We start from the raw sequence: 57,120 nt of genomic DNA, 5'->3' as shown, positions 1-57,120 counted from the left end.
TGTTCGTCGTGCCAGAACCCGGTTTCCCGGTCGACACGGACCTCGTGCGGGCCGCCGTCGCCGCCGAACTCGGCGAACTCTACGAGCCGCGAGGCGTCACGGTTCTGGACCGGCTGCCCTCTACCAGGGTGGGCAAGGTCGACAAGAAGGCCCTTCGCTCTACTCTTGCTTAGTACTCGAGGAGGTACCGGATGCCCCGACCCAGTGTGGAAGCCGAACGCCGGGCGCAGATTCTCGCGTCCACCTGCAAGGTGATCGCGTCCGAGGGCTTCCGCCACCTCCGCGTCTCGGACGTGGCCAGAGACGCCGGGGTCAGCGGCGGCACCGTGCACTACTACTTCGAGACGAAGCGCGACCTCACCGACGCCGCTTTCCAGCACTGCTTCGACGAGTCGATCAAACGCAGGCGCTGGATCCTCGAGTCCGACGAGCCACCCGCGTCGCGGTTGCGCCTGGTCGTCGAGTCGTACCTGCCCGAGGGCGCGGAGACCGTCGAGGCCTGGAAGGTGTGGGCGGAGCTGTGGGTCGAGGCCATCCGCAGCCCTGAGCTGCAGGAACTCAACGAGCGCTTCTACGGCGAGTGGCGCGACATCGTGGCGCACATCATCCGCAACGGCCAGGCCCGCGGCGACCTGGCTCCGGGTGATCCCGTAGACCTGGCGAACATGCTGGTCAGCATGCTCGACGGGCTCGCGCTGCAGGTGCTGGCGGGCTCGAAGAACATGACCGTGGAGCGCATGCGCGAGGTGTGCCTGAGGTTCGTCGACCAGCTCTCAGGGGTAAATCAGGCCTGTCCCTGATGCGACAACCCGCTGATGAGCGGAGTGTTAGTGGCATGACGAACACGTTGACCAGGCCACAGCACAAACGAGTGATCGCAGGGGTGTGCGCGGGGCTGGCCGAACGCTTCGGCTGGAAGCCGAACACCGTCCGCCTGCTCTTCCTGCTCTCCTGCCTTCTCCCCGGACCGCAGTTCGTGATCTACATCATCCTGTGGGTCATGATGCCGAACCGCGGCTACTGAGGTTCGCCGCCCCTGAGCACGAGGCGCAGGAACGCCGTCCACACTGCCGCCCCAGCGGCAGGTGGACGGCAGGCGCTGTGCCCTGGACGCCGACGCACACGCAGTTGCGCTCTGCTTGTTGCGGATCACCACCGCCTGGCCGTACCGCAGGTCACCCTCGAGGAACCAGCGCTGCTGCGGCCACCCGCTCTTGTAGTAGTAGAGCGTCGGAGTGCTCCAAGCACCGAGCCGGTCGTACTCCCCCACCGAACGCTCGGTGGTGCGAATCTCGACCTCCACACCACTCACCACAGGCCCGTCCGCCCCGACAGCGCGAACGAGCCGCAGGCTGACCGGAACGGCCTGCAGCGTCGGGTAGTACTCGTCGGCGCCCTGGTTCGCGTTGTAGTGGCACCGCATCCCGCCGAGGTAGAGACCCGTCGACACGTCGAACAGCCCGACCGGCGCACCCGTCTGCACGGGGCCGGTGGCGGTGCGCACGGGCATCGGCGTCGCGGCGAACACCGAGCGCCCGTCGCTCCGCACGGCCGCGCGCACGAGCGAGAGCTGGTCCGCGCCGAGGTTCGCGGGCAGGTTGCCGAACGACGTGTTCATGTTGCCCATGACGCCGTTGAGGCGATAGGTCGCGAGCGTCTCGCTCGCGCGGCCCAGGTTCTCGAAGTTCCAGGCGTACACGCCGAGCTCGCGTCGGCGGTGGCGTAGTGCGACGGCCTCGTTCAGCCTTTTCCACACGCCTTTGTTGCTCAGGTTTTCGGTAATACCGGCCGAGTAGAGGAAATTCACGACCCCGCGCTGATCCTTCCACGCCAGTGCGTCGAGAGGGCCGACGTCGGAGTGGAACGAGTCGGCGTCGTAGTTGATCCCTTCGCTCGCCGGATCCAGCTCACCGAGGAGTGGTTCAACAATTGCGGCATTCGACTTCGTGACGCACAGGAACCGAGCGGACGTCGTCGGTCGTCAAGCCCTCCTTGAGGTCGAATGTCCACAGCGCGATCTGCTGACCTGCACCGTTGACCAAAGCCTTGCCCCATTTGTGAGTGTTCGACATATGTGCCAGCACGAGTGCCGGAAACGACATGAATCGGAGCGTACCGGCGAACGCCTTAGCGCGACTGCGCCAAGCGGGTGACCTTGCTGGTCTTTCCGAGTCCACTTGGAACACTCTGTCAAGACTGCTGAGCCGAGGGGATTCGATCATGTCCAGCAAGGGAATTGATTTCTTCAGCACGATCCACGGCCTGCCCGACCTGCAGGTGAGAACAAGACTGAGAGTCGTGCATTCGAATGGCTCGGAACTCACCTTCACCAGCCACCAGGATCCGCACCAGCGAGGACACCTGGAGGTCGACAGCGGCGGCCTGTCGATCTTCGAGTCGAGCAAGGAGGTCCGGCTCACCGTCGAGGCGGAAGGCGAGGTCGTCGGTTACACCCAGCTGATCGACACGCGGTGGCCGAAGCTCAACGACGGGCCGTTCTCGAACACCTACACCACGCCCAGCGGGATCTTCCAGACGATCGGCGGGAGGATCGGCGTCTCGTACGGGTTCGGCGACAACTCCGGTCACGACGGTGTCTCCAGCGTGGTGTACGTGACCGTGACGCCGGAGTACAGCGGCTGGATGGGCCAGCTCGTCGCCGCGCACCCCGAGCTCGCCGACCGGCCGTTCTCGGACATCGTGCTGCCGGGCGCGCACAACGCGGGCATGACGCAGCCGGGCGGTCAGGCCGTGCACGAGGTGAACGTGCTGCGGGACAACGACGTGCTGCCGTTGCCTAAGATCATTCCGAACTTCGTGGCCCGCGACCTGATCGCCACCGCGACGATCAACTCCGCGTTCACGCAGAAGGACGACCTCGAGACGATGCTCGCGCTGGGCATCCGCTTCTTCGACTTCCGGCCGGGCGTGTTCCAGGGCAACCCGACGCTGCGGCACGTGCACAACGTCGTTCCGGGACAAGGACTTCTGCGGTTCCTGCAGACGCTGCTGCAGTGGCTGCGCGACCACCCGACCGAGATCGCCGTGGTGAAGCTGTCGAACAGCGGCGTCGACGCGGCCGCCCTGCCCGCCGAGGGCGCGGTCGAGAGGTGCGTGCAGGACGCGTTCCGCACGGCCGTGGTGGACCGCGGCGACGCGACGGACCTCACCCGCACCACCTCGGAACTGCTGCACTCCCGCAAGCGGCTGCTCGTGATCGGCAACGACCACTGCTACGGCTCGTGGAACAACACCTACCGGACCACCGATCCGCAGATCGTCCTCGACGCGCTCAAGAAGATGACGGCGTCCGGTCAGGACGGCATGGACCACACCGTCATGGAGCTGCAGACCTCGGGCACGGACGACGGCGTCAAGACCGGTGCCAAGAACACCGCCGCCGGCGAGCTGATCAAGATGAAGCCGTACTTCGGCAGCGTGCTCTACCCGTGGGTGCGGCAGGACGCGGCCACGGCGTTCCCCAGCGGCACGCTCGTGCTGTCCGACGACTTCGCCGACGGAGCACTGACCAGGCTGGCGATCGACGTGACCACGTCCCGCCTCAAGTGAGAGCTACCCGGCGAACCGGGACTCGATCTCCGCCACGGCCTCGGTGGCGATCGCCGCCGCCGCGGCGCGCGCGGAGATGCCGTCCGCCGCGGCGCGGTCGAGGATCCTGGTGACCAGGCGGCGCATGCTCGTGCCGATCTTGTCGAACGCCGAGTCGGCGGTCGCCTCGATGTCGCCGAACAGCGTCCACCACCACCACGAGTTCGTGGCCGAGTTCGCGACGACGTCCGGAATGATCAAGAGGTCGAGCACCGCCTCGGCCGCGGCCGTGACGGGCATGTTCGCGGCCTCGACGATCAGCTTCGCGCGCACGGACGCGGCGTTGCGCTCGTCGATCGCGTACGACGTGGCGGCCGGGACGAGCACGTCCGCCTGGACGTCGAGCCACTTGTCGCGGTCGAGCTGCAGATCACCGGGACGCAGCTGACCGCGGTCGATGCCGCCGTGCTCGTCGCGGGTGAGCAGCAGGGTCTCGACGTCCAGGCCCTCCTCGTTCGCCACGACACCGTGCACATCGGACAGTCCGACGACGCGCACGCCCGCCGCGGCGAGGTACCGCGCGGTCGCGCCGCCCATCGAGCCGAAGCCCTGCACGAACGCCGTTGGCGATGAGAGGCCGAGCTTCTCGATGCCCGCGAGCGCGGCCTGCGCGACGCCGTAGCCGCCGACGAGCTCGTCGAGCGAGACGCCGTCGACGTTCACCGCGAACGCGTCCGCGAGCCGCTGACGGGCCAGCGCCTCGTCGTCCAGCAGCGGGTAGACCGCCTGGATCGACGACTGGAGGCCGATCTTCTCGATGGCCACGTCGATCGTCGACTGCCGCAGGCCGAGGTCCTCGCCCATGGTCCAGAACCGCTCGATGTACGGGCCCATGGCGCGCAGGTAGCGGGTCAGCACCTCGACCGCGTCCGGGTCGTACGGGTCGAAGTCGATGCCGCCCTTGGCGCCGCCGAGCGGCACGTAGCGCGCGTTCGGGTCGTAGTTGAGCGCCTCCTTCGCGGTCATGCCCTCGGCGAGACCGCGCACCTCGTCGAGCGTGCAGCCGGCACGCATCCGCAGGCCGCCGCTGCTGACGCCGCGGACGAGCCGGTCGATCACGAGATAGCCCTTCGCACCCGTGACCGGATCGGTCCAGGTGACCTGCAGGTAACTCATTGCGCATACCCCTTGACATCAGCGTATGACCACGGTCACATGGTCCACCAAAACTGACTGACGACTCAGTTAATCACCTGGAGGGCCACGTGAGCGAGGTACAGCCTCTCAGCGGCAACTGGCTCAACGAGCGCACACACCTGCGGAAGTCACTCCGCCGGGTGGACGTGACGTTCTACCTGCTCTGCACGCTGGTCGGCCTGGACACCATCGGCAGCGTGGCCGCGAACGGCCCGCAGGGTCTCGTGTGGATGGTCATCCTCGCGGTCGTGTTCTTCCTGCCCTACGGCCTCCTCACGGCCGAGCTGGGCACGGCGTTCCCGATCGAGGGCGGACCGTACGTGTGGACGAAGCTCGCGTTCGGCCGCATGGTCGCCGGCGTGAACCAGGTCCTCTACTGGATCTCCAACCCGCTGTGGATGGGCGGCACGCTCGCGATCGTCGCGGTGGCGACGTTCGAGGCGTTCTTCCTGCCGCTCGGCGTCGTGGGCAAGGGCATCGCGGGCCTGGTCTTCATCTGGGTCGGTGTGCTGGCCGTCGCCGCGTCGCTGCACGTCGGCAAGTGGGTGCCGATCGCGGGCGCGATCGCGCGCGTCGTGCTGCTCGGCTTCTTCACGATCTCGGTGGTCGTGTACGGCATCAAGAACGGCGTGCAGCCGCTCGCGGGTGCCGACTTCGTGCCGACCTACGCCGGTTTCGTGGTGCTCGTCCCCGTGCTGATCTTCAACTACGTGGGCTTCGAGCTGCCGTCGACGGCGACCGAGGAGATGACCGACCCGCAGAAGACCATCCCGTTCGCGATCCTGCGCGCGGGTGCCGCGGCGTTCTTCCTCTACGGCGGCCCGATCGTCGGCATCCTGCTCGTCGTGCCGGGCGACCAGATCAAGGGACTCGGCGGCTTCATCGACGCGGCGAAGACCGTGCTGACCGTCTACGGCGGCTCGGTCGCACCGGACGGCACCGTGACGCTCACCGGCGCGGGCGCCGTGTTCGGCACGATCTGCGCGGCCGGCTTCATCATCGGTGTGCTCACCAGTGGTGTGTCGTGGGCGATCGGCGCGCACCGCGCGCAGGCCGTGGCGTGCGCCGACGGTTCCGGCCCCGCGTGGCTGGGGCACCTGTCCCCCAAGCACGGCACGCCGATCCGCGTGAACGTGCTGTCCGGCGTCCTCGCGTCGATCGTGCTGATCACCGCGCTGAGCCTGACCGGTGGCAACAGCGAGAAGTACTTCGCGGCCGGGCTGGCGCTGGTCATCTCGACGACGTTCATCAGCTACATCGCGACGTTCCCGTCGATGGTGGTGCTGCGCCGCAAGATGCCGGACACCGACCGGCCGTTCCGCGCACCGCTCGCCTGGGTGTGCACGGTGCTGACGACCGGACTCGTGGCCTACACCGTGGCGGTGCTGATCTGGCCGGGCCTCGGCGTCGGCTGGTTCGGCATGGAGGGCTCGCCGGACGACTCGCTGCCGTCGTCGTTCGCGGGTGAACGCCTGCAGTACACGCTGAGCCAGGTGATCCCGCTGCTGATCGTCATCCTGATCGGGTTCCTCTTCTACGCGCTCGGACGGCCGACGCGCGCCAAGGACCTCACACCGAGCGACGTTCCCCAGGAACGCGTCACGGTGTGAGCGTGGTGCGTCCGGCGGAGTGGCAGGGCCCCGCCGGGCGCACCGACTCACCTACGGCTCGAGATCCGTTGCGGCGCCGAAGGATCCGTCCATGTAGAACGGCGTCGACTCGTGCTCGTGGCTGATGAGCCACTGGCCGTTGGTGTTGCGGAACGCCCAGGTCGTGCGGAACCACAGCGTGAAGCTCTCGTCACTGCCCTGCGGCGTCGCGGTCATGCGCGTGAGCCCGTGCGCGATCGCGAGGTCTCCGCTCTCGGTCACCTCCAGGTCGCGGATCTCGAAGTCCACCGGCCCGTCGAAGGTGCTGAACCACGCGCGCAGCCCGTCGGCGCTGAGCGCGTCCTCGATGCTCTGGCGCAGCGGCGGCGCGAGGCTGAACAGCGCGATGTCCGGCGTGCGGTGGGCGACGACCCAGTCGGCGTCGCCCTTCTTCATCGCGGCGGTGTAGTCGTCCATCAGGTCGCGGATCTGTGTGTCAGTCATGCTGGTACGTAGAAGCCCGTGGACGGTTCTCGACATGCCAGGGGGAAAGTTCTTCGATGAAGTACTTGATCATGGTCTACACGAACCCGCACATGCGGTCCTTCTGGGAGACCGCGTCGGACGAGGAGCGCACGGAAGGCGCGCAGGGCCACGCGTCGGTGATGCGGGCGCTGACGGAGGCGGGCGAGCTGATCGCGTCCGCGTCGCTGGACGACCAGTCGCTGACGAAGCGGGTCGCGCTGGTCGACGGCCGCGCGTCCACGACGGACGGTCCGTTCGCGGAGGTCAAGGAGCACCTGGCCGGGTTCTACTTCATCGAGTGCTCATCGGAGGAACGCGCGCTGGAGTGGGCGGCCCAGATGCCGGAGGCGGACTTCGGCATGGTCGAGGTGCGGCCGATCCGCGATCTGAGCGCGTACGGCCTGTGAACGTCGAGTCGCTGCTGCGTTCGCTCGCGCCGGACGTGCTCGGGGCGTTGATGCGCCGCTACAGCGACTTCGCGGCGTGCGAGGACGCCGTGCAGGAGGCGCTGCTCGCGGCCGCGCTGCAGTGGCCGTCCGAGGGTGTGCCCTCGTCGCCGCGCGGCTGGCTGATCACCGTGGCGTCCCGGCGGTTCATCGAGGTGCTGCGCACCGAGTCCGCGCGGCGCCGCCGGGAAACCAACGTCTTCCTGATGGAGCCACCTCCCGCGCCGATTGCGGGTGAGGACGACACGCTGCAGCTTTTCCTGCTGTGCTGTCACCCGTCTTTGACGCCCGCCTCACAGGTGGCGTTGACGTTGCGGGCCGTCGGCGGGTTGACGACAGCGGAGATCGCTCGGGCCTACCTGGTGCCCGAGACCACCATCGCGCAACGCATCAGCCGGGCGAAGGCGAAGATCAAGGACGTGCCGCTGAACCAGCCGGGTTCGGTGTCCGCGGTGCTGGACGTGCTGTACCTGATCTTCAACGAGGGCCACACGGCGTCATCCGGCTCCTCGCTGAACCGCGTCGAGCTGTCCGACGAGGCGATCCGGCTGACCCGCCAGGTGCACGCGCGTGCACCTGAGGGCGAGGTCGCCGGCCTGCTGGCACTGATGCTGCTCACCGACGCACGCCGCCCGGCACGCACCAACGCCTCCGGCGCGCTGATTCCCCTCGAGGCGCAGGACCGTTCGCGGTGGGACTCGGCGTTGATCGCCGAAGGCAGCTCGTTGATCGAGTCCGTGCTGTCGACCGAACCGCCTGGGCCTTATCAGCTGCAGGCGGCGATCGCGGCCGTGCACGACGAGGCGTTGTCCGCCGCCGACACGGACTGGCCGCAGATACTGGGGCTGTACGACGTGCTGGCGCGCCTGGCTCCCGGCCCGATGGTGACGCTGAACAGGATCGTGGCGCTGGCCATGGTCGAAGGACCGCGGGCAGGCCTGGCACAGCTCGCCACGGCGGACCTCGACCACTTCCGCGTGGACGCCGTCCGGGCCCACCTGCTGGAGATGTCCGGTGACCGCGAAGGCGCCCGTGCGGCGTACCGGCTGGCGGCGGAACGCACGCTGAGCACGCCCGAACGCCGCTACCTCCGCTCGAAGGCCGACCGCGGTCACTCGGACTGAAGCGAACCGGCCCGGCGAAGTTGCGTCAGCTTCCAGTAGTGGCCCAGGTGCGACATGTGCTCGTACCTGTCGGCCGCCTCGTTCATCACCGACCGCGCCTCCTCGGTCCTCCCCAGCCTGGTCAGCACGGCGGCGAGGTCGTCGAGCGCGGGAGCCAGCCGCTCGGGGAAGAGCTCCCAGTGCGCCGTCGTCCACTGCCGGAGGAGTTCGACGTTCTCCCGCGCGACTTCCAGTTGTCTCGCGTCGTCGTGCAGTCCACCGTGCACATGCACCAAGGTCGACAGGGCTGAGGCGTAGTCCTTGTAGTGCAACTGGTTTGCCGCGCTCAGCCTGCGGAGCATCTCGATCGACGTGGTCACGGCGGGCAGCGCGTCCGAACTCCGGCCCGCGGCGTTCAGCGCCGCCGCGAGGCCGTTCAGCGCCGCGCCCACCTCGGGGATCATCTCGAAAACACGGTCATCGGGCTGGAACCGGGCGAGGGTCTCCCCCACCTCGGCTTCGAGCTCCGCCGCGGCGGCCTCACCTCCGGCGTCGACCGCGGCGCACAGTTCCAGTAGCGTCCTGCCGAAGGAGACCACCCGCGCCGGGCCGAGATCGGCGTAGCGCCGGGCGGACTCGGCCGCGAATCCCGCGGCCGGCACGTACCTGCCGACGTTCCCGTGCAGCACGCCCAGTTCTCCGACAGCCTCCGCCAGCCGGGCGTCGACGTCGGGCAGGTCACCGGGCGCCAGCAGGTGCAGCTGGGCGATCAGGTCCTCCGCGGCCACGATCGCGTCCTCGAACTGCCCTGCGAGTGTCAGCGCCACGTACTGCGAGGTGAGTGCTTCGACCAGGCGCACTCGATGGCGCGGGTCCGCCGCGAACAGGCGGCGCGCCACCTCGACAGCCTCACCGGTCGGCCCGACCGCCTTGCCTCGCTCTTCGGTCATCCGGCCGTCGCCGAGCGCGGTCAACGCGTCCAGCAGAGCGACGAGTACCTCCTCGGCACCAGCTCGAGCTGCCTGACGGCACCTGTCGACCTGGGCCCGCAGTTCTGGCTCCCACGAAGGCATCTCGTCCGGCACGCGCGGCACTCTAGGTCAAAGGATCTTCCGGCGGGCCCGATCAGATGAACGTCTTGCGCAGCGGCGACTATGAGGCGGCCGCCTCTGACCGCCCACCGCGCCCTCAGCGAACCTGAGCGTCGCTACCTCAAGTCCAAGTGCCCGTGATCGTGTGCGGAAGCAACGGATCTTGCCCGACTTGTAGCTGTGTGGATGCCACTCGACCAACCCCACAGAAAGCCAAAAGAGGGGCCACCTGGCTGCACAGGCGACCCCTCGACTCCGGCGCCCCGCCTGGACCACAGACAGTGCTTCGGATTGAAGGCCGAAGCCTCCAAGTCATCCCGATCGCCACGAGGACCATCGGCAACGACCACGCTACAGCCTAGTAGGCCAGTTTCTGTCCAAAAAGTTGACAAACACTGGACACTCGCCATACCTCCCCTGGCCTCGCAGGTCACGCACCCCGCCGTTGGCAAACTGCACACAAACCTACGTAACCTCAATAGCAATTCTGATTCGTATGGAATTTAACTTGCTCGTCAATGCCACCCTTTCTGTGTCAGGAAAATATTGAGAATCAATTCTCATTACGAGCCGATATTTGAATCTTCAAGGCAACACCCAGTTCTCCAGTTTGCCAGTTCCTGAAATTATGCAGTTGCGGTCGACAGCTGGAGAGCGGTGTCCTATTCCGGCTTGATGTTGATCTCCTCTGACCCACGACCCACCCCGTGTCGCCCCTTCCCGCCGGTCAGCGATATGCGCAACAATCCGGCCAGCGCGGCCGCTTCACCTCGGCGCTGCAGCCGAGGAGTCCGTCACGGACGCGCGTACAAGGCAAGTCCTGGACCACAACACGAAAGCAGGAACCCGATGTCCCCGCCCTTGATAGGACCCTGCATGCCCGAAAACGGCAAGCCCGACCATCACGAGCACCTCCGCTTGGTCGTGATGGTCATCCTCGCCGTAATGTTGTTTTCAGGCGCACTTCTCGCCCTAGGCCACAGCGTCGAGACAGCACTTCTCAGCGCGGGCGCTGCCGGTCTGATGGCCTGCGAGGTCGCTCGCCGAGCGCTGGGCCAGCAGCCTGGTGAGGCAGCAGCCTGAGGAACCTTCTCCTCTCGGTTCCACCATGGGGGACCGGGAGGAGAAGCTCGACTAGGTGGATGCTGATGGCCCTCGACGAACGACTCTTGATGACCGAGCTGACCAAGCTGCGCAAGGGCAGGGGGGTGTACTCGGCCGGGATAGACGAGCTTGTTGGACCGACGTTGCGGAGTGTCTGCGGCATCGGCGTCAATCCCGTCGACGAGACCGTCATACGCCATATGGTCATCGATTGGCTCGAACGGTCGGTGTCAGGACTCCCGGCTGATGTGCAACTCGCAGTCACCGTGCCCTTTGCGATCCACACTGACGCCCGGTACCCGAGACTGACTGACCGCATCGGCTGGTTGGCTGAACGCTGGAGCCGTGACCCCAGAACAGCTCGGCGCCGGGTGGACGATGCGTTAAGGCGGCTGGTCCAGGCGGCGCAGCATCCTGCCAACAGCAACGTGCGGAAACACCCTCGCGATACTTGGCACGTCGCTGAGTTCGACGTGCTCATACGACTCGACAGTCCCACACCCACATGGTTCGAACACCGCACGATCGTGTCCGATCGGGACGACGTTGATCAGTTAGAACTTTCTGTTGCCCTACCGAGGTCTCAGGGCTGCGGGTTCAACGATCTGGATGTCACGGTCATGCACGGCGCGGCGATCGATACGACCGAACGACTACCGCGGAGATTGGTCGTACACCTCAGGTTGCCGCACCCGCTGAGGCTCGGCGAACAGCACAACTTCGCGCTGCGCGTCCATGCAAGGAAAGATCAAGCTATTCGCTCTGAGTACGTGTACTGGCCGGACCAGCGTTGTGAGCGCCTCACACTCAGGGTTCGGTTCGGTCCCAGCGACACCCCTGTCGCGATCCACCGATTCGACGCCGTCCACCACCTCGACTTCGAGGACGCTGATCTCGGTGGTGCCCCGGTGTCCCTCGATGACACCTGTGAAGCTACCTCCGCGTTCATCGACCTGCGGCCAGGCTTCGGCTACGGGGTTCACTGGCAGCCCGCCGATTGAATGAAGTGCCGGGGTTGGTGACGCCCCCGTCGCGTCACCAGCCCCGGCACGTCATGCCCCAGCCAGGTCCCCGACCACGTGGATCACGGTCGGGCGGTCCGCCGACAACGCCTTGCGCAGCGCGATGGCGAACTTGGTCTCGTCGTCGACGGTGACGCCGTGGCAGTCCATGGCCTTGGCGACCTTCGCGAAGTCCACCGTCGGAAGGTCGACGGCGTGCACGGGCTCTGAGCGATCCACCATCTCGCGCCGGATCTCGCCGTAACCGCCGTTGTCCGCAACAACGACCGGGAGCGGCAAACGCAACTGTGCGGCGGTCGCGAGTTCCGGAAGCGTGAACATGATGCCGCCGTCGCCGTGCAGCGCGACCACCTGACGGTCGGGTGCGCCGATCTTCGCGCCGATCGCCGCGGGCAGGCCGTAGCCCAGCGTGCCGAGTCCGGTCGGGTAGAGGAACGACGCGGGCGCGTCCAGCGGGAGGTTGGACAAAGCGCCGTAGTAGCAGACCATCGCGCTGTCACCCGCGATGATCGCGCCGGGCGCCAGCTCGGTCTTCAGCACGTCGGTCAGCGGCAGCCACGGCGCGCCCTGTGCGCGGGCGTGCTTGCGGAAGAGCTTCTGCCACCGTTCCGCGCGCCGAGCGGCCTCCTCGGACGGCTTGCCGAAGCCGAGGCGCTGGTTCAGCGCTTCGACCGTGGCCTGCGCGTCGCCGACGAGCCGGTAGTCCGGTGCCGCGTTGGTGATCATCTGGGCCGGGTCGACGTCGATGCGGATCAGGTCGCCGCTGAACTTCAGCGGGCCGTTCCACAGGTCGGTCGACGCCAGCTCCGTGCCGATGGCCAGCACGACGTCGCACTCGGCGACGAAGTCCGCGACCGCGCGGTGGTGCAGGCCTGCGCCGATGGACAGCTCGTGGTTCTCGGGGAACGTGCCCTTGCCGTTGGCCGTCGCGACGACCGGTGCGCCGAGGCGCTTGGCCAGCGCCAGGATCTCCTCGGCGGCACCGCGGGCGCCGCCGCCGACGATCAGACCGGGCCGCGCGGAGGTGTGCAGGCGTCCGGCAGCGGCGGCGATGGTCACCGCGTCGGCGGCGGGGTGCGCGACGACGAGCGGCTGGACGCACGACACCTTGTCCATGGCGTCGATCAGGTCGAGCGGGATCTCCAGGTGCGCGGGGCGCGGGCGGCCGGAGGTCATGGCGGCGAACGCCTGCGCCACGGCGAGCGGGATCTCGGACACGCTGTGCACCCGGTTGGTGTAGCCGATCACGGCTTCCAGCGCGCCGCGCTGGTCGCGGACCTCGTGCAGCGTGCCGTTGCCGCGGCCGGGGTGCTTGAGCGGCATGCCCGGCGAGATCAGCAGCACCGGCACGGAGTCCGAGTACGCCTGGGTCACGGCGGTCATCGCGTTCAGCACGGCCGGGCCGCTCGTCGTGAGGCACACGCCGGGGCGTCCGGTGACGCGCGCGTAGCCGTCCGCGGCGAACCCGGCGCCCTGCTCGTGCCTCGGTGTCACGTGCCGGACCCCGTGCTCGGCGAGATACCGGTAGATGCCGAGGTTGTGGGTGCCCGGAATGCCGAACACCACGTCCACCCCGTGCTTGGCGAGGGCGCGCACCAGCGCGTCACCCCCGCTGATGCGAGGAACCGTCATACTCATGCCACGCGTCGCCCGCTCGTCTCGTTCGGTGATTCCCCCGATGGGATGATCAGGGCGTCGACGGCCAGTGCGCCGTCCGCCCCCACTCGCACCGGGTTGAGCTCTATCTCGGCCAGGTCCGGACGTTGCGCGAGGAGCGACGACACCGCCGCGACCACCTCTGCCAACGACTGGAGGTCCACCGGGGATGCGCCCCGCCAGCCGCCGAACAGCGGCGCGCACCTCAGGCGCCGCAGCAGGTCGGCCGCCTCGGGCACGGACACCGGCGCCAGCTCGACGGCCGTGTCCCGGTACAGCTCGGCGAACGTGCCGCCCGCGCCGACCAGCACGACCGGCCCGAAGCCGGGGTCGCGCCGCGCGCCGACGATCACCTCGACGACGTCGCGCCGGGTGTCCATCTCCTCCAGCACGTACACGCCGTCACCGAGCCGGGTGCGCATCTCCTCGAACGCGGGCACCGGGTCGGTCAGCCCGAGCACGACGCCCGCGTGCTCGCTCTTGTGCTCCAGCCAGTCCGCCTTCAGCGCGTACGGCGCGCGCAGCTCGCGCGTCGCCTGTCGCAGCTCGTCCACTGTGGACACGGCGATCGCTTGGGGGAACGGCACGTTCGCGATGAGTTCGCGTGCGTTGAGGTAGCCGGGCTCGTAGGCGGGCGCGGTGACGGGTGCGGGCGCGACGGGGATCGGCGGGCGGCCGGACGTGTAGCGAGACGCGGCAGCCAGCGCGGCGACCGCGCGTTCGATGGTCTGCTGCACCGGCACGCCGGACGCCTTGAGCGCGCGCACGGTCGCGGAGTCCTCGCGCATGCTGTGCACGACCACCGGGACACCGGTCTCCAGCGCGGCCGCGCCGATGCGCCGCGCCACGGCGACCTCGGCCGGTTCCAGCGCCGGGGTGTCCGCGCCGTAGCTGCCGAAGTAGCCGGAGAGCACGACCGAGTCGACTTCTCCGCTGCGCAGCAACGCTTCCACCGAACCGGCGTAGTTCGCGAGGTCCTGCTCCCCCGCCCCGGCGAGGTCGACCGGGTTGCGGGTGGACGCCTGCAGCGGCAACTGGGCCGTCACCTCGGCGGACAGCACCGGCACGGACAACCCGTGCACGGACGCGAGGTCCGCGGCGATCGCGCCCTGTCCCCCGCTGTCCGCGACGATGCCGACGCGCGTGCCCGCGGGCGGCGCCGTGACGGCGAGGAAGCTCGCGAGATCGACGAGCGCGGTCGGCGTGGCGACGCGGATCGCGCCCACGTGCCTGCACGCGGCGTCGACGACGTCCATCGAGGACGTGAGCGCGCCGGTGTGCGAGCGGGCCGCCTCCTGCGCGGCACCGCTCTCACCGACCGTCAGCAGCACGGTCGGCTTGCCCGCCTGGCGCAGCGCGGAGATCGTCTCCAGCAACGACGTGCCGTCCGCGAAGCTCTCCAGGTACAGGCCGACGACCTTGGTCATCTCGTGGCCGACGAGGTCGGCGAGCGCTTCGGCGGCGGTGAGATCGGCCTGGTTGCCGACCGACACGAACCGCGACACCCCGAGACCCGCCTGCGCGGCGAGCCCGGCCAGCTCGAGCCCGACCTGGCCGCTCTGCGACACGATGCCGAGCACGCCCGGTTCGAACCGGCCCCACGCGAGGTGCAGGTCCGTCGCCGCGTCGAACAGGCCGAGGCAGTTCGGGCCGAGCAGCCTGGCTCCCGCCGCGCGGATGCGCGCGACCAGCCCGGCCTCGTCCTCCAGTCCGGCGGTGATGCCGACGAACCCTCGCGTACCGAGTGCGAGCGCTTCGTCCACAACGGCCGGGACGTGCGCCGCGGGCACCGCGAGCACGACCAGCTCAGGCGTCTCGGGCAGCTCGGCGAGCGACCGGACCGTGGGCACGTCGCACACCGGATTTCCCGTGCGGTTGACCAGGTGCACGCGCCTTCTGTCCACACCGGACAGCGCACCGCGGGCCAGCCAGTGGCCCCACTTGGCGGGGTCGTCGCTGGCGCCGACGACCGCGACGGACGCGGGATCGGAGAAGGTCATCCTCGGTCCAAGCCACGCGAGATGATCACACGCTGGATGTCCGAGGTGCCCTCCTCGATCTCCTCGAGCTTGGCGTCGCGCATCCAGCGCTCCACCGGGTACTCGCGCGAGTAGCCGTAGCCGCCGAGCGTCTGCACCGCGGCGTGCGTGCACCACATGGCGTTCTCGGAGCCCACGAGCTTGGCCATCGCGGACTCCTGCGCCACCGCGAGCCCGGCGTCGAACAGCTGTGCGGCGCGGATGGTGAGCAGGTGGGAGGTGTCGACGCGGGTCGCCATGTCCGCGAGCCGGAACGCCACGGCCTGGTGCTGGATGATCGGCACGCCGAACTGCTCGCGCTGCTTCGCGTAGTCGGTCGCGTAGTCGAGCGCGGCGCGGGCGAGACCGGTGGTCGCGGCGCCGATGAGGATGCGGGACGCGTCGAACGTCCGCATGAGACCGGAGAAGCCCTTGCCCTCGTCGCCGAGGCGCTGGTCGACGGGCACGCGCACGTTGTCGAGGAAGACCTCGGCGTTGACGATCGCGCGCTGGCCCATCTTCTGGAACGGCGGGCCGACCTTCAGTCCGGGGGTGTCCTTCTCGACGACGAACGCCGTGACGCCCTTGGCGCGCAGCTTCGGGTCGACCGTCGCGAAGATCACGAAGTAGTCGGCGTAGGGGGCGTTGGAGATCCACGTCTTCTGGCCGTTGAGGACGTACTCGTCGCCCTCGCGGACCGCGGAGGTCTGGATGCTCGCCGCGTCGCTGCCGCTGCCGGGCTCGGTGACCGCGACGGCCGTCAGCGGCGGGTTGTCTCCCGCGAGCGGCGCGAGCCAGCGTTCCTGCTGCTCAGGGGTGCCGAGGTGCTCCAGCGGCGCGCTGAAGAAGCCGTTGGACGTGACCAGGTTGCCGATGCCGATGTCGCCGTGGCACAGCTCCTCCTGGACCAGGACCTGGGTGAGCACGTCGGTGACGCCGCCACCGCCGAGCCACTCGGGGAGCATGAAGCTGGTCAGGCCCAGTTTGCTCGCCTTCGCCCACACGTCCAGCGGCGACTCGGTGTCCGCCTCGTCGACGGCGCGGCCGCGCGGCCGGATCTCGCGCGCGGCGAAGTCCCTCGCGAGCTCGACGAACTGCTGCTGCTCGTCGCTGAGCCGCAACGCGTCGCGGACGAACCGACCCATCTGGCGCTCCCAAAGTTGACTGACGAATCAGTTATTCCACGATCTACGGCGAAGCGTAGCCCTGTCAAGACTCGTCCGTCGGATGGCCTCGACGGTGTCAGGCCACGTCAGACGGTCGGCATCAGACCATCAGGGCGGCCCGGATGATCTCCAGCGCCTCGTCCGCGGTGAGCCCGACCTCGGTCGCGGTGGCGGCATAAGCGCGGGCGGCGCGCACGACCCGTTCGCGGCCGCGGTCACCGGCGGCGCTGACGACGGTCCCGGCGCGGCCCCTCGTCTCGACGAGCCCCGCCTCCTCCAGTTCGCGGTAGGCACGGGCGACGGTGTTGACGGCGAGGCCCAGGTCAGCGGCCAGTGCGCGCACCGTGGGGAGCTTCGCGCCGACCGGCAGCTCACGGGCCGCGATGGCCTGCGCGAAGTGCAGACGCACTTGCTCGTACGGTGGAACGTCGGAGTCCTGGTCGATCCGCATCGCCCGATCCTGTCACGTCACGCGGTAGGCACCGCCCGACGGCAGCACCGTGAGATAGCGCGGAGTCGGCGAGTAGGCCGCGCTGATAGTGGCGCGCACCGTGGCCAGCCGGTCGGTGTCGACCAGCGCCACGACCGGACGTCCGGGTTCGTCGACGAGCATGCTCGCGCCGTGCGCGCCGGCGGCCAGCGCGGCGGACACGACGGCGTCCTGCTCGGGGTCCGGCCGCTGTCCGAAGTGGTACGCCGTCATGGCGTCGCCGAGCGAACCGTCCACACACGCCCGCCGCGGCTCCAGCGGCCGGTCGCGGCGGATGCGCGTGTCGATGACGAGAAGTCGTTGCCCGGCCAGGTCGATCGGCCGCACCCGTCCCTCCCGGTCCACGGCGTGGCCCGGTTTTCCTGCGTACGCGCCGTGGATCGACAGCGCCGCGCCGTGCAGGTCGCTCAACGCCATCGCGGCCGCGCAGGCCAGCGCGTCACCGGCCCTGAGCCCACTGCCCCGCGGCAGGTCCACGCTGCACAGCAACGTCGCACCACCGGACCAGCCGGGGATCTGCGCGATCGGCGCGGCCCACTCGGGCACGTCGTCCGTCGGCAACGAGACGCGCTCGGCGGGCCGGTTGATCGACGCCAGCTCCAGCACACCGTCGTCGCGCTTGATGCCGGCGACGATCGCGCCCCACTTCGCGCACACCGTGAGCGCGCCACCCATGAGGCTCAGCACGCCGGGCGCGTACCAGACCCCTTGCGCGGGCTGGCCGAACACGCGCCGGAACGCGTGCGGCACGAGCCGCAGCTCGGGTGCGACGTCGGGCCGGTCGGCGATGTCGATCACTCGGCCTCCTTGCGCGCGAGCACGCGGTAGGCGTTGCCCCGGTCGTTGCGGTGCGCGAGCGCCCGGTTGAGCGTCTGGTCGAGCGCGGCCGCGACGAGGAAGAGCGGGATGCCGAGCGTCCACACCGCCGCGCTGCGCAGTGTCTTGTACTTCGGCTTCTCCGGCCGCCACGGCGCGGGCGTGCGCGGTGCCTTGGCGCCGAGGAACAGCAGCGCGGCGAGCATGAAGTCGTTCTGCATGTGGGCTTTCGAGCGTTCCTCGGCGACGGTCGTGAGATGCCGGTCGGCGAGCTCGTGCTTGAGGTTCTCGATCGGCATCATGTGCTGGTGCTGCGGCTGGAACCAGGGCATCCAGTACCGGCCGAACTTCCAGCCCAGCCGCCACTCCGGGTCGGGCAGCTCGATGAGCAGGTAGCCGCCTTCGGGCAGCACGTCCGCGGCGATGTCGAGCTCTTCCCACGGGTCGCGCACGTGTTCCAGGTAGTGGTGCATGCTGATGACGTCGTACCGGCCGCGCAGCTCGGGCGCGAAGTCCTTGAACGTGCCCCGGTACGCCTTCTCGATCCGGCCCTTGGTCGCCGCCTCTTCGATGGCGGCGCCTTGATCGAGGCCGTCGAACGTGGTGGTCGGGAGAACCTCCTTGGCTCCCAAGCAGAAGTGGGCGTGGCCGGAGCCGACGTCCAGCCAGTTCTGCGGCGTCGTGAACGGCTGCACCATTCTCGCGCGGCCGTAGTACGGGTCGTTCTTGATGGAGAACACCGCGTCGGCCGCGCCTTCGCCGAGGCCGTCGTAGAAGTCGCGGTAGTAGAAGCCGAGGCCTTCCTCGCTGAGCCTCGGGTTCTGCCAGACGTGGGCGCAGCGGACGCAGCGGTCCATCGTGAACTCGCCCGGCTTGCGCTGGATCAGGTCCACGCTGCGCACCTGGAGGCGCAGGTCCGCGGAGCCGCAGGCCGGACAGGAGTCGCGGCTCTTCTCGAAGAACCTGCTGATGCCCTGCTCGATCTGCGCCTCGTACCAGGGAGTTGCGGCTTCCAGCCGGGCCGTCTGGTTGTGCTCCTGCGTGGAACGCCACTTCGACTTCAGGGTCTGGTACCACAGTTGTGGTGCGCGCAGGGGGCGCAACAGAGTTGCGGCCAGGAGGTCCTTGGGGCGCAACGGGGTTCCGGCCAGTGCCAGTGCCGGGTGGGCGCAGTACGCGGCCACGGCCAGCAGGCCCCACGGCCACGCGGTCACCACGGCCGTGGTGACGACCAGGTAGCCGATCACCGAGCCCGCCACCCACAACGTCGGACGCTTGCCGTGCTGACGGAGCTTCGCCGCGCGGTGCGCCGGGTTCGGTTGTGCCGCCTGGAGACCGGGGGCCACGGCGATGTCGACCTTGAGGTGGACGTGCTCCTTGGCGGCGCGGACGAACACGGTGAACTCGGTCGGGTCCGCGGGATCCGGCGGGGTTGTCGCCAGGTCCGGGCGGCACAGGATCGCCTGGCCCGCGCTCACGCCTCTCGCCCAGTTGTCGGTCGCGTACTTCTTGGGGTCGAAGGCGTTCAGCAGGTCGAGCGCCGCCGTGGTGGGCAGGCCGGGCGGGATGAGGTCGAGTACGTCGGTGTCACCGGAGTCCCAGGAGCTGTTGGCTTCGACGCCCGTGGCGATCAGCAGGACCGGGTTGTCCACAGCGCCGGAGTTGTCCACAGATTGCGTTGAGGCCCCGGAAGTGCGGCTGCTGCCTGGGAGAATAGAAACAGGGGGACCCCCTGGCGGGGACGCCTGCGGAAGCACGCCCGTGGGGAGCACGCGCAGCGCCGCGGCGCGGGAGCGGAGCCGGAGAGCGTCCAGCACGACGAAAAGTAGGACCAGCGCACCGAGGATCACGCCACCACCGCCTCGAGGTGATCGGCCGCCGTCACAGCACCGCCCGCGGCCTGGAAGGAGTCCCGCACCCGGCGTGCCGCCGCGGCGTAGGAAGGACTGTCGAGCACGTCGAGCAACGCGGTACGGATCTCGTCGGCACGCACCCGCGCGTACCGGAGCCGGATGCCCGCGCCCGCGGCCACCACCTGGTCCGCGATGATCGGCTGGTCGTCGCGGATCGGCGCCACCACGAGCGGCAACCCGTGCGCCAGTGCCTCGCACACGGTGTTGTGGCCGCCGTGCGACACCACCGCGTCGAGGTGCGGCATCAGGTCCAGCTGCGGCACCGAGGAAGCGACCAGCACGTTGGGCGGCGCGGAAACGGCACCCGGCGGCGCCACCATCACCACCTGAACGTCCAGCGAAGCCACCGCCGAGACGACCTCGCCGAAGAACCGCTCCCCGGCGGCGCCGTTCAACGTCCCCAACGACACCAGCACCCGGCGCCGGCCGGAAGTCAGCCACTCCCACGGGAAAGACCCACCTGGACGGCCGGCCAGCGCCGGGCCGGTGAACACGTAGTGCGGCGGAAAAGCCCCCGGCACCAGCGAAGGCGACGTGAAGACCAGCACGAGCAACGGCGAGAAGCGGATGTCCGAGCCCGCGAAGGAGGACAACAGCTCGACCACCCACGACTCCACCTTCGGCAGAGTCTGCAGCGGCCGCACCAGCTCCGCGGGCGTGCTCGCCGAAGTCACCCAGGGAATCCCGAGCCGCGACGCCACCAGCGGACCGGCCAGCGCCTGCTGGTCGGCGACGACCACGTCCGGCGAGAACGCCGAAACAGCCTCGGTGACACCCGGCACCATCGCGTGCCCGAGAGGAATCAGGAACTCCTCCCAGAAGAACTTCAGCACCGCCATCCCGCGCAGCCCGAGCCACTGCACCCGAGCGTCCTGGATCCGCCGCTCGACCTCGTCGTCCAACGCCGGGAAGACCAGGGCACCAGCGGGAAGCAACGGAGCCAACGTCCCCGGATGCCCGACCCACGCCACCGCGTGCCCGCGCGACATGAGCTCGGCACCGACGGACACCGTCGGGTTGATGTGCCCGGTCAGCGGCGGCACGACGAACAGGTACCGGCTCATACGCGGAGCCAATCGAGCACCGTGTCCAGCAGCTCGCCCGTGGCCTCGCGCAACACCGTGTGCCCCAGGCCGGACACCACGTGCAGCCGGCAGTCGGGAATCCGCTCCGCCAGCTCGGCGGCGGCACCGATCAACGTCGACTCCGCCCCGAACACCCCGAGCACCGGGCACGTCACGGCGGCCAGATCGGCCAGGTGCGGACCGGAGCCGAGGTCGTCGATCAACGTGGTGCCGTTGAGCAACTCCGACGCGTTGCCGGCCAGCCGGGCGATCTTGCGCTGGCCCAGCGCCTTCAGCTGGTCCTGGGTGCGGTCGAACTCCAGCCCCAGCGCCGCGACGGTCAGGGTGTTGACCATGTCCTCGAACCACAGGTCACCGACGATGCCGCCGCACGCCGCCTCCACGACCACCACACCGGCCACCCGGTACGGGTCGGCCAGCGCGGTGCGCATCGCGACGACACCGCCGTAGCTGTTGCCCAGCAGGTAGACCGGCGTGCGGATGCCGAGCGCGTCCAGGATCGCCAACAGGTCCAGCGCGCTGTCGTGCGGCGTGTAGCCGGACGACGGACGCGCCGACAGCCCGTGGCCGCGCAGGTCGAACAGGATGGTGCGCACGCCCTTCGCCGCGAGCGGGGCGGCGAGCGTGTAGTAGAAGCTGGACAGGTTGTCCATCACGAGACCGTGCACGAAAACGAGCGTCGGCCCGTCGTCTGGACCGAGCGTCTGCACGTGGAACCGCAGGCCGCGGGCTTCGACCTCAGCCACGGGCGGCTGCCATCTCGATGTGGTCGGCCAACCGGCCGACCGACATCGCCATGATCTCGTCGATGTCCATGTCCGCGAGGAACCCGACGAGGTCGACGTCGTAGTGCGCGCGGAGCTTGTCGGCCAGTGCGACGAACTCGATGCTCTCCAGGCCGAGGTCGTCGCTGAACGTCGTCTCCCTGGTGATCTCCACGTCCAGCAGGAAGTCCGGCCCGACCACCTCGGAGATGATCTGCGCGAGCCGCGTCAGGACGTCGCTCATCGGTGTTTCACCCTTCGACTCGTGCGTGTGCGTGTCCCGGCCCGTCGGTGACGGTCACGGGCGGGATCGCGAACGCGCCGCGCACGCGGCCGTCCGCGACGGTGAGCTCCGCGGGGTAGATCGGTCCCGCACCCCGGCTCCACAGGTGCGAACGCACCGCGTCCTTCGCGGCGATCGCGCGCAGCAGCCAGCTCCGCTGAGCGGGCACGTCCATGCCCTCGTACAGGGCACGCTCAGCGGAGTTGAGGTAGCGGCGCATGATCAGGTCGCGGGTAGCGCTGTCCACCCAGTTCTCGCGCACCAGCACCCCGTCCGCCGAAGCGACGGACAGCATCTCGGTGCCGGGACGCAGCTTCACCGCCCAGATCCGGTCGTCGGTGGTGAACCGGCGCGTGGTCCAGCCGGTGATGCGGCACCACAGCACGCCGTCCACGGTCAGGTCGGCGTCGGCCGTCATCGCCGTGGGCGTCACCGTGCGGATCCACGCGGTGCACGCCACAGGAGCGGTCGGAACGGGGCCGTGCAGCGAGATCTCCTCGATCCCGGTCGGCAGCACGGTCTGGTCGACGGTGTGCGACACCTGCATCCAGTGCCCGATCAGCTGACCGGCGCTGTCCAGCAACGCACCGGGCGCGGGCAACGGCTGGAGCACACCGGCGATCCCGTTGTCCGCCAACGAGGAGATCTTGGTGACTCCGGCGAACGCGGGGCCGTGGAACATCCAGTTGTCCACGTACAGCTCGGTGGCGTTCACCGGCGCGGGCCGGACACCGCGCAACGGTTCGCGCACCACGTCCCGCGACACCGGCGCGGTCAGCACGATGCCTTCGGCGTAGTCGCCGACCCGCACGTGCACCCGGCCGGGCCCGTCGACCCGCGCGGCGATCCGCACGTCCACGCCGGGCAGCACCGCGAGCCACCGCTTCGCGCGCACGTCCGCGAACCCGTGCACCGCCGAGCCGGTCAGCCGCATCGCCGCGTCGGCGAAGACCTCCAGCAGCCCGGTCGCGGGCACGATCGGGAACCCGTCCGCGAGGTCCGGCCAGCCGCCCGGCTGCGGGAACACCGAGTGGTCGACGAGCTCCGGCATGGTGTGCAACGAGAACTCGCGGGTGAACCCCATCTCCTGCGGCGCGGGCGGCACGAGCGCCGACGCGATCTCCCGCGCCACCGCGTTCGTGTGGCTCAGCAGCGCGTTCACCTGCGCGCTCACCGGCGAGTCCGGCAGCTCGGAGGCGACGGGCGCGGTACCGATGGGGTCGAGCCGCACCGAGGGCACGCCCAGCGAGAGCCTCCGCCGCGTCCCGCGCTTCAGCCCGAACGCCCACAACGCGGCCGCGATCACGTCCGCGCTCCCGGACACCGCCAGGTGCGGACGCTCGCCGAGGGTGTCCGCGACGAACCCGGTCAGACTGCCCGATCCGACCTGCACGAACGCCCGGAAACCCGCTTCGTGCAACCGTTGGGTCAACGGCCGGAACCGCACCGGCTCCACGAGGTGCCGCAGCACGAGCGAGCGGATCTCGCCCGGATCGTCGGGCATCGGTTCGAGCGAGGTCGCCGACCAGACCGGGATGCGCGGCGCGTGCACGGGCAGCGCGTCCATCGTCGCCCGCACCCCGTCCAGGTGCGGCGCGAGCGCTGGCGTGTGGAACCCGGTGCGGAACGGCATCAGCTGCGCGAGCACACCCCGCGTGTGCAACCGGTCGATCACCACCGCCAGCTGATCGGCGGGACCGCAGATCACCGACTGGTGCGGGCAGTTGTCGTGGCTCACCGACACACCGGCCACCCCGTCCATCGCGGACTGGGCGACCAGCGCGGAGCAGCCGAGCGCGGCGTACGAGATGTCCGCCAGCGCGAGCGAAGCCGGGTCGACGGCGCGCACGAACTCGTCGATCGTCGGGTAGATCCCGGCGACGACCATCGCCGTCCACTCCCCCATGCTGTGCCCCGCCAGCGCACCCGGCGTGACGCCGAGCGCGGTCAGCTCGCGCGCGCCCTGCCTCCCGTTGCGCAGCAACGACAACGCGTGGTCGAGCACGTCACCGGACTCCGCGAGCTCACCGGTGCCGCGGTGCTCGAAGCCGGGGAACAGGAACGCGACCTGGTCCGGTGTCGTGATCATCGGCGCGGGCGCGAACCAGATGTCGTGCCGCCCGGTCCACTGCCGTCCGCGGGCGACCACTCGTGCGGCGAGATCCCGCTTGCGGGCGTCCGGGTTGCCGATGACGAGCCGGAAGTCGCGGTCCGCCTGCGACTGCCGGTCGGCGCGCAGGTCCGCGGCGAGCTGCTCGAGCGAGTCGGCGGAGTAGGTGATGACCGGTGTGCGCACGGAGATCGCGGCCGCGTGCCGGGGTGCTTCGAGCACGACGTGCGCGTTGATGCCGCCGAAGCCGAACGCGTTGACGACCGCGCGTCGCGGCCCGTCCCACTCGCGCGCCTCCCACACCGGTTCGAAGCGGGTGCCCGCGATGGCCTCGTGCGGTTCGTCGATGTGCAGGGTGGGCGGCAAGATGCCGTGGTGCAACGCCAAAGCGGCCTTGATCAGCCCGGCCATCCCGGCGGCCGGCATCGCGTGGCCGATCATGGACTTGACCGTGCCGATGCCGATCGGCGCGCCCGAGCGGCCGAACGCGTTGATCATCGTGCCGAGCTCGGCCGCGTCACCGGCGGGGGTCGCGGTGCCGTGCGCCTCGACCAGGCCCGGTGAGTCGACCAGCGGGTCGAGTCCGGCCTCGCGCCACGCCCGGTGCACGGCGAGCAGCTGGCCGTCCGGGTTGGGCGTCATCATGCTGGTGGCACGGCCGTCGCTCGCCGTCCCGACCCCGCGGATCACCGCGTACACGCGGTCGTCGGCGGTGTCCGACAGGCGTTTCAGCAGCACCATCCCGACGCCCTCGGACAGCAGCGTGCCGTCGGCGTCGCGGTCGAACGGCCGGATCCGCTCGGTCGGGCTCAATGCGCGGAGCTGCGTGAACACGCTCCACAACGTCGGGTGGTGGCACAGGTGGACGGCACCGGCGAGCATCGCGTCGGCCCGGCCGGACGCCAGCTCGCGCACCGCGTGCTCGACCGCGACGAGCCCCGACGCACACGCCGCGTCGACGGTGTAGGCGGTGCCGCGCAGGTCGAAGCGGTTGGCGATGCGGGACGCGGCGAGGTTGGGCACCAGCCCGATCGACGCCTCCGGCTGGTCCGGCCCGAGCTTGTCCTGCACGGCCTCGCGCACCGCGTCGAGGTCGGCCATGCCGGGGAACAGGTCGCGCAGCACGGTCACGACCTGGTCGGCCAGCGCCACGCGTTGGTCGAGCCGCGCGCAGCCGGGCGTCAGGTAGCCGCCGCGGCCGACGACCACGCCGATGCGCGAGCGGTCCGGCAGCGCGGCCTCTCCCCCGGCGTCGGCGATCGCCTCGGCCGCGGTGCTCAGCGCCAGCAGCTGGTCCGGCTCCGCGACGTCCACGGTGGACGGCATGACGCCGAACGCCATCGGGTCGAACGTCGCCAGCTCGTCGACGAAACCACCGCGCCGGCAGTAGAAGCGGTCACCGGAGGTGGTGCCCCACCGGCCGTCCGGCACGGCCGTCACCGCGTCGACACCGCCCGCGATGTTGCGCCAGAACGCGGGCGCGTCGGGAGCGCCGGGGAAGACCGCGCCGATCCCGACGATCGCGACGTCTACTCCTCCCATCGGCAGATCACCTGAACGTCCTGACCTGCCGCGATCTCCTTCAGCAGCGCTGCGACACCGGCCTCCGGGTCGATCAGCGGCACACCGCGCCGCGCGTACTCCGCCGCCAGCTCGGGCGACACCATGCCCGCACCGGCCCACGGACCCCAGTCGACGCTCACCACCCGCGCATCTGTCTGCGTGGCCCAGAACCGCGCCATCCGGTCGAGCGCGTCGTTGGCGGCCGAGTAGTCGGCCTGGCCGCGGTTGCCGTCGACCCCGCTGACGCTGCCGAACAGCACCAGGAAGCTCAACGACGGCAACGCTCCGGCCAGCGCGCGAGCACCCAGGACCTTCGTGTCGTAGACGCGGGCGAACGACTCGGCGGTCTTGTCCGCGATGAACCGGTCGTCGAGCACCCCGGCGCCGTGGACGACACCGTCGAGCCTGCCGAACCGCGCGGTGATGTCGGCGATCACGGCGGCGACGGCGTCGGCGTCCGTGACGTCGCATTCGTGGTAGCGCACCGAGGACGCGGATGCCCTGAGCCGGTCCAGGTTCTGCCGCACCTCGCGCTCGGCGAGGATTCGCCGCGCGTCGGCTGCCACGGCGTCCCGGTCCTTCGCGCCCATCTCGATCAACGCTCGCCGCACGCCGGCCTCGTCCGAAGCCGCCGCCGTGCGCGGGTCTTCGAGTCCGGTGGGCGTGGCGGTGCGGCCGATCAGCTCGATGTGACAGCCGGACGACTCGGCCAGTGCGATCGCGGCCAGCGCCGTGATGCCCTTGGCGCCGCCGGTCAGCAGCACGACGGCGTCCGCGTCGAGCTCGAGCCTGGCGTCCGCCAGGTCGGCGGGACGCAGCGAGATGGTGTGCCGCCTGCCGCCCGCGTGCCCGACGACCACCGGGCCGTCGGTCGTGCACAACTCGGCGAGCAACGCGGTCGCGATGACCCGGTGGCTCTCCTTGGGGTTCACGTCGACCGCGCGGACCACGAGGTCCGGGTACTCGAGTGCGGCGGTGCGCACGAACCCGTGCAGCCCGATGTCGGCGGGCAGCTCGTCCGGCGTCTCACCGAAGCCGAACGTGCCGCCGCCGGTCGTCACGACGACCACGTTGACTCCGCCGAGCAGGCACGCCCTCAGGTCGTCGAAGCTCTGCGGCAGCCGGGCACCGAGGCACACCACGGTGTCCACACCGGACAGATCAGCGGGGAACGCCGGCTCGGTGCGAGGTGTGCCGCCGTGCCGCTCGACGAGGTCGGCGAGCTCGAGCCCGATGCCGTTGTCGTCGATGATCAGCACGGTCCGGTCGCCCAGCTCGGCGGGCTCGACCGGCTCGCACGCCACGACCTCGGGCACGAGCCGGACCAACCGGCCGGCAGGTGCCGGCGTGGCGCCGAACCAGCCGACGATGCCCTCGATGGTCTTGATGCGAGCCAGCTCGTCGACCGACGCGCCGCTCACGCCGAGCACCGCGGCCAGCTCACCGATGATCTCGGTGCGCTTGATCGAGTCGACGGACAGGTCGGCTTCCAGGTCGAGTCCGGGTTCGAGCATCTCGGGCGGGTAACCGGTGCGGGCGCTGATGGTCCGCAGCACGATCGCGCCGATGTCCTCGGTGACCGGCTCGGGCACGGGCGCCGTCACCTCGGCCGCGGCTGGCCGAGGTGACGGTGGGGCGGGCGGCGCCGTCGCCGTTACGGCGCCGCCGAGATAGCTGAGCAGGACGTCGCGCTGCGCGCTGACCGCGTCCCGCATGCCGTCGAGGAACTTCTCCACCACGGAGTCCCGGCTGGCGTTGCCACCGGTGGTCAGCGTGGGCGCCTCGGTGGCCGGCCGCAGCCCGCCCGGCAGTGCGTCGCCGTTGGCATCGCGCACGAGTCCTCCATCCACGTACCAGTTCGGGCTCGGCCGGACGCCGACCGCAGGCTCGGCGCGTCCGTCGAAGAGCGGGGTCTCGTCCACCGGCACACCGGCGATCGCCAGCTGGGCCAGCGCGTCGAGGAACGTGGCGACGCCGCGGTCGTCGATCCGCACGGCCGTGTGCGGCCGGTCGCCCAGCGTCGCGCGCACGAACGACGTCAGCACGCCACCGGGCCCGGCCTCGACGAACACCCGCGCACCAGCGGCGTACATCGACTCGACCTGCTCGACGAACCGCACCCGCCCGGCCAGCTGTTCGGCCAGCCCGTGCCGGACGTCCGCGTGCGGCTTCGCGTCCACATTGGACCAGACGGGGATGCTCGGTTCGCCGAGCTCGTGGGTGGCGAGCACGTCCGCGAACCGCTCGCGCGCACCGGCCATGAGCGGGCTGTGGAACGCGGCCGCGACGGGGATCCGCCGCACGGACAGGCCCGCGGCGACCAGCTCGGCCATCGCGGCCTCGACCGCGGCGCTCGGCCCGGAGATCACGACCTGCTTCGGCGAGTTGTGGTTGGCCACCACGACATCACCGGTCAGCAGCGGCTCGACCTCATCCAGGGTCGCCGACACCGCCGCCATCGTGCCGGGCTCGTCGCCGACGGCACCGACGATCGCCTCGGCGCGCGCGGCGCTGAGCTCGAGCAGTTGTTGCGGTGCCAGCACTCCGGCCGCCGCGAGCGCGACCAGTTCGCCGTAGCTGTGGCCGCCGGCCATGTCCGGCCGCACGCCGAGGCCGGCCAGCAGCCGGGTGCAGGCGAGTCCGGCGATGCCGAGCGTCGGCTGCGCCATCCGCGTGTCGGTGATCGCGGCGCGCTGGCGCTCGGCGTCGGCCGGGGTGAGCGCGGCGGGCGGGAACATGACGTGCTCGTACCGGCCGTCCGCCAGCCGCAGCGCGGCCTGCATCCGGGGGAACGCGGTGAACAGGTCGAAGAGCATGCCCGGTCGCTGACTGCCCTGGCCGGGGTAGAGGAACGCGACCTGCGGCGCCTCGCCGGCCTCGTCGCGCAGCCGGACCTTGTCCGACGGCCGCCAGGCGGCGATGTCCTCCAGTGCCTTCAGCAGCTCTTCGCGTGACGCGACGACAGCCGTCGCGCGCACGGGTGGTGAACCCAGCGGGCCCGGTTCGGCATCCGCCCGAGGCCGGCCGGGCCCGCTGAATTCGGCTGAGGGGATCTCACTCGAGGCGGCCGCCAACGCGCGCAGGGGCGTGCGCACGTCGGCGGCCAGGCGGGCGATCTCCGCGGCGGCGCGTTGTGCCGCCGCGCGATCGTCGCCCCGGAAGAGGAACAGCTCGGCGGGCCACTCGGCGAGGCCGTGAGCGGGCTCGTCCGCGCCGTCGTACCCGGTCAGGACGGTGTGGAAGTTGGTGCCGCCGAAGCCGAACGCGCTCACCCCGGCGACCCGTTCGCCCGCGGGCGCGGACCAGGTGCGCGCGCCGAACGTGAACGGGCTGGTCTCCGCGTCCCAGAACGCGTTGGGCTCCTCGACGTGCAGCGTGCCCGGTTTCACTCCACTGTGGACCGACAGTGCGGCCTTGATCAGTCCGGCCATGCCCGCCGCGCACTTCGTGTGCCCGATCTGCGACTTCACCGAGCCGATCGTGCAGCTGCCCGCGCCAGCACCGGCCTCGGTGAACACGTCGGTGAGCGCGGCCAGCTCGGTTCGGTCACCCACGACCGTGCCGGTGCCGTGCGCCTCGACCAGGCCGACGGCGGTGATCAGCAGTCCGGCCGAGGAGTAGGCGCGGTCGAGCGCGCGACGCTGACCGTCCGCGCGCGGCGCCGTCAGTCCGAGCGACTTGCCGTCGCTGGACGCGCCGATGCCCTTGATCACCGCGTAGATCCGGTCGCCGTCGCGTTCGGCGTCGGCCAGCCGCTTCAGCACGACGCACGCGACGCCCTCGCCGAGCGTGATGCCGTCGGCGGCCGAGTCGAAGGTGGCGCACCGGCCGGACGGCGAGAGCGCGTGCACGGACGCGAACATCTCGTAGTCGTGCGCGCTGTTGTGCAGGTCGACCGCGCCGCACAGCACCATGTCGCTGGTGCCGCCGACCAGCTCCTTGCACGCGACGTCCAGCGCGGCGAGCGACGACGCGCACGCCGCGTCAACGGTGTAGTTGGCGCCGCCGAGGTCGAGCCGGTTCGCGATGCGGCCGGCGATCACGTTGCCCAGCACGCCGGGGAACGAGTCCTCGGTGAGCGCGGGCAGGAACTCCTTCAGCGCCTCGGGTGGTGTCGCGTACAGCGCGGGCAGCGCGGTGCGGACCGTGTAGGCGTTCGCCAGGTCCGCGCCCGCCTCCGCGCCGAAGATCACCGAGGTGCGCGCCCGATCGAACACCCGCGTCCGGTAGCCGGCGTCCGCGAGTGCCTGCGCGGACACCTCCAGCGCCAGCAGCTGGGCCGGCTCGATCGAGGTCAGCGAGGCGGGCGGGATGCCGTACGCCAGCGGGTCGAACGGGATGCGCGGCAGGAAACCGCCCCAGCGGAACGGGCTGCCGTAGCGGTCCGGGTCCCACCGGTCCGGCGGCACCTCGGTGACCGCGTCGGTGCCGTTGAGCACGCCCGACCAGTACTCGGCGACGTCCCGCGCACCGGGCATGACCGCGGCCATCCCGATGATCGCGACGTCCAGCGGCTCTGCGGCGGGCACGTCCTCGTCGAACAGCGCGCAGCGGGCTTCCAGCAGCTCGCCGCTGGTCACCTCGCGGTGCAGCGTCGCGATGTCGGTGAGTGTCGACCGCATCGTCGCGACCTGCCCGATCATGAACATGCCGTCCGCGCGCTGGGTCTCCTCGGAGACCGCCTCCAGACCGTCCCCGGTGCGGACCAGACCGCGGCTGGCGATGCGCAGCCTGCCCAGGTTCAGCTTCTCCAGCCGTTCCCAGCTCTCCTGGCGCGGCAGGTCCGCGAGCTCCGCGCGTGCGGTCTCGAACGTGTCCACATAGGACGTTCGGGCGCACCGGACGCTGTGACCGGGCGAGGTCTCCAGCAGCGCGGTGTCCGCGCACTCCAGCGCGACCTCCTGGAACACCGGCTGGATCGCACCGAGCCGCACCGCCTCCTCGGTGAACAGGTACGCGGTGCCCATGAGCACGCCGATCGCGGCGCCCTCGGCGGCCAGCGGCGCGCTGAGCGCGGACACCATCGCCGCCGAGCGCTCGTCGTGGATGCCGCCGGCGAACAGGACGCCCACGTCCTTCGCGCGGCCGCGCAGCACGTCGATCTGCTGCTGCCACAACGTGAAGCTCGACCGGGGACCGATGTGCCCGCCGCACTCCGAGCCCTCGAAGACGAAGTTGCGCGCGCCCTCGTCGAGGAACCTCGCGAGCAGGGCGGGCGACGGAACGTGCAGGAACGCCTGGGTTCCCGCGTCCTCCAGTGCTTTCGCCTGCGCTGGCGTGCCACCTGCGACGATCGCGTACGGCGGCCTGGTGCGGTGCACGGCGGCGAGCTGCGCGGCCTGCACGTCCGGGTCCGCGAATCCGAGCAGTCCCACACCCCACGGCCGGTCGCCGAGGAGCCGGGCGGTGTCGTCGAGCAGCTTCGCCGTCTGCTGACCGTCCATCAGGGCCAGTGCGAGGAACGGCAGCCCGCCACCCTCCGCGACCGCCGCGGCGAACGCGGGCTGGTCGCTGACCCTGGTCATCGGGCCCTGTGCGATCGGGTACCGCAGGCCGGGGACGCGCTGGCACAACGGGCCGTCAACACGAAGGGAATGATGCGTTCGGGCGATCTTCAGATTCCCCCGAATGGCGGCGTGAATGGCCTGGACAACACCGCCCGCGGTCCCAAACGAACGTTTCAGTGAATCGGCGAAAGCAGCCTCTTGTCCGATCGCCACCGCATTGTCTCGCCTAAGCACCCGCTTACCGCCGACAACGACGGTCTCACCGCCGTCCATCCCGGTGACAGTGTTGACAATTTCACGGGAAATATGTTTTCGCGCCTCGCGCACGAGCGCCAGCTGGCTGTCGAGCACCACACCCGCCGCACCGCCCGCGACCGCCGCGGCGGCGGTGTCGGGCCCGATGCCACCGGCCACCCACACGGGCAGCTCGACCACGTCGAGCAGCTGCTGGAGCAACACGAAGGCCGACGACGTCCCGACCCGGCCACCCGACTCGGCGCCCTTGGCGATCAACCCGTGCGCGCCGTACGCGAGGGCGTCGACGGCCTCGTCGATCGAGGTCACCTCGACCAGGATGCGTCGATCGCCCAGCTCAGAGCGTTGCGGGCGGTACTGCTCGAGGTCGAGCAGCACGGTGTCGACGGCGGCCGGGAGCGACACCGGACACGGTGCCGCCATGCGCACGCCGAACGCGCGTTCCAGCCGCCGGACGACGTGGTCGACCCCGGCCCGCGCCCGGCCGGGGTCGAGGCCGAGATCCAGCACACCCAGTCCACCGGCGCGCTCGACCGCGACCACCAGGGCCGCGTTCGGCGCGCCGAATGGACCAACACCGAGCACGAGCTCGCGGTCGGACAGCATCTTCACTGGCTCACTTCCTCAACCATGCAGGGTTGGAGAGAAAGGAATTCAGCGCTTTGTTGTTGGCGGGCTACTGCCCGGTAGGTTGTCAGTCAGCGGCCACAGTAGGGCACGGGCTGCGCCGGTGTCCACATCCGTCATGAAAAGTTCTCATATACGAATGTTTCCAGCATCGGCGCCCAGCTTGACGTAGATGTCCAGCCACTGCTTGTCCACCTCAGAGGCGGTCTGGCCGTCGCAGTACGGCTTCTTGCCGTTCGTCGTGTAGTAACGCAGCAGCGGCAACGTCATGTCGGTGTCCCAGTTCTCCTCCTTCAGGTACTGGTCACCCGGCGCGTTCGGCTGGTGCTTCATGCAGGTGAGCTCCGCCTGCCCCTCGTCGTCGAACCGGGGACCCGGATCGGCGGAGGCGGAGCACCCGACGAGCAGCAGTGCGGCGAGAACGAGCGTGTACCTCATGACTTCACTCCCCTAGAAGGCCAGCGAACGCGTGGCCAGACCGAGTCCAACGACGAACACCAGCGCGGCCGTGCCGACCGGTGCGAAGTTCGTGATCTTGCGGAATTTTCCGAACCGCTCCAGGCGGTCGCGCAGCGACACCAGCAGCAGCCCTGCCGCGGTGAGGGTCGCCGCCATGCCGAGGCCGTAGGCGAACACCAGGACCACGCCGAACCAGGTGCGGCCCAGTGCGATCGCGCCCAGGAGCACCACCAGCGCGGAGGGACTGGGCACGAGTCCTCCGGCTACACCCATGCCCAGCAACCCGGCCCGGCTGATCCCGTGACCATGACCGTGCCCATGGCCGTGCCCATGGCCGTGACCGTGCCCATGTCCGTGGCCGACGAGTGCCGGTTCGCCGCGGCGCCGGGCACGAATGGCCGAGCGGAGCAGGAACCCGCCGATCACGGCGACGAGCAGTCCACTGGCGACGCCGAGCCAGCGCAGCACGGACTCCCCCGCGATCACGCTGGACACGCTGAGCAGCAACCCGAGCACCAGCACCCCGGCCGTGTGGGTGAACGTGACCGTGGCGCCGACCAGGAACGCGTCCCTGCGAGTACCCCTCGAACCCGCCAGGTACGCCGCCATCACGGTCTTCCCGTGACCGGGCAGCGCCGCGTGCCCCGCCCCGAGCAGGAGCGCCAGCAGCACGGCACCCACGCCGACGACCGGCGTCAGGTCGCCGACCAGCCCGGTGACCGCCGAGGTCGCCTTCCCCACGACACCGGGAACCACCGTCCCCGCACCGGGTTGCGCGACGAACCGCACGGCGCGCACGTCCAGCGGGGAGGAGAGCAGGTCGTCCGGGTAGCGGCGCAGCTCGTCGCTGACGGTCGACGCGGGCGCACCCGTCACGGACACGTCCACGCCGACGGCGGTGATCTCCCGCCAGCCGGGCCGGTCGTCGAGGTAGGAGTCGCTGAACGCCACCTCGACCTCGTCGCGCACCACGATCGGAGCGCTGAACCGGCACGTCAGCCGGGTGGTCGGCAGCCCGGCCTCGCCGGGCGGCCGCTCGACGGACGCGTCGTCCACCCGCCAGGTCAGGCGCTGCGACCCGACCATGCCGTCGAACGACGACATCACGTCGCCGCACCGCGACCGGGCGTCGCGCCCCGACTTGTCCTGCAGCGTCGGAATCTCAGCACTGTCCACAACGGACTGCACCTCGATCCGGTCGGCGTGCACCCGCAGCCCGTCGTAGTGGTTGATGCTCAGGTTGCTCAACGGGTGCGCCGAAGCGACACCCCCGAAGAGCACCACGCCCGCCAGACCGAACAGCACGATCAGCAACGCCCTCATCGCGCACTCCCCAACGCCGCCACGATGGCGTCCCGGTGCCGGACGACGGTCCGGTCACGCCACCCCGAAGCAATCGCCTTGTCCGCGTACGGCAGAGCTTCCGCATCGCGCTTGTTCACGTGCAGGGCCCACGCCATGGCGTCCGCGGTGAACACGCTCTGCCGCTTGCCCCACTCCGCCGACGCGAAGCGCAGCGCTTCCTCGGGCGAACCGTGGTCGGCCGCGATCAGCGCGGCCGTCAGGTCGTCACCGCCGAACGCCCGCAGCTGCTCCAACGCCAGCGAGTACTGCGCGGCGGCCTCCTCCCGGCGACCGGCCGCGTCCAGCGCCTCGCCGTACGAGACCAGGTCCTGCGGCGCGGGAACCCGTGCGACGAGTGCCCGGTAGTGCCCGAGCGCCTCGTCGGTGCGCCCCCGCGCCGCAGCGACCCTTCCCTTCCCCTGTTCCGAGTTCGCTCGCTCGTAGTGCCCGGCCGCCTCGTCCAGCGCACCGGCGTTGAACGCCAGCTCGCCGAGGTGGAAGTGGCAGAACGCCTCTTCCTCCGGTGACGACGCGGAGTCCAGCGCCGTGCGCAGCGCGTCCCGCGCCTCGTCCACCCTGCCGTGCAGCTCGAAGTGGTACGAGGCGCGCGTGAACGACGCCACGCCCGGTCGCAGGTCCAGCATCCGTTGCAGCGCAACCGATGCACCGGTGTCGTCGCCGAGCTGGGTCAGCGCGTCGACGAGCACGCCCTGCGCCTCGGCCGAGTCCGGCCGCACCGCGACCGCCTTCACCGCCCAGTCACGCGCGGCGGTGAAGTCGTGCCGCGCGTTGGCCAGCGCACCCAGCCCGATCATGGCCGAGCCGTTGCCGTCCGGCTGGATCTTCACCGACTCGTCCAGCGCACCCCGAGCCCGCTGGTGGAACGCGGGATCGGAGGTGGCGCGGGCCATCTCGACGTACGCGGAACCGAGCACCGCCCACGCCTCGGCGTTCTCCGGCGACCGGCGGAGCTTGTCCTGCAACCCCGACACGGTGCGTTCCAGCATCGACTTCTGCTGCACCGGTGGTTCCGGGGTCCGGGCACAGGCGCCGACCGTGAGAAGGCAGGCCAGAACTACGAGGAGCTTCCTCATCGCAAGAACTCCTAGCGGGAGTTGACCGCCTTGGTGCTCGGCAGGGCCAGGTACGGGAACTTGTCACCGAAGCGAACGTCGTTGGCGTTCACCCGGTCACCCTTGGCGAGCGCCGGCACGAGCTTGCCGGTCAACGCCGCTCCTTCGACCGCCTGGATCGAGATGTCCACGACGTCGTCGGTGAGCCTGCGGCCGTTCGGGAACCCCTGCAGGTCACCGCCGAGCACACCGAGCCGGTTGGGTTTCTCCGTCACCGGCGTGGACATGTTGAGCCGCAGCATCTCCGACGGGCTGAACTTCTTGGGGTTCACGTCGGCGTTCATCAGCTGCGAGTTCAGATCGACCTTGATCGGTCCGCCCGCCTTGGTCGTGATCCCGGTCAGGAAGATCTCGACCAGGTCGTTGCGGGGTGTCATCGGTGCCTTGATGCCGTAGATCGCCTCGATGAGCCTGGCGAGCTCCGGGTTCGTGACGCGGTCGAGCAGCGCCTGCACCTTGCCGTCGTTCACCGGCTCGAGCCCGTTGAACGCGTCCTTGATCGCCGCGGACGACACGACCTCGTTCACCAGCGGGTTGCCCAGCCGCGACACCTGCACGAACGGCCCCTGCGGGGTCGCCTTGCCGGGGTCGAGCTTGAGCGTGCGCTTCTCGGTGTCGCTCCACACGCCGATCACCGGGTTGCGCTTCGCGTCACCCTTGAGCGCCAGCATCGACTTCGGCACCTGGATCGCGATGGTGTTGACGTTGTAGCCCATCAGCGTGTCCTGGTTGACCTCCTGCAGGTTCCCGCCGTACAGCAGGTCGAACACCCGCAGGTCGAGGAAGAACGAGTCGTCGGCCGGACCCACGTAGACCTGTCCGCCACCGGGCAGCTTGCTGATCGCCTGGTCGCGGATCGTCTGGAAGTTCGGGAACGACGCCCAGCCCGTGTTGGACGGCGCGGCCCTCCCGCTCTGCACGAGGGTCTTGCTCTTCCCCGCTGAGTCGACGACCTCCAGCTTGTAGTTCTGCCTGAACAACAGGTTCGGGTCGTTGATCGACTTGACCGGCCCCTTGTTGTACAGGAACGTGTCCTTGCCGCGCCGGTCGTCGGTGGTGAACGTGACCCGGAAGGTCTGGTCGGGCACCGCGTCACCGTCGGCGTCGATGTTGATGTCGTACCTGGCGTCCGTGGCCCAGGGGTAGAAGTTGGGGCCACCATTGGGTTCCTGCAACCCGAACCAGTTCGCCACCAGCGTGACGGTGTCCTGGTTGTCCGGGCTGACGAACGCGTACACGTCGGTGTTGTCGACGTACGGGTCCGCCGCGATGAGCGGCGCCTCGCGGTGGCTCGACGCACCGGATATCCCCGGTACGGCGGCCGCCACCGCGACGGCCGCGAGCACACCGACGGTGCGCCCTAATCGTTGTCTCCTAGTGGGCATGAACCTGCTCCCTTCACCAGCTCACGGCGAGGGTTCGGAAGCAGGAAGCCTTGCGGTTCAAAGGTTTTTCGAATGGGTCGAACCGGAGCCCGACCCACGACGAACACCGGACCGGAGGCGTGTGACACGCCTCCGGCCCGGCTCAGTCGTACTGGCCCCTACCTCCAGTAGTGGTCGGGGAAGGTCCCGCACGGCCACTGGATGACCCGCTCGCCCTGGACCTTGCTGGCGCCTGGAATCGCGAGGCACTGGCCGGTCCCGAAGTTCTTCAGCTGCGACTTGCCACCGGCCGGGATGACCCGCCAGAAGTGGTCGGGGAACTGGCCGCAACCCCATTGAATGACCTGCACGCCTCGTTCCTGGCTGTTGCCGGGCACCGCGAGGCACTGCTGCGACCTCGCGTTGCGAATCTGGTAGTGGCGCACACCGTTGACGTCCCACGGCTCGAGCTGCCAGTAGTGGTCCTCCCAGCCACCGCAGCCCCACTGGATCAGGCCGAGGCCCTCCTGGGTGCTGCCACCAGGGACCGCGAGGCACATCCCGCTGTTGTTGTTGATGATGTGGCCGTACGCCTGTGCGCTCGCCCCGTCCACCTTCTGCACGTCCATGACGGCACGCGTGTCCGGTTCGGCGTTGGACGAGACCGTGGAGGTCAGTGCCAACGCCAACGCCGCGGCCGTGACAGCAATGCCTCTCACAAGCTTCTTCAAGGTGCTCATAGCACTCCGTTGATCGAGCTTTCCCCTTGACGTCGGTGTCCCCGCACCGTCGCCTGGAGCAACTGTCGATCAGCACAGCGTGCCGCGGCAATCCATTCGTTCGTGGCCAAAACGTGAGGCCACTGGCGACTTCACTCCGCGGGCTTGGGCACCACGCAGACACCACGCGCCCGCGTGACCACGACGGGCGGGTCGAGCACGTCGGCCGCCGACGGCCCGCGCACCGGGGCCGAGCGGCACACGACGCGGGCCTCGAAGTCGAGCGTGCGGGACCGGTTGCCGATCCGGGTGAGCGTCGCGGTCGCCTCGATCACGTCACCGGCCTGGATCGGGGCGAGGAACTCGACCTTGTCGTACCCGGCGAACAGGCCCTCGTCGGCGTCGGTCTGGATCAGCAGCTCGGTCGCGACGTCGCCGAACATGCCGAGGCCGTACGCGCCGTCGACGAGGTTGCCGCCGTAGTGCGCGTGCGAATGCGGCACGTAACGCCGGTGGGTGACCGAAAAGCCCTCGTACAGGTTCACGCCGCGACGCCCTTCTTCTCCTGGACCGCGTGCACCAGGTACGAGGCGACCTCGCCCGGTGTGGTGCCGCGACTGAAAACCCTGTCCACGCCGAGCTCCCCCGCCATCAGCGGGTCGAACCGCGGGCCGCCCGCCACGAGCAGCGGACGCCGGTCGCCCATCGCCTCCCGGAACGCCGCGGCCATCTCCTGGGTGTTCAGGATGTGCGCGTCCCGCTGCGTGACGACCTGCGAGATGAGCACCGCGTCGGCCTTCTCGGTCCTGGCGCGCCGCACGAGCTCGGGCACCGACACCTGCGCGCCGAGGTTCACGACCTTCAGCTCGCGGTAGTACTCGAGGCCCTTCTCCCCCGCGAACCCCTTGATGTTGAGGATCGCGTCGATGCCGACGGTGTGCGCGTCGGTGCCGATGCAGCCGCCGACCACGACGAACTTGCGGCGCAACAACTTCTTCAGCGTCGTGTTCACCTCGGACGGCGAGAGCAGCGGGTACTCGCGCTCGACCACGCGCACCTCGTCGAGGTCGACGAGGTGCTTCACCGAGCCGTAGACGACGAAGAACGTGAAGTCCGCGCCGATGGCGTGCGAGTGCACGACCATCGCCGGGTCCATGCCCATCTTGTTCGCCAGCTGCAACGCCGCGCCGTCCGCCTTGGGGCCGAACGGCACCGGCAGCGTGAACGACGTCTGGATCATGCCGTCGCCCGTGGTGTCCCCGTACGGCCGCACGTACCTGCTCATTCGCCCGCCTCCAGCAGCTCCGACGCCGGGTTGAAGTACTCGTCCGCCTTCTCGACGACGCCGTCCGCGCCCTTGCCCTGATCAGCCGGGCGCTTCATCAGGCCGAACGTGCCGTCCGCGATCGCGTTGAGCAGGCCGTCGTCGACGATCCGCTCGAGCAGGTCGACGGCCTCGCCGAGCACCTGGTGCGCGCGCTTCACGATCAGGCCGTCCGGCGACGGCCGGAAGTCCTCCGCCAGGTTGCCCGCCGCGTTGAGCACGTAGCGGACGTTCGCGAGCGCGAGGTCGCGGTCGGACAGGAACGGCGTCACGACCGCCTCGGTCATCATGCCCACCAGCAGGATCGACTGTCCGGTGAGGACTCCGGCGAGGTTGAAGAACCCGTCGAGCAGGTAGCCGTTGAAGACGTCGCCGGTCATGTGCTTGGTCGGCGGCATCCACTTCAGCGGCGCGTCCGGGAACAGCTCGCGCGCCAGCAGCGCGTGCGCCAGCTCCAGCCGGAACGAGTCCGGCACCTTCGGGTTGATCTCGAACGCGTGGCCGAGGCCCAGCAGGTGGTCCGGCAGCCCGGCCTCGTGCGCGAAGTGCTCGTTGAGCAGCTGCGACACGGTGACGGTGTGCGCGGCGTCGACCGCGTCGGCGGTCGTGAGGTAGTTGTCCTCACCGGTGTTGATGATGATCCCGGCGCGCGCGTGGACCTGACGGGAGAACCGCTGGTCGACGAACGTGCGGATCGGGTTGATGTCGCGGAACAGGATCCCGTACATCGAGTCGTTCAGCATCATGTCGAGTCGCTGCAACCCGGCCAGCACGGCGATCTCCGGCATGCACAGGCCGGACGCGTAGTTCGTCAGCCGGACGTACCGGCCGACCTCCTTCGACACGTCGTCCAGCGCCGCCCGCATGATGCGGAAGTTCTCCTGCGTGGCGTACGTGCCCGCGAACCCGTGGTGCGTGGCGCCTTCCGGCACGTAGTCCAGAAGGGACTGTCCGGTGGACCGGATCACCGCGATGACGTCCGCGCCCGCGCGGGCCGCGTTCTGCGCCTGGACGACGTCCTCGTCGATGTCACCGGTCGCCACGATGAGGTAGATCCACGGCCGCTGCGGCGGGTCGCCCAGCTTCGTGACGAGCTTGTCGCGCTGCGCCCGGTTGCGGTCGACGGTCTTGATGCCCTTGGCGACCGCGGTGCCGCCGGCCTTGGCCGCGCGGTCGCGGTCACGACCGGCGGGCACGGTGAACCGGACCTGCCCGGCCGCGGTCGCTTCGGCCAGTTCGGTCAGCGTCGCGATGTTGTTCTCCCGCAACGCGTGGAACGCCGGCAGCACGACGCCGTGCTCCAGCCCGCACTGCTCTCGAACGGTGTCGATCACGCGGTTCACCCACGGCACGTCACCCGCGCGGTGCGTGGAGTCCGCGCCGGTGATCCCGGCCAGCCGCAGCGTGGCGCGCTCGACCGCGACCGTGGTGTGCGCCTTGGCGATCGACACCACGGGTTCGGCCGCCCGCGCGGCGAGTTTCCGCGCGGTGGCGACCACCGTGGGATCGAGGTCGAGCAACGCCATTGTCACTCCCTTTGGTAGATCGTCCGTCCATTGAGAACAGTGCGCAAGCAGTTCGGCAGAGGCCCGCTGAGGTCCGGCAGTCCGGGCACGCCGGAGCGCGGGTCGGTCGACCAGCGTTGCACCCGCGCGTCGGACCCGGCGACGACCAGGTCACCGGTCTCCCACACCGCGTAGGTCGCGGGCGCGCCGGGCTGCAGCGTGCCGGTCACGCCGTCGTCGACACCGGCCGCGCGCCAGCCGCCACGCGTGTGCGCGGTGAACGCCGCACGCGGCGAGATGCCGAAGCCGTCGGTGCGGTGGTGGACGGCGGCGCGCACCGCGGCCCACGGGTCGATCGCGGTCACCGGCGTGTCCGAGCCGAACGCCAGCAGCACCCCGGCGGCGGCCAGGCGAGAAAAGGGATTGAGCCCCACTCCGCGCTCGGCGCCCAGGCGTTGTGCGTACATTCCGGACGGTCCGCCCCACTCGGCGTCGAACAAGGGCTGCACGGAGGCCACCACGCCCCACCCGGCCAGTTTCGCCGCCTGCTCCGCGGAGACCATCTCGACGTGCTCCAGCCGGTGCCTTGCACTGGCGAGCGCGGGCGTGCCGACGACCTTCTCGGCGCGTTCGAAGCCCTCGACCACCGCGGCCATCGCGGCGTCACCGATGACGTGGAACCCGGCCTGCAGCCCGGCCTCGGTGCACCGCACCAGGTGATCAGCGATCTGCTGCGGCTCCAGGTACAGCGCACCGGACGTCTCGGGCAGGTCGGTGTACGGCTCGGTCAGCGCGGCCGTGCGGGAGCCGATGGCACCGTCGACGAAGTGGTCACCGGCGAGGCCGCGGATCGGCAGGCCGATGTTCTCGTGCGCACCCCAGTACGCGACGACCTCGGGGCCGTCGGTGAGCGTGAGCAGCCCGGCGAGGTCGTCGACGCCGGAGATGTCCGGGCCGGCGCACTCGTGCACGGACGCGATGCCCTTGCTGGCGGCGTAGGAGAGGAACGCGCGTTGGGCGGCTAGACGCTGCTCGGGCGTGATCGCCGCCTGAGCCGCTCCGCGCACGTGGTGGTGCGCGGCGCGCGCGAGCGGACCGTCCTGCGACCAGCCGTCCGCCTCGCGGGTCTCGTCGGTGATCAACGAGCTGCTGACCAGCGCGGAGTGCACGTCGATGCGGGACAGGTAGACGATCTTGTCCCCCGCCGCGGCGTCGATCTCGGCGCGCGTCGGCGGGCGGTTCTCCGGCCAGCGCGTCTCGTCCCAGCCGTGTCCCCACACGAGCGGGCCGTCCGCCTCCGCGATCTTCGTCAGCAGCTCGCCGAGTGACGCGGTCTTCGTCAGGTCCAGTCCGGTGAGCAGCAGGCCTGCCGACGTGGCGTGCACGTGCGCGTCCACGAACGCGGGCGCGACGAACGCGCCGTTCAGCTCGACGACCTCGGCGTCCGGGTGCAGCGCGCGCCCGACCGAGTCCTGGCCGATCCAGACGATGATCCCGTCCGCGACGGCCATCGCCGTCGCGTCCGGTGCGTAGATGCGGCCGCCGAGGAGAAGAGTAGTCACGTCACGCAGTCTGCCGTTGCTCGAACAGTGCCCGCACACCCGGCTGCGTGCGCAGCAGGTCGAGCGCGAACTCGGCGTGTCCGGGCACGTACCCGTTGCCGACCAGCATCTCCACGTCCGCGGCCAGGCCTTCGGCACCGAGCGCGGCGGCGCTGAAGGACGTCGCCATGGAGAAGAAGATCACGGTGCCGCCGTCGGCCGTGGCGAGGATCGCACCGTGCTCGCAGCCGGACACGTCCACGCAGACGACGGTGACGTCGACCGGTTTGCCGACCGCGTCCGCGACGGCGACCGGGTTGCGCGCGTCGGCGATCACGACCTCGTCGGCGAGCCCGGCCGCGCGGACCTGGGCGGCTTCGCGCTCGGTCGGCACGAGCGCGACCAGCCGGGACGCGCCTGCTTGCCGCGCGGCGGCCAAGGACAGCGAGCCCGACTTGCCGCCACCGCCGAGGACCAGCACCGACGGGTTCGCGCGGCGCCGCACGACGCGGTCGGTGAGCGCGGGAGCGCCGCACACGTCGAGCACGGACAGCGCCAGCTCGTGCGGCATGTCGTCGGGCAGCTTCGCGGCGATCGACCGTCCGAAGAGGACGGCCGTGCCGCGGCACGGGACCTGTTCGTCCTCACCGCTCCAGTCCTGCAGGCCGTCGGTGACGCGCAGCGGGGTGAGGGTCAGGCTGACCAGCGTGGCGACCCGGTCGCCCGCCTTCAGCCCGAGCGGCGAGTCCGGCCCGACCTCGAGGACGGTGCCGAGCAGCATGCCGCCGGAGCCGGTGACCGGGTTCTGCATCTTGCCGCGTTCCCGGATGATCTCCAGGACGGCCTCGCGGACCCGGTCGCCGCTGCCGTGCTCCTCGCGCAGCTGGCGGAACGACGCGGCGTCCAGGTTCAGCCGCTCGACGGCGACGACGACCTCGTCAGCGTGCGGCGCGGGGTCCGCGTCGAGCCGCCACGCCTGCTGGGGCAGGACGCCGGACGGTTCGATGACGCGATGCAGGCCGTACGCGCTCACGTGTAAATCCTTCGGTCGAAGTCGGGATGACAGCAATATCTTCACGTGGAGCCCTGAGATCCCGCAAGCCTCACCACCGAATACCGCTTGACCTCTAGTCATGTCGAGGTTTGACGATGGTGGCATGAAGTCTGCACTGGTCACCGGCGGCTCGCGCGGTTTGGGCCGCGCGCTGGCCGCGGAACTGCGGCGCCGCGACTGGCGCGTGGTCGTGGACGCCCGCCATCCGTCCGACGTACCGGAGATCATCGTCGGCGACGTCGCCGACCCCGCCCACCGCGCGGCGCTGGCCGCCGCCGGACCGTTCGACCTGCTCGTCAACAACGCGTCCGTGCTCGGGCCCGGCCTGTCCGGGCTGCTCGACTACCCGCTCGACGAGCTGGCGCACGTGTACGCGGTGAACGCGCTCGCACCGCTGGCGCTGATCCAGTTGGTCCGGCCGGCGACGGTCGTGAACATCTCGTCCGACGCGGCCGTCGAGGCCTACGAGGGCTGGGGCGGTTACGGCTCGTCGAAGGCGGCGTTGGACCAGCTCACAGCCGTCCTCGCTGTCGAGCACCCCGACCTGCGGATCTACTCGTTCGATCCGGGCGACATGAACACCGCCATGCACCAGGAGGCCTTCCCCGGCGAGGACATCTCCGACCGGCCGTCACCGGAGACGGTGGTGCCGCGGCTGATCGACCTGATCGAGTCGGACCGGCCGAGCGGCAGGTACTCGTGATCACGTTCGCGCTGCCGCCGGGCAGCTCGGCCATCGCGCCCACGTCGCCGCGCGACTCGGTGCGGCTGCTGGTGGCGCGGCCGTCCGGGCTGTCGCACCACCGGTTCCGCGACCTGCCGCTGGCACCGGGCGACCTGCTCGTCGTGAACACCTCCGCCACGCTGCCCGCCGCGCTCGGACGGGTGCACGTGTCGACCTGGCTCGACGACGGGTCGTGGGTGGTCGAGGTGCGACTGCCGGACGGCCCTGACCTGTCGTGTTCTCCCGGCCAGGTGATCTCGTTGCCGGACGGGCACTTCCTGCGGCTCGTCGAGCCGCACCTGGGGTCGCCGCGGCTGTGGCGGGCGGTCGTGACGCCGTCCGTCGCACCCGTCGCCTTCCTGCGCGCGCACGGCCGTCCGATCCGCTACTCGTACCTGGCGGGTTCGTACCCGTTGTCCGAGTACCAGACCGTCTACGCCGACGCGCCGGGCAGCGCGGAGATGCCGTCGGCGGGCAGGCCGTTCACGTCGCGACTGCTGGTGCGGCTGATGACGCGCGGTGTGACGGTCGCGCCGCTGGTGCTCCACACCGGGGTGTCGTCACCGGAGTCGCACGAGCCGCCGATGCCGGAGCGGTACTCGGTGCCGCTGCCGACGACGCGGCTGCTCGAGGCGACCAGGCTGGCCGGCGGTCGCGTGGTGGCGGTGGGGACGACCGTCGTGCGGGCGCTGGAGTCCACCCTCGAGTACGGACTGTCCGGGTGGACGAACCTCGTGCTGGGGCCGGACCGGCCCGCGCAGCTGGTGACCGGGTTGATCACCGGCCTGCACGCGCCGGAGGCGTCGCACTTGGGGCTGCTGGAGGCGGTGGCGGGAACGTCGCTGGTCGCGGCGGCGTACGACGAGGCGGTGCGGGAGCGGTACCTGTGGCACGAGTTCGGCGACTCGATGCTGTTCCTGCCTTAGAAGAGCTTGCCGAAGACGAGCTTCTCCGGGGTGCTCTCGACCTCGGTGAAGCCCAGGTGCCGGTAGAAGCCGATGGCGTGGGTGTTGTGGTGCCGCACGTGCAGGTGCACGCCGCGTGATCCCCGCTGCGCCAGCGCGTCGAGCAGGGTGTCGACGAGCGCGGCGCCCACGCCCTGTCCGCGGGTTCTGGCGAGCAGGTTGACGTGCAGGTGCGACGGGTAGCGCTGGACCAGGTCGAGGTCGGTGCGCGGCGGGTGGTGGATGTGCTGGACCACCCGGTTGTCCGTCTCCGGGTACTGCTGCCGGGCCGGGGGCCACCACTCGCGCTCCAGGCGTTCCTCGAACTCCTCGGTGTCCAGCGCGCCGAGCACGTAGCCGCTCACGCCTTCGCCGTCGACGCTGACGAACGCCAGCTCGGGGTGCAGTGCCGCGTAGGGAGCGGCGAACGCGTGGCCGAGCAGCATCGGGTCGTCGAACTCGTGCTGGGCGCCGCGCCCGCCGTTGCCGGTGAACAGGCAGATCTCGTACACCTCGCCGAGGTCAGCGGGTTCGTAGGCGCGAATCTCCACAGGTCAGATCGTAGGTGGCAGCTCGCGGCGCTGTTCGACGATCACGACGGGTTCCTCGGAGACGACCTCACCGTCCACGACACCGGGCGTGGCACCGAAGCGGCGCTCGTGCTCGAACCGCAGCGCCTGCGCCTCGGCCCTGATGGCCATCCGGTGGCTGATCAGCCGCCGCGTCGGCGGGAACAGCAGGAACAACGCGGCCACGTCGCTGACGAACCCCGGCACCATGATCAGCACGCCCGCGGCGGCGATGAGGACGCCGTCCGCCATCTCCTGGTGCGGCACGCGGCGCGTCCGCAGCGCCTCGGTGAACGCGACCATCGTCCGCGAGCCCTCGCGCCGCATGAGCTGCACGCCGACGACGGTGCCGAGGATCAGGAGCAGCAGCGTCCAGAGCACGCCGATGGCCTGACCGACGGCGATGAGCACGGCGATCTCGGCGACGACGCCGGCGAGCAGGAGCACGAAGACTGGCATATCCCCTTAACGCTCTGTGCCCGTGGATTGCTCCCGTGACGAAATATTTACGGCCAAGAGGTCATATGACAAGATATCTTCACGCAACCTCGACGCCAGGGAGTACGGATGACTGCGCTGCATGACGTCGCACCCGCGCTGGAGCGGCTGGACCGCCAGCCGTACACGTACGTCCGCAAGGAGCTGGTGGAGCCCGACTGGCGGCGCTTCCCCGGCTGGAAGGACGTGACGGAGGCGCAGTGGCGCGACGCCCAGTGGCAGCGCGTGAACTGCGTGAAGAACATCCGCCAGCTGCGCAAGGTCATGGGCGACCTGCTCTCCGAGGCGTTCTACGCCGACCTCGAGGCCGACCAGACGGCCATGGCGACCATGTCGATGCTGATGCCGCCGCAGATGCTCAACACGTGCGCGCCGACGGCGTCAGCCGACGAGTTCACCGAGGCGTTCTACGCGGACCCGATCCGCCGCTACATGATCCCGGTCGCGTCGGACCGCGACCCGCAGTGGCCGAGCCACCCGCACTCGCAGCGCGACTCGCTGCACGAGGCCGAGATGTGGGTCGTCGAGGGGTTGACCCACCGCTACCCGACCAAGGTGCTGGCCGAGATGGTGTCGACGTGCCCGCAGTACTGCGGGCACTGCACCCGCATGGACCTCGTCGGCAACTCCACGCCGCTGATCGACAAGCACAAGCTGTCGCTCAAGCCGGTCGACCGCCAGGACCAGATGATCGACTACCTGAAGCGCACACCCGGCGTCCGCGACGTCGTCGTCTCCGGCGGCGACGTCGCCAACGTGCCGTGGCCACAACTCGAGTCGTTCCTCATGCGCCTGCTGGACATCGACACCGTCCGCGACATCCGCCTCGCCACCAAGGCACTCGCCGGCCTGCCACAGCACTGGCTCCAGCCCCGCGTCGTCGAGGGCCTGGAGCGCGTCGCCCGCACCGCCTCACGCCGCGGCGTGAACCTCGCGATCCACACCCACGTCAACCACGCCCAGTCCGTCACGCCCCTCGTTGCCGAGGCCGCGCGCACCGCACTCGAAGTCGGCGTGCGCGACGTGCGCAACCAGGGCGTGCTGATGAAGGGCGTCAACGCCACCTCCGACGACCTGCTGGACCTCTGCTTCGCCCTGCAAGGGGAAGCGAACATCCTGCCGTACTACTTCTACATGTGCGACATGATCCCCAACGCCGAACACTGGCGCGTCGCCGTCTGGGAGGCACAGGAGCTCCAGCACGCGATCATGGGCTACCTGCCCGGGTACGCGACACCGCGCATCGTGTGCGACGTGCCCTACGTCGGGAAGCGGTGGGTGCACCAACTCGCCTCCTACGACCGCGAGCTGGGCATTTCCTACTGGACCAAGAACTACCGCACCGGGATCGAGCTCGAAGACCCCGAGGCCCTGGACCGCCAGTACCCCTACTACGACCCGATCTCCACGCTCGGCGAGACCGGCCAGAACTGGTGGGCCAACCAGTAAGTCGGGCGATTCAGGCCGGTCGCGGAGCTGCTTCCGCGACCGGCCTTCGCACGCCGATTTCCGCAGGCCAGGCCCGTCACGTCGCGTTGCGTCCCGTTGCGATTTTTTCTCTGACGGCCTGTAGGACGACCTGATCAAGCCACAGTAGACAGTCCAGCGACGGCGTCTTCCCTGCGGCCAGCTAGAACCGTTGTCACTAAGTTGGTCACTCAGGCCTCCAAATGGTCCCCAGCAAGATCGGGATCATGATCGAACTAGAGACACGAGAAAGCCCCTCTGATCAGGCAACATGCCGCGATCAGAAGCCCAGCGACAGCTGGACGGCGCCGCGGAACGAGCTACCAGACGACCGGGCCGTCCTTGTCGAAGAAGCCGCCGGTCGGGCCGTCGGCACCGATGGTGGCCATGCGGACGATGATGTCCGCGCTCTCCTCGACGGTGCTGGTGCCCTGGTGGCCGTTGAGATCGGTGGCGGTGTAGCCGGGATCCACGGCGTTGAACCGGATGGCCGGAAATGCCTTGGCGTACTGCGAGGTGATCATGACGAGGGCGGTCTTGGAGGAGTTGTAGTCCAGCAACGCCACGTGGTACTCGACGCGGTCGGGGTCGGTCGTCGCCGCCAGTGATCCCAGGCCGCTGCTGACGTTGACGACGACCGCCGTGGCGCCGGTCTCGAGCAGTGGCAGGAAAGCGTGCGTGACGCGCACGACGCCGAAGACGTTGGTGTCGTAGGCGGTCTGCATGTCCTGCGCGGTGACCTCGCCGACCGGCTTTCCCGCGCCCGCGATCCCGGCGTTGTTGATCAGGACGTCGAGGCTGCCAGCGTCCCGACGGACGACCTCGGCGGCGGCCTTGACGGAGTCCTCGTCGGTCACGTCGATCTGAACGAAGCGGGCGCCCAGCCTCGAGGCTGCCTCCTGGCCGCGCTCAGGATCGCGCGCCCCGATGTAGACGGTGTGCCCCAAGGCGATGAGGCGACGGGCGGTCTCGAAGCCCAAGCCCTTGTTCGCTCCGGTGATCAGTGTGGTGGTCATGTCTTGCCTCCGGGGAGTCGGTGTTGTGGTCTCCACCGTGGCCGCACCCGGAACGAACAGGCAGTACCGTCCTTTGCCTGTGGACTGCCAGTACCAGGCTGTTCCGGCACGACAGCCGGATACTGCAGAGGTGAACGCATCGGAGAACGCGGGCAAGGACCTGGGCAGGGCGCTGCGCGGCTGGCGTGACCGAACACTGCCTGAGGCCGTCGGGTTGCCCGTCGGCGGCGTCCGCCGAGCCGCCGGGCTGCGGCGCGAGGAGCTGGCGCAGCTCGCCGGACTGTCGGTGGACTACGTCGTCCGCCTGGAACAGGGCCGGGCCACGTCGCCGTCCCCGCAGGTCCTGTCCGCGATGGCCCGCGCCCTGCGACTGTCCGCGGCCGAGCGCGAGCACCTGTTCCTGCTCGCCGGGCACCGGCCGCCCGGCCCCGGACGGCTGTCCGCCCACATCCCCCCAGGCGTCCACCGGCTGCTCGACCAGCTGGACGGCACACCGCTGAGCGTGCACGACGCCGCCTGGAACCTGATCCTCTGGAACCCCTTGTGGTCCGCGCTGTTCGGCGACCCGTCCGCGCAGCGGGGACGGGAGCGCAACGTCGTGTGGCGCCACTTCACCGGACTGCCCGGCAGAGTCAGCCACACCCCCGCGCAGCTTGCTCGCTTCGAGGCGGCCGTCGTCGCCGACCTCCGAGCGGCCACCGCCCGCTACCCCGCCGACACCGCCTTGCGCTCCCTGATCAAGGACCTGCGCGACGCCAGCACCGCCTTCGAACGCCTGTGGGACACCGGAATCGTGGGTGTGCACGAGACCGACACCAAGACCATCGGCCACCCGGACGTGGGAACGCTCACCCTCGACTGTGACGTGCTCATCGCGCCGGGCAGCGATCTGCGCGTCGTGGCCTGCACCGCCGCTCCCGGCAGCGACGCGGCGGGCAAGCTCAAGCTCCTCGACGTCATCGGCACCCAGACCATGGCCGAGGGCACCGTCCTCGGCTAGTGGTTCAGCCATGTCACAACGCGGCCAAGACGACCTGGACCACATCATCGGTCTGCTGGACGAGGAAACACACCAGTACATCCGCCAACTTCTTGATGCTGCGAAGCACCGCATTCGTTCCGGCACCATCGGAGAAGCGCTCACCGCACACACGGACCTGCTCGTCATGCCCAAGGGCGACGCTCGAATCGATCCGCTGATCCTGGTCCCTGACGTCTCGCACCGCGATCAACTTGGCCGACCAGATGGTCGACTTCGTGCTGATCTCCGCCACAGACGCCGGTACCAACACCGGCCTCAAACTGCCCGACCTCGGCAGCTCGGTGATCACCACCCGCGCGGTGCTGGATGACCACGCCCAGGATGACGTGGTGCTTGTGGACGCACCATTCGTCGAAGGTGCGGTTGCCGCTGCGGTCGCCGCGACGACCGGTGCCGATCTCGCCGCAGTCACGACCGCTGCACAGGAGGCCCGCCATGCCACCAGGTTCTGACACGTCCCTGCACACCGGCGACACGGCCGAGATCGACGTCGTGCTGCCCGCGCACCTGCACGCACGCCCCGCAGGCAGGCTGGCCAGAGCGGCCGCGCAACTGTCCTGCAGACTGGAGATCACACACCAGGGCAGGACGGTCGACGCGACAGGGATCCTCGCCGTATTGGGCCCTCGCAGTATCTGACCTGCGAGAACCCCCTTGACCGTCGGAACGTAAAGGAGTGCCTGCGGTAGCACACGTCGAGGCGCGCCACGTTTCCAGACCGGCATCTCGGGAACGATGCGATGATCAGTGCAGCTGGTCGGCCATTCAGTTGGGAAAACCCGGCGGCATGACCATCTTGCGGCCCGCCGTCGCACCACCGTCCACCACGACGGAGGCTCCGTTGAGGTAGCCGAACCCGTCGGCGGCGAGCCCGACCACGGCGTTCGCGATCTCCTCGGGTTCGGCCATCCGCTCGATGCCGTCGATGTTGAGCGGCCCGTACGCGGCCTTGAACTTCGCCCAGGCCTCGTCGGGGATGCCCGGCGGCCGGACGAACGGCGTGTCGGTGGTGCCCGGCAGGATCGCGTTGATCCGGATGCCCTTGGTGCCGTATGCGACCGCCGCTGCTTTCACGATGCCTTGGACGGCGCGCTTGCCGGCGCTGTACACGGCGCCGGTCGGCCGGGCCTGCTCGGCCGCTGTGGACGAGGTGCAGATGATGACGCCGTGCCCGGCCTTGAGCATGTGGGGGATCTCGTACTTGATCGCCAGGAACACACCGCGCGCGTTGGTGTCCATGACGTCATCCCACTGTTCGAGGGTGAGTTCGTGCGGCATGCCAGAGGCGCCGATGCCGGCATTGTTGAAGGCGATGTCGAGGCCTCCGTAGCGGATGGCGACAGCGTCGACGAACGCTCTGACCTCGTCGGGTTTGCGCACATCGGCGCGGATGTACGTGGCTTCGCCGCCGGCCTTGCGGATCTCGTGCTCGACCTGCCGCCCGAGTTGTTCGCGGCGGCCGCAGAAGCCGACCTTGGCACCCTGTGCGGCGAACGCCTTGGCCGTGGCCTTGCCGATCCCTGACGTGCCACCGGTGATGAGGACGACCTTGCCACGGGCCTTCGCGTGGGCGGGAGCCGCTATGGCCAGGCCCGCCGCGGCCGCAGCGGTCAGAATCGTGCGGCGATTGAGGTTGTTGTTCATGTCCTTGATCTTCGGCAAATCGTCATGACCGGGCATCTGTCAGAACGACTGGTCTAGCTTGGGACATGTGATCTACGGGCGGGACGGCGAGCAGGAGGAGTTGGACGCGCTGCTGACCACGGCGCGCTCGGGACGCGGTGGCGCGCTGGTGCTGCGAGGTGAGCCGGGCATCGGCAAGACCACGCTGTTGCGCTGGGCCGCGGAACGTGCGCCGGAGATGACCGTGTTGTCCACGGCGGGTGTCGAGGCCGAGTCGGAGCTCCCGTTCGCCGGGTTGCAGCAACTGCTGTCCCCGTTGGACTTCTCGGCTTTGCCCGAGCCGCACCAGTCGGCGGTCGAGGTGGTGTTGGGCTGCTCCGACGCCCCGTGCACGGATCTCCTGCTGTACACGGCTGTGCTGCGGCTACTACGGTCGGCCGGGCCGTTGCTGGTGATCGTCGACGACCTGCAGTGGTGGGATCGTGCCTCGGCCACCGCACTGTCGTTCTGCGCACGCCGCGCCGCTGACGCGCCCATCGCATTCGTGCTGGCCACCGACGGCCCTTCGCCGGACTTGCCTGAACTGGCGCTGTCCGGATTGTCGCTCGCGGCCGCCGGCCCGTTGTTCGACGCGCTCGACGTGCCGGCCGAGAGACGACGCGCCTTGCTCACTGCGACAGCCGGAAATCCACTCGCGATGGTCGAGTGCGCCCACCAGTCGTTTCTCGAGGTGGTACCGCTGAGCGATCGCCTGCGGACGGCGTTCACCGCCCGCCTGCCCGCAGACGCCTTGCCCTTCCTCGAAATCGTGGCGGCTGACGGCACGGATCGATCCGATGTGCACGCCGGCGCCGCCCACCGGCTCGGCATCGAGCCGCACCCGGCCGCAATCGATCATCCGCTGGTCCGTTCGGCGATCTATCAGGGCATCCGCGCCCCTCGCGCTGTGCACCGTGCGCTCGCCGACGAACTGATCGCACGGGGAGAGCCACGCCGCGCGCTGTGGCACTGCGCGCTGGCCGCGTCCGGCCAGGACGACGAACTGGCGGCCTCGCTGGAAATCGCCGCTGCCGACGCCTCTTCGTGCGGCGGCCTGTCGACCGCGGCCGACCTGCTCCGCCGCGCCGCGTCCCTGTCCTCGCGGCCTTCCCGCGACCGCAGGCTGGCCGCCGCGGGGTACGCGGCGTGGAAGTCGGGCCAGCCGACGCTTGCCCGTTCCCTGAGCGCATCGGTTTCCGACGTCGCGGCCCTGGACCGTTTGCACGGCCTCATCGCGTTGAGCGACGACGACCAACGCTCGGCCCACGACCACCTGGTGCGCGCGGCACGTGGCAGACCACCCGAAGAAGCCGTCGGCCTGCTCTTCATGGCGGTCGCCGCCGCACTCCACGCTGACATCGGCACCTCGCCCGCGCTGGCCCGCTTGTCCGAGGCCGGTGCGGACCTGGGTTTCGCGGTGTTCGTCGATCACCTCGCCCGGCTGCGAGACGGCACCATCGACGCCGACCCGTGGCAGCTGCGCGCCACCGCACCGGCGGCGCTGCGGCACAGCGACGTCCACCAATGGCTGTGGCCGCTCGTGATCGCCCGCTACGGCGCCGACCCGCGAGCCGCGCTGCGGTTCGGCGTCGAGGCCCGGACATCGTTCTCCACCAACGGGATGCAAGCCGTGCTCGCGTTCCCCGAGCTGTGGCTGGCCGAGCTGGAACACGAACTGGGCCACTGGGCCTCGGCGTTCTCCCGCGCCACGGAAGGACTCCGCTCGGCACAGGAAACCGGTCAACGCGCCCGTGCCGCCGATTTCCACGCCGTGCTGGCACTCGTGGCGCCGAATCCCGAGCTGTGCCGTCGTCACGCCTCTGCAGCGCTTGCCATGGCAATCCCGCTGCACAACCGTCTGGCCGCGGCCAAAGCGAAGTGGGCACTGGGCCTGCTCGCACTGTCCACGGGTGACAACGCGACCGCGGTCTCACATCTGTCCTCGATCACCGAACCAACCTCTCCCACGGGACACACCCTGGTCAGCCAGTGGGCAGCCGCCGATCTCGTCGAGGCCTGCGTCCGCACCAGAACGCCGGCCGACCACGTCATGCTCCCGTCCGCCGCAACACCACTCATGCGAAGCAGGAGCTATCGCGCCCAGGCACTGCTCACCGACGCGCCGGACCTCTTCGCCAAGGCCGCCTCCGAGGCGTTCCCCGACCATCCTCACGAGCAAGCCCGCGCGGCCCTGCTGCACGGCGAATGGCTGCGCCGCAACAAACACCAGGCCCGCTCACAGCTACGGCTGGCCCACGACACGTTCACGCACTTGGGCGCGACCCACTGGACCTCGGCGGCGGCGCGTCAGCTCCGTCCCGCCACCGGCACCAAGTTCGAACTCACGCCACAGGAACTCAGCGTCGCGCGGCTCGCGGCGAAGGGCCTGACCAACAAGGAGATCGGCGCAAGCTTGTTCCTCAGCCCAAGGACCGTCGGCTATCACCTGTACAAGATCTTCCCCAAACTGGGGATAGCAAGCAGATCTCAGCTGCGCGAGCTGGACCTGTTCTCATGAGCTTTTGGCTGCTTGGTGGTCGCACATGGACAGCGCCGCGACCACGTGAGTCAAGGAGTCTACGAGCGGCATGCTCGGTATGGCGGAGCCGAACAAGACCACAAAAAGAGGGCCTCCACAGCACCTGAGCTGCAAAGACCCTCTTGGCCGTCGGGACGACAGGATTTGAACCTGCGACCCCTTGACCCCAGCTCAAGTGCTGTTGCCACCGCGAAGCGAGACAGGTCCTTGCCTTAGCCCGAGGACTTGAAGCTACCGTGCGGCATCTCCGGGGCGAAGCACATGTGGATGTTGCCCCAGACGCACGGCCGCTCGAACAGTGCGTGATGAGCGGAAGGCGCCAGCGGAGTTCGACTCAACACGCGCTGCGGCTCAGGAAGTCGCCAGGGCCTCGGCCAGGTTGAAGTACAGCTCCAGCACCTCATTCAGCGTCGTGGCCCGCAGCGCCCGCAGCACACTCCCGGCAGGCGCCACCAGCCGCAGCGGCGTGCCTCGGTCGACACCGAGCACGTGGTAGTCGACCAGCACCGAGAGGCCGGACGACGCGAAAAGGTCGACGCCACTCAGATCCAACACCACTGGGAGCCCGCCGCTCTTCGCGTCGGTGAACGCCGCGGCCAGGCGATCACGCAGCAGCGGGGCCGTGTAGGAGTCGACATCGCCCGCTGCCCGCAGAACCACAGCATCCTCACGCCGCTCGGTGTCCACCCGCAATGGCACCACCACGCCCTCGTCCCCGGTGACCACGACACCTCCTGTCGGCGGGGTTCATGTGCTGTGAGGTCAGGCGTGGGCGCGCCTGCCCCTGACCAGCCGGTAGATGCCGAGGAGGATCAACGAACCGAGGATGGCCAGCAGCCACGTGCTCAGGTCGAAGAAGCTGTTGATGTCGCTGTTGAACAGCGCGCGCCCGACGAACCCGCCGAGGATGGCGCCCACGATGCCGATCAACAGGGTGACGATGATGCCGCCGGGGTCCTTGCCGGGCATGATGGCCTTCGCGATGGCACCGGCGATCAGGCCGAGGACGATCCATCCCAAGATTCCCACGACTGCTCCTCCTTCGTTGTGCCACAGCGACTTCTTCGCTGTGGCTCTCGTCGTGCTGCGGCAGAATGCCCAAGTCCCGAGATCTCAAACATGCTTGGAATGAATGCTCGCTGGCGTGATCAGCGGGGAACGGTGTGGACCACAAGGTCCTCACCGGTGGAGATTCCGTGTAGCCCGGACAGGGCGAGAATCCACGGGGCGTGGTTCCTTCCGCCGCAATCACGGTCATGGCCATGCTCGCGCAGTTGTGGTGTGCGGTGCCGATCCGGTCCAGCACCGCGTCTCACAGGTCGTCGACGGTGGAGGACGAACTCCAGGAAGCCAAGGACATCAACACCCGGAACTCACCACCAGACCCCGAGACGCCATATCCGCCCTTGCGTGGCGTGTGAGGTTCCGAGCTAGCCAAGTCTCGTCCGGCGACTCTGGGTGTCGCGGCGCACCTGCTCGGTCTGCTCGGTGATCGCGGCGATCTGGTCGGCCAGGGCGGGATGCGTTTCCCGGATTTGGTCGTGCGCGTCGGCCAGTGGGTTGAGGAGCTCCGCCGCGTTGTCCTCGGACAGGGCCAGGCGAACGGAGGGGTCCACCTCGCCGACGTGTCCGGCGAGGCTGCGCAGCGCGGCGGAGTTGTCCCGTGCCCACCGCGTCACAGCGCGATCGCCCGCCCGCCGGTCGCGTTCCGCCTGCACGCGCTCATCCCCCGTCGAACCGGCGAGATCGGACGGTCGCAGGCGGAGGTAGCGGCGTTCGGCGGCCTGTCGGCTGGCCACCCCGAGCGCGGGCGCCAGGTCCGCCCAGCTGGTGCCGAGCTCGCGGGCGGCGGCGATCAGCTGGGGTTCCCAGTCCGTCAGCTCGGCCCGCAGCTCGCGCAGCAGGACCAGCGCGGCCAGCACCTGGGTCGGGCTGAGGTCCGCGTTCGCGTGCGCGGCGGCGCGGACCGTCTCGTAGTCACCCACCGGCATCGTGTCATCCTTTCGACGACAAACAGACTTGTCATCGTTCCGACGACATGTTACAACAGAGGTGCGCGTTGACAGCAGACAAAACATCGAGGAGGTGCCGGATGTTGATGCGCACTGACCCGTTCCGGGAGCTGGACCGCTTGGCGCAGCAGGTGTTCACCGGGCCGGGCACGTGGTCACGACCCACGGCGATGCCGATGGACGCCTACCGCTCGGGCGACGAGTTCGTGGTGGCGTTCGACCTGCCGGGCGTGTCCGCGGACGCCATCGAGCTCGACGTCGAACGCAACGTGCTGACCGTGAAGGCCGAGCGGCGCCCGACCATCACCGGCGACAACGTCGAGATGCAGGTCGCGGAACGACCGCTGGGCGTGTTCTCCCGCCAGCTGTTCCTCGGCGACACCCTCGACACCGAACACATCCAAGCCGCCTACGACGCAGGTGTGCTGACCCTGCGCATCCCGGTGCTGGAGAAGGCCAAGCCCCGCAAGATCGCCATCACGCACACCGACCAGGACGTCAAGCAGATCAACGCCTGACCAGGAGCGGTCATGGCCGCACAGACGCTGGACGAAGCCACGCCGCCCGGTCCCGTCGACGCCGCACCGGGACACGGTCCACCCGCACCGGCAGGGCCACATCCCGACCGGCGCACCGGCACGGCAACGCTCCCCTCCGTCACGGAAGGCAGGTGATGCGTGGACACGATGAACAACACGAAGACGTCCGGTCGACCGCTCGCACCGTCGGACCGACCCCGCGGTGGCCAATCCGGCTGACGCCACCCGAGCGCAGGGGCGCAGCACTCCGCGAGCCGCCCGGACTCTTCCACCCGGTGGTCCCGTGCCGTTGGATCGCGGCACGGGGCCACCTCGTGTCGACCTGCTGAACTGGGCGACGCGGGCGCGCCTTCTCGTCAAGAAAGCCATGCGCCTCATGACGATAAGCATCAACAAGTTTCGGCAGACTGGCTGGTGCATCCGCGAGCAACCCCAGGAAGTGCGCTTCCCGCGTCGCCTCGGTCAGGAGCGGTGGAGGCTGTTGGCCGAGCAATGCCAACAACTGCTCCAGCACGTTGTCGAGGAACGCAACCCTGTCGTTCCGGCCTGCCCAGTCCCCCGTCACAAAGAACGACACCACACACCCCCTCCGGGGGGTGCAACACGAACCACGACAGCAGAGCAGACTTCCTCGCCACGCCACCACGTGTAGCTCTGAGCCGTGGGCGCGGTGCAGAACCAGGCCAACTCCTCGAGTTCGCGCTGTCGACCCGTCAGCACCGCAGGCGCACTGCGCCGCACGTGTTCCAGGTATCGCGTCCGGACCGGCACCCCCGCAGACAGGGTCGCAGAGCCGATGTGCATCAGCTGTTGGCGCATCCGCCGGGCGCCGTCGACTCCGCCTGCCACCCTTTGCGTCGCTGACGCGGACCAGGATTCAGAGGCGCACGACGGCGTTGAGCACGTCCTGGGCTACTTCACGGAGTTTGACGTTGTCGTGCTGTGAGCGCCGCACGAGCATCGCGAAGGCCTCCTCCGCGGTGCAGGCGTGCACCGCCATGAGAGCACCCTTGGCCTGGTCTATCACCGCTCGTGAGACGAGCGCGGTCTCCAAGTGCTTGATCTGCTCACGAGACCGCTGCCACTGGTCGGCGGAACTGATCGTGGCGCACGCGGCGGTGGTGAACAGCCGCATCAGACCTTCGTCGAACGGGTCGAAGGCGGCGGCGGTGTAGCTGTAGATGTTGAGCGACCCAACGTGTTCGGCGTCGGACCTGCCCGATGCCGGGAGCACGATGGGGACCGACAGATAGGCGCGCACGCCGTGTTCCTCGGCCGCCGATTCGAACTCAGGCCAGGTCTCCCGGTGCTCACCGACGACCGCGCGAACGGCCTGGAGCGTGCGAGCCGACTCGAGGCAGGGCCCGCGGTTGGCGCCGTACTGCTTCTCGTCCACATCGACGAGCTGCTCGTCGCTGGCGGCCACTGTCCGAGGCGGTTCCGGAGTCATCACGGTGATGGTCACGGCGTCGGCGTCCGGGATCGCCCGTGTCGCGGTTTCAGCCAGTCGGCGCAGTGCCTGGCCGAGCGGCTCCTCGGTGGAGAAGGAGTCCCGTAGCACGGCGAGCGCCTCGGTCGCCTCGTCGAGTCGCTCCAGAGGATCCGGGCGGTCATCGTTGACGGATCGGGCTTGTGACTGTGTTCGTTCAACGGGGTCTGTTTCGTCGTGCACGCAAGCCGCCTTCCAACTCGAACCGAGTCCGCGGCGCCGCTGCTTGACGCTCCCGACGAATGGTACGGCCTGCGACACGTGCGACGCCTGCGCCCGCGGAGGTGAACCTGCTCG

At 69.6% G+C, this 57,120-nt stretch carries 51 protein-coding genes and 1 tRNA gene (2 of these 52 running past the window's edge); 17 read left to right on the top strand and 35 right to left on the bottom strand.

Annotation, left to right across the window (positions count from 1 at the left end; translation table 11 throughout):
• From FKR81_RS02805 to FKR81_RS43255, 4 genes are all read left to right on the top strand, one after another.
• A protein-coding gene (locus FKR81_RS02805; RefSeq protein WP_146349299.1) for a class I adenylate-forming enzyme family protein crosses the window boundary here: on the top strand, positions 1-173 show its final stretch. 1,204 nt of this gene lie to the left of the window's left edge; only the last 173 of its 1,377 coding nucleotides appear in the window; its start codon lies beyond the left edge, outside the window; the stop codon is at positions 171-173.
• Positions 174-191: 18 nt separating this feature from the next.
• Positions 192-800, top strand: coding sequence for a TetR/AcrR family transcriptional regulator (locus tag FKR81_RS02800; RefSeq protein WP_146349298.1), 609 nt, complete (start codon positions 192-194; stop codon positions 798-800).
• Between the two features lie 35 nt (positions 801-835).
• The gene (locus tag FKR81_RS02795) at positions 836-1,024 is read left to right on the top strand and encodes a PspC domain-containing protein (RefSeq protein ID WP_146349297.1); all 189 of its coding nucleotides are present in this window, start codon (positions 836-838) and stop codon (positions 1,022-1,024) included.
• Positions 1,025-1,490: 466 nt separating this feature from the next.
• Positions 1,491-1,646 (top strand): hypothetical protein, encoded by a 156-nt coding sequence (locus FKR81_RS43255; RefSeq protein ID WP_186762720.1) that lies wholly within the window; start codon positions 1,491-1,493, stop codon positions 1,644-1,646.
• A 276-nt stretch (positions 1,647-1,922) separates the two neighbouring features.
• Here the strand turns inward: FKR81_RS43255 and FKR81_RS02790 are convergent, their stop codons facing one another.
• Positions 1,923-2,102, bottom strand: a complete 180-nt coding sequence (locus FKR81_RS02790) for a hypothetical protein (protein ID WP_146349296.1) — start codon at positions 2,100-2,102, stop codon at positions 1,923-1,925.
• A gap of 118 nt (positions 2,103-2,220) precedes the next feature.
• Between FKR81_RS02790 and FKR81_RS02785 the strand changes: the two genes are divergently transcribed.
• Positions 2,221-3,570, top strand: coding sequence for a PI-PLC domain-containing protein (locus FKR81_RS02785; protein WP_146349295.1), 1,350 nt, complete (start codon positions 2,221-2,223; stop codon positions 3,568-3,570).
• Between the two features lie 3 nt (positions 3,571-3,573).
• Here the strand turns inward: FKR81_RS02785 and FKR81_RS02780 are convergent, their stop codons facing one another.
• Entirely contained in the window at positions 3,574-4,725 is a 1,152-nt protein-coding gene (locus FKR81_RS02780) for a Glu/Leu/Phe/Val dehydrogenase dimerization domain-containing protein (protein WP_146349294.1), read from the bottom strand.
• Between the two features lie 89 nt (positions 4,726-4,814).
• Between FKR81_RS02780 and FKR81_RS02775 the strand changes: the two genes are divergently transcribed.
• Complete coding sequence (locus FKR81_RS02775; protein WP_222598160.1) at positions 4,815-6,356, top strand: APC family permease; 1,542 nt, start codon at positions 4,815-4,817, stop codon at positions 6,354-6,356.
• Between the two features lie 51 nt (positions 6,357-6,407).
• Here the strand turns inward: FKR81_RS02775 and FKR81_RS02770 are convergent, their stop codons facing one another.
• On the bottom strand, positions 6,408-6,839 hold the full coding sequence (locus tag FKR81_RS02770) for a YybH family protein (RefSeq protein ID WP_146349293.1): 432 nt from the start codon (positions 6,837-6,839) through the stop codon (positions 6,408-6,410).
• Positions 6,840-6,895: 56 nt separating this feature from the next.
• On the opposite strand from FKR81_RS02770, the gene FKR81_RS44290 reads away from it, so the two are divergent.
• Together FKR81_RS44290 and FKR81_RS02765 are read left to right on the top strand one after the other, a co-directional pair.
• The gene (locus FKR81_RS44290; RefSeq protein ID WP_222598159.1) at positions 6,896-7,267 is read left to right on the top strand and encodes a YciI family protein; all 372 of its coding nucleotides are present in this window, start codon (positions 6,896-6,898) and stop codon (positions 7,265-7,267) included.
• On the top strand, positions 7,264-8,430 hold the full coding sequence (locus FKR81_RS02765) for an RNA polymerase sigma factor (protein WP_222598158.1): 1,167 nt from the start codon (positions 7,264-7,266) through the stop codon (positions 8,428-8,430). The genes FKR81_RS44290 and FKR81_RS02765 overlap by 4 nt, the downstream gene beginning before the upstream one ends.
• Here the strand turns inward: FKR81_RS02765 and FKR81_RS02760 are convergent.
• On the bottom strand, positions 8,418-9,494 hold the full coding sequence (locus FKR81_RS02760) for a hypothetical protein (protein WP_146349291.1): 1,077 nt from the start codon (positions 9,492-9,494) through the stop codon (positions 8,418-8,420). The two genes, FKR81_RS02765 and FKR81_RS02760, sit on opposite strands and share 13 nt — an antisense overlap.
• Positions 9,495-10,648: 1,154 nt before the next feature.
• Here FKR81_RS02760 and FKR81_RS02755 point away from each other — a divergent pair.
• A complete protein-coding gene (locus FKR81_RS02755) occupies positions 10,649-11,605 on the top strand; it encodes a hypothetical protein (RefSeq protein ID WP_146349290.1) in 957 nt (318 codons plus the stop codon).
• A 51-nt stretch (positions 11,606-11,656) separates the two neighbouring features.
• Here FKR81_RS02755 and FKR81_RS02750 read toward each other — a convergent pair whose 3' ends face one another.
• From FKR81_RS02750 to kdd, 21 genes are all read right to left on the bottom strand, one after another.
• Complete coding sequence (locus FKR81_RS02750) at positions 11,657-13,258, bottom strand: 5-guanidino-2-oxopentanoate decarboxylase (RefSeq protein ID WP_146349289.1); 1,602 nt, start codon at positions 13,256-13,258, stop codon at positions 11,657-11,659.
• A gap of 2 nt (positions 13,259-13,260) precedes the next feature.
• The gene (locus FKR81_RS02745; protein WP_146349288.1) at positions 13,261-15,282 is read right to left on the bottom strand and encodes an acetate--CoA ligase family protein; all 2,022 of its coding nucleotides are present in this window, start codon (positions 15,280-15,282) and stop codon (positions 13,261-13,263) included.
• Positions 15,279-16,445 carry an acyl-CoA dehydrogenase family protein gene (locus FKR81_RS02740; protein ID WP_146349287.1) on the bottom strand — a complete coding sequence of 389 codons (1,167 nt, stop codon included), beginning with the start codon at positions 16,443-16,445 and terminating at the stop codon, positions 15,279-15,281. The genes FKR81_RS02745 and FKR81_RS02740 overlap by 4 nt, the downstream gene beginning before the upstream one ends.
• Before the next feature lie 121 nt (positions 16,446-16,566).
• Entirely contained in the window at positions 16,567-16,917 is a 351-nt protein-coding gene (locus FKR81_RS02735) for a GntR family transcriptional regulator (RefSeq protein WP_146349286.1), read from the bottom strand.
• 12 nt (positions 16,918-16,929) lie between these two features.
• On the bottom strand, positions 16,930-17,754 hold the full coding sequence (locus FKR81_RS02730) for a galactokinase (protein ID WP_146349285.1): 825 nt from the start codon (positions 17,752-17,754) through the stop codon (positions 16,930-16,932).
• The gene (locus tag FKR81_RS02725; RefSeq protein WP_146349284.1) at positions 17,751-19,424 is read right to left on the bottom strand and encodes a class I SAM-dependent methyltransferase; all 1,674 of its coding nucleotides are present in this window, start codon (positions 19,422-19,424) and stop codon (positions 17,751-17,753) included. The genes FKR81_RS02730 and FKR81_RS02725 overlap by 4 nt, the downstream gene beginning before the upstream one ends.
• Before the next feature lie 194 nt (positions 19,425-19,618).
• Positions 19,619-20,749: a glycosyltransferase gene (locus FKR81_RS02720; protein WP_146349283.1), complete on the bottom strand. Its 1,131-nt coding sequence runs from the start codon at positions 20,747-20,749 to the stop codon at positions 19,619-19,621.
• On the bottom strand, positions 20,746-21,516 hold the full coding sequence (locus tag FKR81_RS02715) for an alpha/beta fold hydrolase (RefSeq protein WP_146349282.1): 771 nt from the start codon (positions 21,514-21,516) through the stop codon (positions 20,746-20,748). Before FKR81_RS02715 ends, FKR81_RS02720 begins: the two co-directional genes overlap by 4 nt.
• Entirely contained in the window at positions 21,509-21,778 is a 270-nt protein-coding gene (locus FKR81_RS02710) for an acyl carrier protein (protein WP_146349281.1), read from the bottom strand. Before FKR81_RS02710 ends, FKR81_RS02715 begins: the two co-directional genes overlap by 8 nt.
• Before the next feature lie 7 nt (positions 21,779-21,785).
• On the bottom strand, positions 21,786-25,469 hold the full coding sequence (locus FKR81_RS02705; protein WP_146349280.1) for a beta-ketoacyl synthase N-terminal-like domain-containing protein: 3,684 nt from the start codon (positions 25,467-25,469) through the stop codon (positions 21,786-21,788).
• Complete coding sequence (locus FKR81_RS02700; protein ID WP_146349572.1) at positions 25,457-31,858, bottom strand: type I polyketide synthase; 6,402 nt, start codon at positions 31,856-31,858, stop codon at positions 25,457-25,459. The genes FKR81_RS02705 and FKR81_RS02700 overlap by 13 nt, the downstream gene beginning before the upstream one ends.
• A 150-nt stretch (positions 31,859-32,008) precedes the next feature.
• On the bottom strand, positions 32,009-32,317 hold the full coding sequence (locus FKR81_RS02695) for a hypothetical protein (protein ID WP_146349279.1): 309 nt from the start codon (positions 32,315-32,317) through the stop codon (positions 32,009-32,011).
• A 12-nt stretch (positions 32,318-32,329) separates the two neighbouring features.
• Entirely contained in the window at positions 32,330-33,661 is a 1,332-nt protein-coding gene (locus FKR81_RS02690) for a nickel/cobalt transporter (protein ID WP_235921250.1), read from the bottom strand.
• Positions 33,658-34,776 carry a tetratricopeptide repeat protein gene (locus FKR81_RS43250; protein WP_186762719.1) on the bottom strand — a complete coding sequence of 373 codons (1,119 nt, stop codon included), beginning with the start codon at positions 34,774-34,776 and terminating at the stop codon, positions 33,658-33,660. The genes FKR81_RS02690 and FKR81_RS43250 overlap by 4 nt, the downstream gene beginning before the upstream one ends.
• A gap of 11 nt (positions 34,777-34,787) precedes the next feature.
• Positions 34,788-36,200 carry a DUF4331 domain-containing protein gene (locus FKR81_RS02680; RefSeq protein WP_146349277.1) on the bottom strand — a complete coding sequence of 471 codons (1,413 nt, stop codon included), beginning with the start codon at positions 36,198-36,200 and terminating at the stop codon, positions 34,788-34,790.
• Positions 36,201-36,358: 158 nt separating this feature from the next.
• On the bottom strand, positions 36,359-36,910 hold the full coding sequence (locus FKR81_RS02675) for an RICIN domain-containing protein (protein ID WP_186762718.1): 552 nt from the start codon (positions 36,908-36,910) through the stop codon (positions 36,359-36,361).
• Between the two features lie 140 nt (positions 36,911-37,050).
• A complete protein-coding gene (gene kal / locus FKR81_RS02670; protein WP_146349275.1) occupies positions 37,051-37,443 on the bottom strand; it encodes a 3-aminobutyryl-CoA ammonia lyase in 393 nt (130 codons plus the stop codon).
• On the bottom strand, positions 37,440-38,183 hold the full coding sequence (kamE, locus tag FKR81_RS02665; protein ID WP_146349274.1) for a lysine 5,6-aminomutase subunit beta: 744 nt from the start codon (positions 38,181-38,183) through the stop codon (positions 37,440-37,442). Before kamE ends, kal begins: the two co-directional genes overlap by 4 nt.
• Positions 38,180-39,748, bottom strand: coding sequence for a lysine 5,6-aminomutase subunit alpha (gene kamD, locus FKR81_RS02660; RefSeq protein ID WP_186762717.1), 1,569 nt, complete (start codon positions 39,746-39,748; stop codon positions 38,180-38,182). Before kamD ends, kamE begins: the two co-directional genes overlap by 4 nt.
• Before the next feature lie 2 nt (positions 39,749-39,750).
• Positions 39,751-41,238: an amidohydrolase gene (locus FKR81_RS02655; protein WP_146349570.1), complete on the bottom strand. Its 1,488-nt coding sequence runs from the start codon at positions 41,236-41,238 to the stop codon at positions 39,751-39,753.
• A gap of 52 nt (positions 41,239-41,290) precedes the next feature.
• A complete protein-coding gene (kdd, locus tag FKR81_RS02650; protein WP_146349272.1) occupies positions 41,291-42,301 on the bottom strand; it encodes an L-erythro-3,5-diaminohexanoate dehydrogenase in 1,011 nt (336 codons plus the stop codon).
• A gap of 124 nt (positions 42,302-42,425) precedes the next feature.
• Here kdd and FKR81_RS02645 point away from each other — a divergent pair, with 124 nt between their 5' ends.
• A complete protein-coding gene (locus FKR81_RS02645) occupies positions 42,426-43,025 on the top strand; it encodes an SDR family NAD(P)-dependent oxidoreductase (protein WP_146349271.1) in 600 nt (199 codons plus the stop codon).
• Positions 43,022-43,972: an S-adenosylmethionine:tRNA ribosyltransferase-isomerase gene (locus tag FKR81_RS02640; RefSeq protein WP_146349270.1), complete on the top strand. Its 951-nt coding sequence runs from the start codon at positions 43,022-43,024 to the stop codon at positions 43,970-43,972. Before FKR81_RS02645 ends, FKR81_RS02640 begins: the two co-directional genes overlap by 4 nt.
• On the opposite strand, the gene FKR81_RS02635 is transcribed toward FKR81_RS02640, so the two are convergent.
• Both FKR81_RS02635 and FKR81_RS02630 read right to left on the bottom strand, forming a co-directional pair.
• Complete coding sequence (locus FKR81_RS02635; protein ID WP_186762716.1) at positions 43,969-44,541, bottom strand: GNAT family N-acetyltransferase; 573 nt, start codon at positions 44,539-44,541, stop codon at positions 43,969-43,971. The genes FKR81_RS02640 and FKR81_RS02635 overlap by 4 nt on opposite strands.
• 3 nt (positions 44,542-44,544) lie before the next feature.
• Positions 44,545-45,018 carry an FxsA family protein gene (locus FKR81_RS02630; protein WP_146349269.1) on the bottom strand — a complete coding sequence of 158 codons (474 nt, stop codon included), beginning with the start codon at positions 45,016-45,018 and terminating at the stop codon, positions 44,545-44,547.
• Between the two features lie 108 nt (positions 45,019-45,126).
• Here FKR81_RS02630 and FKR81_RS02625 point away from each other — a divergent pair, with 108 nt between their 5' ends.
• Complete coding sequence (locus tag FKR81_RS02625; protein WP_146349268.1) at positions 45,127-46,506, top strand: KamA family radical SAM protein; 1,380 nt, start codon at positions 45,127-45,129, stop codon at positions 46,504-46,506.
• 338 nt (positions 46,507-46,844) lie between these two features.
• Here FKR81_RS02625 and FKR81_RS02620 read toward each other — a convergent pair whose 3' ends face one another.
• A complete protein-coding gene (locus FKR81_RS02620; protein ID WP_146349267.1) occupies positions 46,845-47,540 on the bottom strand; it encodes an SDR family NAD(P)-dependent oxidoreductase in 696 nt (231 codons plus the stop codon).
• A gap of 130 nt (positions 47,541-47,670) precedes the next feature.
• Here FKR81_RS02620 and FKR81_RS02615 point away from each other — a divergent pair, with 130 nt between their 5' ends.
• Positions 47,671-48,540 (top strand): helix-turn-helix transcriptional regulator, encoded by an 870-nt coding sequence (locus FKR81_RS02615; protein ID WP_235921247.1) that lies wholly within the window; start codon positions 47,671-47,673, stop codon positions 48,538-48,540.
• Positions 48,541-48,553: 13 nt separating this feature from the next.
• Here the strand turns inward: FKR81_RS02615 and FKR81_RS02610 are convergent, their stop codons facing one another.
• Positions 48,554-48,763 (bottom strand): hypothetical protein, encoded by a 210-nt coding sequence (locus tag FKR81_RS02610; protein ID WP_146349265.1) that lies wholly within the window; start codon positions 48,761-48,763, stop codon positions 48,554-48,556.
• Positions 48,764-48,773: 10 nt separating this feature from the next.
• On the opposite strand from FKR81_RS02610, the gene FKR81_RS02605 reads away from it, so the two are divergent.
• Positions 48,774-49,034 (top strand): PTS sugar transporter subunit IIA domain-containing protein, encoded by a 261-nt coding sequence (locus tag FKR81_RS02605; RefSeq protein ID WP_222598157.1) that lies wholly within the window; start codon positions 48,774-48,776, stop codon positions 49,032-49,034.
• Positions 49,018-49,221, top strand: a complete 204-nt coding sequence (locus tag FKR81_RS02600; RefSeq protein ID WP_146349264.1) for an HPr family phosphocarrier protein — start codon at positions 49,018-49,020, stop codon at positions 49,219-49,221. The genes FKR81_RS02605 and FKR81_RS02600 overlap by 17 nt, the downstream gene beginning before the upstream one ends.
• Before the next feature lie 126 nt (positions 49,222-49,347).
• Here FKR81_RS02600 and FKR81_RS02595 read toward each other — a convergent pair whose 3' ends face one another.
• Positions 49,348-50,226, bottom strand: coding sequence for an SDR family NAD(P)-dependent oxidoreductase (locus tag FKR81_RS02595; protein ID WP_146349263.1), 879 nt, complete (start codon positions 50,224-50,226; stop codon positions 49,348-49,350).
• A gap of 67 nt (positions 50,227-50,293) precedes the next feature.
• On the opposite strand from FKR81_RS02595, the gene FKR81_RS02585 reads away from it, so the two are divergent.
• Positions 50,294-52,762, top strand: a complete 2,469-nt coding sequence (locus FKR81_RS02585; protein WP_186762715.1) for a helix-turn-helix transcriptional regulator — start codon at positions 50,294-50,296, stop codon at positions 52,760-52,762.
• Positions 52,763-52,915: 153 nt separating this feature from the next.
• Here FKR81_RS02585 and FKR81_RS43245 read toward each other — a convergent pair.
• The 4 genes from FKR81_RS43245 to FKR81_RS02570 form a co-directional block, all read right to left on the bottom strand.
• Positions 52,916-52,992, bottom strand: a tRNA-Pro gene (locus FKR81_RS43245).
• 142 nt (positions 52,993-53,134) lie between these two features.
• Positions 53,135-53,509, bottom strand: coding sequence for an STAS domain-containing protein (locus FKR81_RS02580; RefSeq protein WP_146349260.1), 375 nt, complete (start codon positions 53,507-53,509; stop codon positions 53,135-53,137).
• Between the two features lie 36 nt (positions 53,510-53,545).
• Positions 53,546-53,812, bottom strand: a complete 267-nt coding sequence (locus FKR81_RS02575) for a GlsB/YeaQ/YmgE family stress response membrane protein (protein WP_146349259.1) — start codon at positions 53,810-53,812, stop codon at positions 53,546-53,548.
• 401 nt (positions 53,813-54,213) lie between these two features.
• Positions 54,214-54,774: a hypothetical protein gene (locus tag FKR81_RS02570; protein ID WP_146349258.1), complete on the bottom strand. Its 561-nt coding sequence runs from the start codon at positions 54,772-54,774 to the stop codon at positions 54,214-54,216.
• 101 nt (positions 54,775-54,875) lie between these two features.
• Between FKR81_RS02570 and FKR81_RS02565 the strand changes: the two genes are divergently transcribed.
• Positions 54,876-55,313, top strand: a complete 438-nt coding sequence (locus FKR81_RS02565) for an Hsp20/alpha crystallin family protein (RefSeq protein WP_146349257.1) — start codon at positions 54,876-54,878, stop codon at positions 55,311-55,313.
• Between the two features lie 898 nt (positions 55,314-56,211).
• Here FKR81_RS02565 and FKR81_RS02560 read toward each other — a convergent pair.
• Positions 56,212-57,120, bottom strand: the 3' portion of a protein-coding gene (locus FKR81_RS02560; protein ID WP_235921246.1) for a GAF and ANTAR domain-containing protein. Its footprint extends 78 nt past the window's final position; only the last 909 of its 987 coding nucleotides appear in the window; the start codon falls outside the window, past its right edge — the gene reads right to left on this strand; the stop codon is at positions 56,212-56,214.

It is taken from the genome of Lentzea tibetensis (assembly GCF_007845675.1).
Lineage (GTDB): Bacteria > Actinomycetota > Actinomycetes > Mycobacteriales > Pseudonocardiaceae > Lentzea > Lentzea tibetensis.
Note: the sequence above shows the minus strand (reverse complement) of the source record. Positions and strands in the feature narration are given on the sequence as shown.

Excerpts from the sequence above, each read along its gene's own strand:
- FKR81_RS02800 (WP_146349298.1), top strand. The coding sequence starts at position 192 with ATGCCCCGACCCAGTGTGGAAGCCGAACGCCGGGCGCAGATTCTCGCG.
- FKR81_RS02795 (WP_146349297.1), top strand. The coding sequence starts at position 836 with ATGACGAACACGTTGACCAGGCCACAGCACAAACGAGTGATCGCAGGG.
- FKR81_RS02790 (WP_146349296.1), bottom strand. The coding sequence starts at position 2,102 with ATGTCGTTTCCGGCACTCGTGCTGGCACATATGTCGAACACTCACAAA.
- FKR81_RS02785 (WP_146349295.1), top strand. The coding sequence starts at position 2,221 with ATGTCCAGCAAGGGAATTGATTTCTTCAGCACGATCCACGGCCTGCCC.
- FKR81_RS02780 (WP_146349294.1), bottom strand. The coding sequence starts at position 4,725 with ATGAGTTACCTGCAGGTCACCTGGACCGATCCGGTCACGGGTGCGAAG.
- FKR81_RS02770 (WP_146349293.1), bottom strand. The coding sequence starts at position 6,839 with ATGACTGACACACAGATCCGCGACCTGATGGACGACTACACCGCCGCG.
- FKR81_RS44290 (WP_222598159.1), top strand. The coding sequence starts at position 6,896 with ATGAAGTACTTGATCATGGTCTACACGAACCCGCACATGCGGTCCTTC.
- FKR81_RS02755 (WP_146349290.1), top strand. The coding sequence starts at position 10,649 with ATGGCCCTCGACGAACGACTCTTGATGACCGAGCTGACCAAGCTGCGC.
- FKR81_RS02750 (WP_146349289.1), bottom strand. The coding sequence starts at position 13,258 with ATGACGGTTCCTCGCATCAGCGGGGGTGACGCGCTGGTGCGCGCCCTC.
- FKR81_RS02745 (WP_146349288.1), bottom strand. The coding sequence starts at position 15,282 with ATGACCTTCTCCGATCCCGCGTCCGTCGCGGTCGTCGGCGCCAGCGAC.
- FKR81_RS02740 (WP_146349287.1), bottom strand. The coding sequence starts at position 16,445 with ATGGGTCGGTTCGTCCGCGACGCGTTGCGGCTCAGCGACGAGCAGCAG.
- FKR81_RS02735 (WP_146349286.1), bottom strand. The coding sequence starts at position 16,917 with ATGCGGATCGACCAGGACTCCGACGTTCCACCGTACGAGCAAGTGCGT.
- FKR81_RS02720 (WP_146349283.1), bottom strand. The coding sequence starts at position 20,749 with ATGAGCCGGTACCTGTTCGTCGTGCCGCCGCTGACCGGGCACATCAAC.
- FKR81_RS02710 (WP_146349281.1), bottom strand. The coding sequence starts at position 21,778 with ATGAGCGACGTCCTGACGCGGCTCGCGCAGATCATCTCCGAGGTGGTC.
- FKR81_RS02705 (WP_146349280.1), bottom strand. The coding sequence starts at position 25,469 with ATGGGAGGAGTAGACGTCGCGATCGTCGGGATCGGCGCGGTCTTCCCC.
- FKR81_RS02700 (WP_146349572.1), bottom strand. The coding sequence starts at position 31,858 with ATGCTGTCCGACCGCGAGCTCGTGCTCGGTGTTGGTCCATTCGGCGCG.
- FKR81_RS02695 (WP_146349279.1), bottom strand. The coding sequence starts at position 32,317 with ATGAGGTACACGCTCGTTCTCGCCGCACTGCTGCTCGTCGGGTGCTCC.
- FKR81_RS02690 (WP_235921250.1), bottom strand. The coding sequence starts at position 33,661 with ATGAGGGCGTTGCTGATCGTGCTGTTCGGTCTGGCGGGCGTGGTGCTC.
- FKR81_RS43250 (WP_186762719.1), bottom strand. The coding sequence starts at position 34,776 with ATGAGGAAGCTCCTCGTAGTTCTGGCCTGCCTTCTCACGGTCGGCGCC.
- FKR81_RS02680 (WP_146349277.1), bottom strand. The coding sequence starts at position 36,200 with ATGCCCACTAGGAGACAACGATTAGGGCGCACCGTCGGTGTGCTCGCG.
- kamE (WP_146349274.1), bottom strand. The coding sequence starts at position 38,183 with ATGAGCAGGTACGTGCGGCCGTACGGGGACACCACGGGCGACGGCATG.
- kamD (WP_186762717.1), bottom strand. The coding sequence starts at position 39,748 with ATGGCGTTGCTCGACCTCGATCCCACGGTGGTCGCCACCGCGCGGAAA.
- FKR81_RS02655 (WP_146349570.1), bottom strand. The coding sequence starts at position 41,238 with ATGGCCGTCGCGGACGGGATCATCGTCTGGATCGGCCAGGACTCGGTC.
- FKR81_RS02645 (WP_146349271.1), top strand. The coding sequence starts at position 42,426 with ATGAAGTCTGCACTGGTCACCGGCGGCTCGCGCGGTTTGGGCCGCGCG.
- FKR81_RS02630 (WP_146349269.1), bottom strand. The coding sequence starts at position 45,018 with ATGCCAGTCTTCGTGCTCCTGCTCGCCGGCGTCGTCGCCGAGATCGCC.
- FKR81_RS02625 (WP_146349268.1), top strand. The coding sequence starts at position 45,127 with ATGACTGCGCTGCATGACGTCGCACCCGCGCTGGAGCGGCTGGACCGC.
- FKR81_RS02620 (WP_146349267.1), bottom strand. The coding sequence starts at position 47,540 with ATGACCACCACACTGATCACCGGAGCGAACAAGGGCTTGGGCTTCGAG.
- FKR81_RS02600 (WP_146349264.1), top strand. The coding sequence starts at position 49,018 with ATGCCACCAGGTTCTGACACGTCCCTGCACACCGGCGACACGGCCGAG.
- FKR81_RS02595 (WP_146349263.1), bottom strand. The coding sequence starts at position 50,226 with ATGAACAACAACCTCAATCGCCGCACGATTCTGACCGCTGCGGCCGCG.
- FKR81_RS02570 (WP_146349258.1), bottom strand. The coding sequence starts at position 54,774 with ATGCCGGTGGGTGACTACGAGACGGTCCGCGCCGCCGCGCACGCGAAC.
- FKR81_RS02565 (WP_146349257.1), top strand. The coding sequence starts at position 54,876 with ATGTTGATGCGCACTGACCCGTTCCGGGAGCTGGACCGCTTGGCGCAG.